Raw genomic sequence first — 57671 nt, 5'->3', positions numbered from 1 at the left:
GCCGCGGTCAATGACTATGCAGATGTCGTGACCGATCCGCAGGTCGTGCACAACAAGAACTTCCAGGTCGTCCGCGGGGCGACGGGCGCGCCGATCACGCTCGTCAGCCATCCCGTGCGCTATGATGGCAAGCTGCCCGAAGTCCGACTGCCGCCTCAGAAACTTGGGGCTCAGACCGAGGAAATCCTCAAAGAGCTCGGCTACGACGACCACCAACTTGAAGACCTTTCCAGGAAGGGGGCGATCGGCGCCTTTACGTCCTCGCGCGCCGCTTGATGACGCTCCCAACGCGCATCACGGCAGGCATGCTAGAGCGCATGTACACACTGGTCATGCGCGTGACGATCGGGCTGAGGCGGATAGCCGTTGGGCGTTTGCTCGTGATCAGGAGCGATAGCTGGAGAAGGCAGCTGCGTGCTCCTGACCCGCTTAAGCCATCGGCTCGGCCGAAGCGAAATCGGTCGGACATTGGACGGTTAGCACCGGGAACGATGCCCTGGGATTTCGGCAAGTGGCAAAGGAGTATCGGATATGAGCAAGTCGCGCTGGGCACGCGCAATAGACCTGATGCAAGCACGAGTCGATCAGACGATTGCCGCGATGAAAATAGAGTTTCCGCATTGGGCAGACAGCTCGACCGGTAAATGGACGACAACGCCGGACGGCGATTGGACCGGTGGCGCATGGCCGGGTATGTTGTGGCTGCTCGCGCGGCGATCTGGCGAGGCGAAATACCTCGATGCAGCTCGGTTCTGGAGCAGCCGCTTGAAGCCGCGCGCGCAGCTGCAAACGGCGTTCAAGGGCTTTGGGTTCTACTATGGGGTCGCTCTTGGCGACGTCCTGTGTCAAGACAAGGACGCAGCTCTCCTGGCACTGGATGCCGCCACCTCTCTCAAGACGCAATTCGATTGCCGGCTTGGCCTCATTCCGCTAGGCCGCGATGCGGAGGAAGCAGAAGATGTTGGCAATTCGTTCAGCAGCATCGACTCTCTGCAAGCAGTCCCGCTTCTGTATTGGGCCGCCGCAAGGACAGGCGATTCCTCATACGCTGGCATTGCGGCGCGCCATACCACGCGCGTGCTCGACATTCATATGCGCTCCGATGGCTCAATCGTTCAGTCGAGTGAGCTAAATCCGTCCACCGGCAAGATAGTCCGCCATTTCACCCACAAGGGATTCAGCGACACGAGTGTCTGGGGCAGGGCGCAAGCTTGGGGGCTCGTCTATGCGGCGATCGCGCTTGCTCACCATCCTCATGAGACGCGCTGGATGGAGCAGTTGATGGCGGGAGCGGACTGGTGGCTTTCGCACGTGCCAGCGAGCATGGTCGCGTTCTGGGACTTTGATGATCCTGACGTTCCCAACACGGAGACGGACACGGCGGCAACTGCAATCACGTGCTCGGCGCTGCTAAAGCTGGCGCGGCTCGCGCCGACGGCGGCACTGCGCGTCAGATATCGTGAGGCAGGCGAACGGACGGCAAAGGCCCTGATCGAGACCTATCTGACGCCAACAAATCCGGACGATTCCCGCCCGCCGGGAATGTTGGTCGGCGCCTGTTTCAATAAACGTCGCGATGCACGCGCTCAGGACTCGGCCAACAATGCAGAGACGATCTTCGGATCCTACTATCTGTTCGAATCATTGAACGTTCTTGATGGACTCATCGAGGCTGAGAAGATTTGATTAGAAGCAGCCCCTATTGCGATCATGGTCCAGGACGCACCGCTCAGCGGCGTGACGCTGACGGTGCCGATTCTTGTTCGTCTTGCACGAGAGGTGCCGCTCGTCAGCTATTTCAAAATCGAGGTACCGCTGCGCGGCGAAGCTGCGTGCGTTGATCGAGGAGGGTGGTGAGGCCCTCGCAGGCCCGCACTCCGGCAACACGGGGCGGTTGGGCCTGACAGGTCAAGGCACCGCGAGACCGTAGACGTAGATGTGGCGCGACGATCAAGGACGCGATGACGGCGCTATGGGAGGCGTTGGACCGGGTATGCGGCAAGCGGCTCAACGTGATGATTCCGATCTTGCTGCCGGCCCTTGAGCAACATGGGCGATTGAAGCCTGGCCTGGCAGATCGTGATCGTGTTTTCGCGATCACCCCTGCAACCATCGACCCCTTGCTCGTCGACGTAAAGGGTCGCGGCGAGCGGCGGTAGGCGGCGGCGCCGTGCCGGATTCTATTCGACCATCCGACGGAAAGTTCCGATCCGGACGATCAATGGCTGCCCACAGCCGAATTATGCGAAGCGAAGGTCCGGCGAGAGCGGTTTAGCGATGGGGCTGGCCTCCATCACCAGCCCTCAGAGTGAATCACGATTTGCCGCAAGCGAATCACTTCCGATTCTGTCAGGTAGGAAAATGCTCTAAAGTAATCAAGCGCTATCATGCTCCGTTGACGCCCTATCAGCGCGCGCTGGCGCATGCCAAGTTGACGCGGCTGTAAAGCGGCGCCTACGTGGATCAGTATCGCTCGCTCCATCCGGTCGGGCTGAAGGCCGAGTCTCGCACAAACCACGAGGAACTTGGCAGTTGCGTCGGTCGTCGTGCCGGACAGGTGCGCGGCCTGCAACCCGCTTGCACGAGCTCCGCGCCGGCAACCGCAGCGACGTTCGCCAAGAAACCGTCCGCAGCACGGTGACGGCCGGCGAGGCGCGTGCCACGCACCGAGGCTGCCGTCGGCCTTATAAGACCAGGGTTCGCATGGCCGTCCAAGCTCGACCCGCACATTACTAGGATTTAGGGCGGGCTCTCGAGGAGCCGCAATTGACTGCGCTCGCAATAACTCACGTTCGACCGCCCGTTCCGGAGTTGACAGCGCGCGCGTTGCCCAGCTCCTTCTTCAAGGCTTTCTCCCGACAGGAGAGTGGGGTGATCTTTCCGAGCCATGGGGTTGGGAGCGCAAGGCCAGGGGCATTCCCAGGGCCGAGACAAGAACCGCAACGGCCCCCAGCCATTGTGTTGCGGTCAGAGTTTCCCGAAGGAAGATAGATGCGAAAATGGATGTAAGCACGGGAACGAGCGGTAGCAACAGAGCGGCGGCTGTCGCGCTCATTCGCTGCAGCGCGATCCCGTAGAGGAGGAAGGGGATCGAAAAGAGCAGCAATCCGGATCCGGCCACCGGAACAATATCGCCGATGACCACAGAGAGCGTCGGCAATGGGCGAACGCAAATCCACGCAAATACGACCACTGCAAACGCGACGATCTGGCTCGTTGTTGTAAGGCGCAACGCATCCACACTTTGCGACATCACACGGACCGCTATGCTGTAGAGTGAGGCGAATAGCACGCCGGCGAGTACGAGAGCGACTCCCAGTCCCGGCGTTGCGGAAGGAGCAGATTCAGAGGTCCATTGCAAAAAGCCGACCCCCGCAAAAGCCAACAAACAGAGAAAGACGATAGCACGATTAGGGATCTCACCAAGGATCAACCACGCAAGAAGTATGACCATCGGCAGTTCAACTGCGAACAGCATCGCCTCTACCGACGCCGGCAGCATCGATAGTCCGAAGATCGATAGACCAGACGCAAGCGCCGGCTGCAGGATGCCGGCAAGGCCAGCACGCCAATCGCTCAAGCGAGGCGGCGCACCTGAGAAGATCGATAGTACGGTTAGGCTTGCGGCACTCACAGCCAACTGCGCTGTCAGAAGCGAGAGCGGTTCGATGCAGCAGAGCGCGGCCTTGGACAGAACGTTGCCGATGCTCCAGCTGACCGTTGCGAGTGTTCCGCAAAGAAGCGGTAGGAAAAGAGGTGGGCTCTCACTCAAGCTTATGACTCCCTTGGTCGCGGCGATCGGAGTGGGTTCACGGCAATGCACGTTTGAATTCTCGGTTCATGATCTGCCGCCGCCGGATCGCATATCGAATCCTGGGCTCTAATTGTCCTACCCAAGGGCGAAGCCACGAGTATCGCATGCGTTATTTCTATAGCCTCGAAGCTTCGTCGTTCCGCACCACTGGCGAATGGCATGGTCGGAGGTAACGGGCGACGCCCTTACGATGATCGTACATGCGTTGTCGATCGCATGAAAACAAGTGAAAGAGCGATAAATCCATACCGCGATTTACGTCATCTCCACCCCGGGGCAGGCTGCTGCAACCTATGGGGTTGAAGACGAATTGGATCGAGCTGCCGTTCCGCCTTCGAAGGACCTGGATCCGGAGGTGCGTAAGGCGCTCCGGGAGTTTCTAGTCGCATCGCTCGACGGTACGGCGATTCCCCTCACGTGGTTGATTTCGCAATCCGAGGACGCGCGCCAATGATGATTGGGAGGAGATTATGCCACAACGCAGGGGCCGGCGCTGAGGGCAGGCCTTGCCAAGGCCGTTCAAGGCCTCGGGGCCGCACGCTTCCGCATTTTTCGGAAGCTCGAAAACTGAATCGGTGTTCGTAGTCCCTGCTTCTGTCCGAAACCACACGTGCCGAATGTAAGTAAATTGCCAGGGTGTCTGCACACGAGACATTCGGCCGAGAAATTGCGACCAGATTCCTCTGGTTTGCACTGGCCCAAATCATGCTGTGGCTACGGGCGAGAACGCGGAATGGGAGGCGCCTTAGTTGCAACCAGCCATCGAGATGACGTCGTGCCACTGAGAATGAGGGCAAAATATAAGTCGTGATCCGAAATCCGATCTCGATCGGGACGGGGCGACCTGATGGTCTTGGAAGTCTCGTCTTAGGTCATGACCTGGCTGAAATGCGCATCCGCAACCTAGATGCGCACGCTCACGCCAGGCGGGCATCTGGTACTCGGATCTGCGTGTGATACCGCTCGAACGCTTGGCGTCATGCCGCTGATGCAGAGATGGTCCGGGAAGCGCTGACGAAGCGTTGATCGTTCGAGTGCGTCTGCTTGCTCGCTGCTTTCGGCAGCGAAGACGGTCTTCAAATTAATCGAATTGTCTGGGGCTAACATGGAGGCACTATGCGCATCTGCGGTATCAAGCTGACGCATGACGGATCAATCGCTCTCATCGAGGACGGACGACTTGCTTTTTGTGTCGAGCAGGAGAAGCGGGACAACAATCCGCGATATCAAAGCATTGACAATCTCGATGCAGTTGTCGTCGCCTTAGCGGAGCAGGGGCTGGATGTGTCGGATGTTGATCAGTTCGTCCTCGACGGCTGGTGGGGAGAGGGGGAGTCGGAATTCCAGGTCCTCAGTGGGGCTACGCCAATCACTCTCAAAGGTGCGCCGTATATTGAAAGTCATGCCGATGGCCTGCTAACGTCGCGCGACGGCACTGGCCTGCTACTGGGCGGCAAATCCTTTCCTTACAGGAGCTATCCACACGTCACTGGCCATGTGGCCGCCGCATACTGCACGAGTCCCTTTGCGAAAGCAGGACAACCCGCGTTCTGTCTGGTGTGGGACGGCGGCACCTTTCCACGTCTTTATTATGTAGAACTCCGCGGCGCCCAGTTCATCGAATGCCTGTTCCCAATGATTGGGCACGCCTATGCGGCCGCAGGTTATCACTTCGGACCGTATAAGCAGGCGACGCGCACCAATTGGGACCTCGGTGTTGCCGGCAAGTTGATGGCCTATATCGCACTAGGCTCTGTTGATGAAAACATCGTCACGGACTTTCAGGAGCTTTACGAGGAGCACTTTGGGACCAATGCAGAGCTCGCCCGTCCTGACAGTCCGGAGTCTGCGCTTGAAGCTGTGCATGATTACGTCGATGCCAGCGCGCAGCGGTTGAAGTCCAAGGCTCCCGAAGATGTGCTTGCATCGTTTCATTGTTTCCATGAGCGTCTGCTCGTTCGCGAAATGGCGCGTGCTTTGCAGCGCCACTCACGTTTTCCGGCGCGCAACTTGTGTATAACAGGCGGCTGCGCTCTCAACATAAAATGGAACAGTGCGCTACGCGCCAGCGGCCTGTTCGATGCTGTCTGGGTGCCGCCCTTTCCGAATGACAGCGGATCGGCAATCGGTGCCGCTTGCTCGGCAGTGGCGGCCGACAAAGGCTTCGTGCCGCTACAATGGTCAGTCTATAGCGGTCCAGCCCTGCAGCCGAGCGATGTGCCGACCGAATGGGATGCCGCGCCGTGTAGCATGAGTGAACTCGCGACCATTCTCGCCAGCAACAAGCCGGTGATTTTCTTTGCCGACCGCGCCGAGCTTGGGCCTCGGGCACTGGGTAGTAGAAGCATTCTCGCAGCCGCGACGACGGCGCGAATGAAGGATCATCTCAACGATATCAAACTTCGCGAACACTTCCGGCCGGTCGCTCCGATATGCTTGGAAGATCGTGCCCCGGAGATTTTCAGCCCTGGAACGCCGGACCCTTACATGCTCTTTGATCATCAGACACGAGCAGAATGGCGGGACAAAGTCCCCGCCGTTGTACATCTGGACGGAACTGCGCGATTGCAAACCATTCCCAGATCGTCCCAGCACAAAGTCGCCAAGCTTCTCGTCGAATATGAGAAACTTACGGGTATTCCACTGCTTTGCAACACGAGTGCGAACAACCATGGACGCGGTTTCTTCCCGAATGTCGCAACGGCCTGCCAGTGGGGAGGCGTTGAGCATGTATGGTGCCATGGCATGCTGTGGACGAAAACACAGAAGTGAGCGATCCCCGGTCCAACGGCACCTTTCCCGCTAAGAATGAGCGAGATATGACAGCGGGTCGCTGTCTGCCGGATGTCGCCTACGTTGCGCCGGGAGGGTGCTTCGGGCTGCGAATGGTGCGGCAGGAGGACGATTTTATGTATGGTCCTCGGCACGGCTACCGCCTGATACAGGCATATCACGGTGCTCGCGAGCGAATGCCAGCATGCCGCAGAGCCTAATCATAGGCGCTTGCTGCGCTTAGCGTTCCTGGCACGGCCGTTGCTATTGAGGGGCAGCAACACCGAGTGAAGCTGTGCATTCAGACGTGTAGACAGATGTTCTCTAAAGCCGTGTACCCATTTCCGAGAGAGCAGGCGCGGGAACAGCCGCGCTATCGTTGGCAGTCGGTTGATGGAGAGCGATATGAGGCCGGCTATCCGGCTTCCCAGCTCACCGCTTGCCGGACGCTGAAGCAGTTCGTCCAGACCGGCCTGCTGGTCCCCGGCGTCTCGCGATGTTGTTTTCACCACAAGATGGAGAGTTAGATGAATGCCCCGCTAGGCGTATCTGTAAGGCGCCAAACGACTGACGTAGATGCAATGCTAGCCGAACTGCGATTATGCGAGCGCCCACATGACGTGGAAGTAAGCGGCCTGCCCCTGCACGTCCTGCCTGGTGTTTTGTCACCACGCCTAAGTCACGGTCCCGACGCATTGATGTCGAAGTGGCACATCGAACCTGGCGCGACAGTACTCGATCTGGGATGCGGATCAGGCGTACTAGGGCTTGCAGCGCTCCGTGCCGGCGCAGGCTGTCTAGTGGCACTCGACATAAATCCGCAAGCCGTCCTCACGACGAAGATAAACATCGAGAGGTTAGGTTACTCGGACAAAGCCGAGGCGCGCTATAGCGACACCTATTCTGGGCTGCATTCCGGAGAAAAATTTGACATCATTCTCTTTGCCGCCCCCTATTGGAATCGTAAAGCGAAAGACGACCTGGAGCGCTCTTGCTTCGATGAAGACCACAATGTCATGGCCTCGGCTCTCAAAGGTGCGCGGCGCCGCCTAAATGACAAGGGCGTGATGTATGTGCTCTTCTCTGATCAGGGAGATGTCGGGCGCGTCCTGAATTTGATTAATAGGAGTAAGCTGCGCGTCAGGAATATGCATATTTTCCGCCCCTCGATTCCAGAGGGGCACGTGCGGATTATTTGGGAACTCACGGTGCGATGAAAGCTCTTGGCTCTCGAGCGGCGTTCTGGCCGAGCATGGGCCCCTAAAGAAGGCCGAGGCACTGCACCGCTCGCTTTTCAAAAATTATAATGCTCGCGGCAGTTTCCCGGCCGACGAGGCGCGCTCAACGTTTCTCTCGCCGTGACCCACCGCGATGATCACCGAACCTGTGAAAAGTCCGTTCTGGCGCACCCTCAAGTAGGAGGCTATCGATCCACGGTTATCACCGGCGCAGCATCGCGGAGCTCGCACTCGCCCTCACCGACGTTTCGATAAAGACGCGCGCCAAGTAATCCGGGAAGGCTGGGCTCGTCCGTTGCCGCGTACTCAGCATTCAGGAGGACTGGGTCTCTGGTCCTTACGGATCGCAGCCTACGTAATGATACGGAAGTCAGCCGTCGCACTTCCTCGATCTTGGAAATGCATCCTCATCTACATGACGCCATACAGACCAATCTACGATCCACAACTCTCGCGAGCTCGTGCGCAAGCAAACGCGAATCAAAGCGGATTCGTTCGGCCCCGGCCAACCCAGGGACAGGCTCCTGAAAGTCGCCGATGAATACGACAAGCTAGCCAACACTGGTGGCGCGCCCAGAACCGACCAAGAGCCAGGTTCGTGTCACGATTTCTGATCGTTATCCGTTTTCTTGACTAAATGCTCGAGCGGCTCGCTCCGAGCCACGACGAATGTCTCGGCCGGTTCTTGGCCAATTGGTTCGGATGGCGGTGGTTCTTCGCCCGCGGATGCCGCGGCCCTCAGCGGAATCAACCGCATCATGCGCGTTGCCCATTCCTTAGGTACGTGCCCACCGGCGGCAATTCCACGGAACGCACACACTTTGGCCGATAACTAATTTCAAAAGGTGAGCCAACATCATAAGAGGCAATCAATCTTGATTCAAGCGGAAGAAAGGCGCGAACAGATTCACACAGTGGGATTGCGTCGACACTCCAACCCGCTGAAGTATTGTTGCCGAAGGCCTATGCGAATCTCTCCTGCGTGAAGCCTTTGGGCTTCCGCAGCTTTCGAAATTCCTGTCCAGCAAATTACAATGTTTTAGCGAACTCACGCGAGCAGAGCGCTATTTCTTCTTGTGACGTGGACGAGCCGGCTTGCGACCTTTGCGCAATGTCTTATGGGACGTTGCTCCTTTGGGCGGTTGTATAAAGAACTCAGATAAATGGACGCCACGATTTAGCGATCCGATCGAGCAGATCGATTGTTGGATTCGCATCTTGCCTCTCAACAGCGCCCATGTATGAGCGGTCAATGTCCGCATCGTAAGCCAATTGCTCCTGCTGAATACCGAGATCCACGCGGATCCGCCGCACATTCCAGGCCAAAAGCGCACGAGCTTTCATGCGCTAAAGCAGCCATTCGGTGGGCCATCAAACCACTGGCTATAACCGGTCTATTGTTTCAAGTTTCGCAAAAGATAGCGAACTCGCCGCGTGAGCTTACATGAAAGAGCCGGCGTTAGACCCAGATGCCGGGCACGCCGCGCCGAATGAGTTGGTGCTGACTTTCTATGACGACCAGCATCTGGACGTATTTGGCGAGCCCTCGATGCGCAGGCCGATGGCACCAACTGAGAAGAAGTTGCCCGGATGGTATTGCTTCTCGCCGGCCTTGCAGCCCCGGTTCACCTTCCGCGGCAGCAACGTCGTGGCGATCCCGGAAACCGCCTGGAAGGAAGTGGGATTCTTGGCGACGATCCGCGTCCGGGGCAGCGAGGTCGTGTCGCGCGATTTTGACTTGACCTGTGGGCCTAGCAGCGCGGCGTCACGCTGGGTTTTCATGGGTGATCAGCGCACTGGGCTGTGGGCGTCACGCGCTCTCTGGCCTGCGCGGAGCATGTCGCCACCTCTGGGCGGGCAAAAACGTGGCCACGTCAGACACCGCGGTGCGCAGGACCGAAGAAAGATACGGAACGCATCGCGAGCCACGAGGGTCCGATAGTGCTGCCAGTTCTCACGCAATACATCGCAAAAAGAAGTGCATTCGATCGCATTATTTGATGTTGCCGTCGGATCCATACTGCCCACGCTTGCAACTATTCGCCAGCGTCACCAGAAGTTTGTGCATCGATCCTGCCGTTACGCTTCGAAGCAAGGTCCGAAAAAACGAAGTTCACAGCATCAGCGGAGTTCGCGCAACTTGACCATGTGGCCAATGCATTCAAATGAATCGAACAAGAGCTCGTCTTAAGAAAAGGATACCAAGTGGCGGCAGTAGATTGAAATACTCAACTATTGCGTTCAGATGCTCGTCACAGCTACACGTGTCCTATAACGAGCTACGCTTTCGTTGGCTGCGGCATCCAGGGGCACTGTTTGATGCAATTTGCGATGCAATTGGGAAGCACGGCCTTGCGCACGCAATTGGTCATCGTCTCTCGCGCATGTGCGTCCCGCAGACTGTTGTTGCGAGCCCTTGAGTGGAAACCCGAACGGAGCGCGCCGCTGCGGGGCCAGATCAGCACCACAATCAGGATTATTCTGGCTTCACCTGATGCCGTCCGCCATGCCAAGCGGCCGAGTATTGGCCAGCGCAATGCCCAGAGTCTTGCCTATGAGTTTGCTGTCTCGAAGCGTGGTCGCTCGCGGCCCTTTCGGGCACTCTGGCCAAGCCTCCGCCAGGGGCGAGGTCAGTAGCCGAACAGCGTGACCAACATCAATTTGTCATTGAAGGCGTTGCCGGCAGCTTCGAGGTCGCCGCATTTGGGAGTGCCTATGTCTTCCGTCATCCGCACGCTTCATCTTGGCCTCAATCTTCACGGCGCGGGCGGTCACTCCGCAGCGTGGCGTTGGCCGGGCACCAACCCAAGCGCCTTCTTCGACATCGGGCATTACGTTCGTGCTGCGAAGATTGCCGAGCGTGGCCTGTTGGATGCGGTGTTTCTAGCGGATACCCCCGCGGTGCCCTTCGACATCACTCGGCAGCCGCCACTCAATGGGCTTGAGCCGACGCTTGTGCTTTCCGTAATCGCGCGCGAGACAACGCGCATCGGGCTGATCGCAACGGCGTCGACGACCTACAATGAACCATACAATCTGGCGCGCCGTTTCCAGTCGCTCGATGTCATTAGTGGCGGCCGAGCCGCCTGGAATGCGGTTACGACATCCAGCCCAGCGACGGTAGCAAACTTTGGTGGTCGCCAGATCGGACGCGAAGAGCGCTACAAGCGCGCCGAGGAGTTCGTTGAAACCGTCCGTGCTCTTTGGCTGAGCTGGGGGGATGAGACCATTATCGCTGATCAGGCATCTGGAGTTTACGCCAATACCGATCATTTCCGGCTGCTCGATCCCAGCAAGAATGCGTTCGCAATCCGAGGCCCGCTCACCCATCCCGGCTCGCGCCAGGGCTATCCCATCATCGTCCAGGCTGGAGGCTCGGATCCTGGCGTGCGCCTTGCGGCGCGCAGCGCCGATGTCGTTTTTACCGCAGCCGGGGACTTGAAAACGGCAATGGGGGAGTCCGAGCGCCTGCGCGCGCTCTCGCGTCAATTTGGCCGCCGTGCAACTCCACTCATCCTCCCCGGCCTCGTCACCTTCATCGGCGGCACGGAAGAGGAGGCACAACGCCGAAAGAAGGAAATCGACGCGCTGCTTGATCTGACGCGCGCGATGGAGGCCCTCGCACGGAGCATGGACGTGCCGGTCGAAAAACTCAGCCTCGACCGGCCCATTCCCGAGGAGCTCTTGCCCGATCCTCACAATGTTGCGTTCTCGGTCGGTCATCACCGCACGTTCGAAGCATTGGCGAGGGAAGGCCGCACGGTTCGCGAGATCATCGGCAGCGTTCAAGCGTTCGGTCATCGCTTGCTCGTCGGTGCGCCCGAGCAGATCGCCGATTCGATCGAATCATGGTTTCGCACAGGCGCGGTCGACGGCTTCAACATCATTCCAGACGTGCTGGAAGACGGCGCGACGGCGCTTGTCGATCTTGTCGTGCCGATCCTACAGAGCCGCGGTCTGTTTCGCACGGAATACCAGGGGGAGACACTGCGCGAGCACCTGGGAATCCCTCACCACGACGTTGCTGCCGAGACGTTGGCGAGGCCGTCGTCTCTGTGACGCAATGTTTGTCCACATTCACCGGAGTTTGGAGATGTCTGTTATCGAACGCACGAGCCTTTGGCGTCTCGGCATCCCGCCGAACACTCGAAGAAAGCAAAAGGCGACGGCTGTCCTGTTGGCGGTCTCAACGCTCCTGCAGATCTCGATCATGGCGTGCTGCTCTGCCCAAGAGGCGTCAGCCGGCGGACCGAAACGAGGAGGCATCATTCGCTACGGGCATTTTCAAGAGCCGCCCTGCCTGTTCGGGGGATGGGTGCAGCAGTGGTATCTTCAGCGGCAGTATAGCGACAATCTGGTTGCTCGGAGGGAAGATGGAAAGATTGTGCCTTGGCTCGCAACGTCTTGGACAATCTCCGACGACAGGAAAGTATACATCTTTGAGATCAAGCCAAACGTCAAGTTTACCGACGGAACGCCTCTCGATGCACAAGCTGTTGCCGAGAACATCAACGGATGGCTCGGCAATGATCCGGATCGTCGCAATCCGACTGCCGCTCCTTACCTCGAAGACAGCTTCGAATCGGCGACAGCAATTGCCCCTCTCACGCTGCAGATAACGCTGAAGACGCCATTTCAGCCGTTGCTCAACGTTCTCGCGCAGTCCTCCCAAGGCATCTTGTCACCAACTGCGCTCAAGCGCGGACTTGCCGTGAACTGCAACAGCCCGGTCGGGTCAGGCCCGTTCATCGTGGAGAAATGGAATCACGGGCAGAACGTCGTGTTTCGCCGCAACCCGGATTACAATTCGGCACCAAGTCACGCCAAGCACCAGGGGCCGGCTTACGTTGATGGCATCAACTGGAGGTTCCTTGCGGATCAAACCGTCCGCTATGGCTCACTGCTGACGGGCGAATCTGATGTCGTCTATGATATTCCGGCAGTTGCCTGGAAGGACGCCAATTCCCGCTTCGCCGTCTTGCGGCATATAACAGGCGGTACCCCTTTACGCCTGGCGTTGTATACGGCACGGCCCCCCTTTGACGATGTGCGCGTCCGCCAGGCTTTTGCATACGCTGCTGACCGAAGAGCCGCCGTCGAATTGTCCTTCCTCGGCGCTTTGCCATTCGAGGCTAATGGAGCGCTCAGCCAGAGTTCGCCGGAATATATCAGCGGGCTCGGGCGGTCCTATGGGTATGACGTTGGAAAGGCCAATCAGCTCCTCGATCAAGCGGGTTGGACTGAACACAACAAGGACGGCATTCGCCTCAAGAATGGCAAGCCCCTCGTCGTTCGAATCTCCTATTCGAGCGCTTTTCTAAAGCCAGACGGCGAGCAGGCATTGCAGGTCATCCAGCAGCAGGCGAAAGCTGCCGGATTCGAGGTGCGCCTTCAGCCGACCAACCAGGCGGATTTCTTTGCCGGGAAGAATCTCGGTCCGGACGACTACGAGGTCGTGCTCCTCTATTGGGTTGCACCCGGCGCAGAAATCTTCCGCATTTCATGGAAGCTTGATCGGAACGGCCAGCGGAACCGCTATAATCCGTCGCGCTACCAGGATGAAGCACTGTGGAATGTCGTTCAGACAGCGGAACAGGAGTTCAACGATGGCGGACGGACTGCGCTTTATCAGCAGGCTGAACGCAATATCGTGGAGAAAGCGGCCGTCCTAGGCTTCACGGTGCTCGATGTCACATTGGCGACCAGCCCAAGGCTGAAGGATGTCTGGCTGGACCGCGGGTCGGTCGGTGAACCCGTCTTTTATGACGCTCATTTCGTCGACGTGAAGTGATGCGTGTGAATAGCGCAGCTCATGTTCGGATAGGCTGGCTTGCGGGCAGGTTCGTGTCCGCTGCGACTGTGGTGTGGCTAGCTGCGACCTTCACGTTCCTTGTTCAATGCCTGATGCCCGGCGACCGCGCCCAGATCATCATCAACATGGCGAGTGGCAACGTTGGAGAGGCCTCTCCAGCAGAGCTCGCGGCGGTCAACGCAAAGTACGGCTTTGATCAGCCACTCGTTCTGCAATACGGCAAATACATATGGGGCATCCTGCATGGGGACCTTGGCTTGTCATACCAGCAGCATCGGCCGGTCCTTGACATCATCGCAGAACAGATTGGGCCAACCATCATTCTGGCGGTTGCGGCGCTCATTGCGGCATGGGTCATCGCGGTTCTGACGACCGTCCTCATCGCCGGCCAAGACAACATGTGGTCAACCTTGCTCAGCGGAATACAGGTGTTCCTGGCGACCGTGCCGCCCTACTGGCTGGCTACAATCCTCCTCGTTGTGTTTGCGGTGCAGCTTCGCATTGTCCCGGTCATCGGGGGCAATTCCCCGATCGGGCTCGTTCTTCCAACGATTGCGTTGGCTTTGGAGTTGTCAGGATTCCTCGGGCAAATCGTTCGCAGCGAATTCACGCGTGTCCTCGAGCAGCCATTTGTCATCTCGGCGCGGGCACGAGGTATGGGTGAACTCGGCGTCAGGTTTCGCCATGTCCTGCGTCATGCAGCGTTGCCCGGCATCACTTTATCAGGCTGGGCGATCGGAAAGCTTCTTTCCGGTGCGATTCTGATTGAGGCGGTATTTGCGCGTCAAGGCCTTGGTGGAGTCCTTGTCGCTGCGACGTCCTCTCGAGACGTTCCAGTCGTCTCGGGGGCTATTCTGATCTCCGCCGGCCTGTTCGCCGTCACCAATATGCTCGTCGATCTCACCTACCGAATCGTCGATCCCAGGATCAAGATGACATGAGCAGGGTAGGTGACTGGAGCGCGTGTTCGCAGCTGATAGAGGCGTCGGCGATCCTCCGTCGTATTCCTCTTCGGGTTCACGTAGCTCTGATCGTTATCGGTTTCTTTATTGTCGCGGCAATCGCGCCGAGTCTGCTGCAGACGCACGATCCGCTCGCGATCGATTTGACGGCACCATTGCAAGCTCCCTCATTCGCGCACTGGTTCGGAACGGACCAATCAGGCCGGGATATTTACTCCCGAATTGTCGAAGGAGCAGGCCAGTCACTCACCATCGGGCTTGGCGCAACTGCGCTGAGCATCGGCGTTGGGCTGGTTTTTGGCATCATTGCCGGCGTTGTGGGTGGCGCGCTCGACAATGTTCTCAGCCGGCTTTTGGACGTGCTGTTCGCACTTCCCACGCTGTTCCTCGCGCTTCTGTTCGTGAGCTTGTTCGGTCCATCGGTGCTGACCCTCGTTATAGCGGTCGGAGTTGGCACAGCTCCGGGCTATGCTCGGATGATCAGAGGACAGGTTCTGTCTGTAAAAGGGGCGCCTTATGTGGAGGCTGCCAAGGCCCTCGGCCATCCTTATCCACGTATCCTATGGCGGCATATCATTCCGAACGCGATGAGCCCGCTCACGGCGATGATGACGCTTGGCGTTGGGCAAGCGATCGTCTGGGCGGCGGGTGTTGCGTTTCTCGGTCTCGGCGTCGCTCCCCCGGCGCCTGAATGGGGCGCGCTGCTAAATGCTGGGCGAAACTATGTGATCTTCGCATGGTGGCTTGAGATCATGCCGGGCATTGCCGTGGTGTCGTTTGCTCTCGGCCTGACTGTCGTCGGACGCTATTTGCAGGATCGGCTGGAAGGAAAGATCTAAGTAATGCTCCACGTTCCTAATCGACAAGTGCCCCCGCAGGCGAACCTTCTGACAGTCGATTCACTCTGTGTCTCATTCGGGCGGGATCTTCCTGAGGGAACAGCCGTGCGCGGCGTCTCATTCTCTCTCCAGGCTGGGCGCTGCCTGGCCATTGTCGGAGGGTCCGGCTCCGGCAAGAGCGTGACTTCGCGCGCCATTGTCGGTCTTGCCGGCCGCCGGGCTCATGTCCATGCGCGTCAACTGACCTTCGCCGGCACCGATCTCACAGCTCTCGATGATCGCAGCTGGCGGCGCGTCCGCGGCAAGGAGATCGGCTTCGTTCTGCAGGATGCACTCGTCGCGCTCGACCCGCTACGCCCGGTGGGCAAGGAGATTGGCGAAGCACTGCGTCTCCATCGTGCGGTTGCATCAAGCGAGGAGCTCGAACGGCGCGTCGTCGCACTCCTTGAGCTCGTCGGGGTGCCTGAAGCAGCGGTCAAAGCCCGGCAGCTGCCGCATCAACTATCCGGTGGCCAGCGCCAACGCGCGCTCATCGCTGCCGCTCTGGCCCTCGATCCACGCATCCTGATCGCGGACGAGCCGACCACGGCTCTCGACGTCACCGTGCAGGCGCAGGTGCTGGGATTGCTGGAAGAGGCCAAGTTGCCGGGCAAGGCGCTTCTCCTGATCAGCCATGATCTGGCGGTTGTCTCCCGGATAGCTGACGAGGTCTTGGTCATGCATGAAGGCAAGGTCGTCGAGCGCGGATCGGCAGACCAGGTCTTCCAAGACCCTCAGCACACCTATACCCGCCAGCTTCTGGATGCGGTGCCCTCTGCGCGCCTGCGCGGCTCTCGCCCCGCGCGATTGCCCGCTGCTCGGGCGTGGAAGCCGCCGTTACGGTCTCAGGAGCAATCACCATCGACATTCCCTTCCGTCGTGCTCAGCGCGGCAAATCTGGTGAAGCGATTCAAAGGACCAGATGGCGTGCTGCGCACGGCCGTCGATGGTATCTCCTTTGAGCTGCGATCCGGCGAGACTCTGGGCGTCGTCGGGGAGTCCGGATCTGGCAAGTCAACGATGGCGCGATTGGCGCTGGCGCTTGACCCGCCCGATGAAGGCGCCGTTCTGTTTCAAGGTCGGGCCTGGACCACGCTCACCGAACGCGACCGCAGGGCGCGGCGCCGGGCCATCGCGGTCATTTACCAGGATCCTCTCAGCTCCTTTGATCCGCGCTGGTCTGTGGGACACATCATTTCCGATAGCCTCGCAAGCGACGTGGAGAGCAGAGACGAGCGCTATGAGCGCGTTGTCGAGCTTCTTGATCTGGTCGGACTATCCCCAGCCCTGCTGGATCGCCGGCCGCTCGAACTCTCGGGCGGTCAGCGCCAGCGCGTTGCGATCGCCCGTGCGATCGCTCCAAGGCCCGCTGTGATCGTCTGTGATGAACCGGTCTCGGCTCTCGATGTCTTGATTCAGGCGCAAGTGCTGGACCTGCTGACCGATCTCAAGGCGCATCTCAACATGAGCTACATCTTCATTTCGCATGATCTCGGTGTAATCCGCCAGCTCAGCGACCGCGTCATGGTCATGCGCCAAGGGCGCGTCGTCGAGACCGGCACCAGGGACGAGATATTCCTCAATCCGCGCACCGACTATACGCAACGCTTGCTCGCAGCAGTCCCAAGCCTTGCGCGCGGCGGGGTGGCCAATCGTTCATTCAGCCGCGTCTAAGAAGACGCCGGCATAGATGGGCTCGTTTCAATGCTCTGTGATGAACGCCGTTACGACGATCGGGCCAAGGCCTTTGGCGATTGAAGGCTCGAAGGCGCGTCCTTTAGGCGGCACAGGCGATGCGGGCAAGCTTGTTGGCGAGTGCGATCGCCAGCGCCCCCAAAGGTCACGAGCGCCGGGCGCGGAAGTACCTCATCCCCTTCTTCGGCAAGAAGGGCCTCTCAGAAATTACTGGCGTGAACGAGTACCGCATGCATCGGATTGCAGATGCCAAAGAGAGGTGGGGAAAAGCGCGACCTTCCTAGCTCGTCCTCAATGTCTTCCCATATGCTGTTGTAGTCAGTCTATTCGTGCGTTGGTGAGCGGGAGGTTGTCACATCCGCATCCGCCTGTTGGGATTCCTGCGGTGCAAGTTGCCGAGCATCTAAGCGCTTTGGGCTCGTCCATGATGCGACTGTGGGATTTGCGACTATGCTGTCGGGCCCAGGACACGTGCCCTTGAGCAAATAGCCTTTACAAGTCAAGCTCTCGTAGTTGGCACGAGCCTTGAAAAGGAGCTGTCATTCAGCATCGCATGCTCGAGGAATTGCAGTGATGGCTCACAAGATGAAGGCCTCTCAGTTCACCTATGCCGCGCACGGTTCCGTCACCGTGATCGACCAAACCAATATCGCGGTTCGCGCCGGCAGCGATCGCCCGATGCCGATGACCGACCGTTCGGCGTGCCAGCCACCTGCTGCGTCTTCTTTGCGCTTAACACGCGCCAAAAAGTCGATGCGATTGCGGAGGCACTGATCAAGTTGCTCATCAGCGGGCGAGCAGCCGTCAGACCCTAAGCCCAACGGCAGGTCTAAGCCGACGCGCGCCTCCTCTGTGAGGCGCAGCTGCCCAGGGGGGCCGCCTGTTTCCGCATCGGTAGGCCATCACGAATTCAGGGCGGGAAAGAGCATCCCTCTCGGCGGAACAACTCGTTTGCGGACGAGGCAGATCGAGCAGCAATCCATGAACAAAATAGTCGAAAGAAAACCAGGATCAGCTTTGCGATACGCAATGACGAGACGAGCGCCTGGCCAACACCTCACTAACGAGCTCAGCGAAATTGTGAAGCTCGCGTGGCCGATGGTGTTGACCCAGCTTGCGCAGGTCGCGATGATGACGACAGATCTTGCCTTTATCGGGCACATCGGGCCTGAGGCACTCGCCGCGGCCGCCCTGGCCGTCACGCTCTATCTCGTCAGCTTCACCTTTGGCGCGGGCCTGCTCGCGCCGATCGCACCTTTGGCGGCGCAGGCCTATGGCGCCGGGAATCATGCTATGCTACAGCGCGCACTGCGCACGGGGCTGTGGGCGGCGCTGATGCTATCGTTTCCGATCATCGCGTTTGCGTTTGGCGGAGAGCAAATATTGCTCGCTTTCGGTCAGGCGCCAGACGCGGCGCGGCTCGCCCAGCAATATCTGTTCGGACTGGCCTTGGGCGTGGTGCCGGCGCTATGGCTTCAGGTCATCCGTAATTTCATGAGTGCGGTCAATCGGCCGGAGCCGATCTTGTGGATCACACTGGCGGCTATCCCCCTCAACGCCCTGCTCGTGTATCTGCTGGTCTATGGGAAGCTCGGGCTGCCGCGGCTTGAGCTGTTCGGGGCCGCGCTTGCGAGCACGTTGGTGAACTGTGCGATGTTCCTGGCCGGTTTCTGGTTTGCCACGATGCGTCGTCCTTTCCGTGACTACCACGTGCTTGCAGATCTCTGGCAACTCGATTGGCCCATCTTGCGGCAGCTGATCGTGATCGGAACTCCGATTTCAATCGCCTCCCTGATGCAGTACGGAGTTTTGTCGGCTGCCGCGCTCCTGGCCGGCCTAATCAGCACCAGTGCACTCGCTGCTCATCAGATCGCGCTTCAGATCACCGTGATTACATCCATGATCGCTTTCGGCATCAGCATGGCGGTGGCCGTGCGCGTTGGCCATGCGGTCGGCCGCAACGACGGTTCCGGCATCCAGCGGGCAGGCCTTGTCGCGATACTGCTCGGTACCCTCATCGCTGCCCTGCTGACGGTTGCGGTGATCGTCGCGCGTTTTGAGATCGCCGAGCTGTTTCTGGACAAATCGGCCGGAGATGCCGACGCAACGATCGGACTGACTGCAGAGCTCCTTATCGTCGCAGCGAGCCTTTTTGTCACTGATGCAGCGCAGAGCATTGCGGCGGGCGGTCTGCGCGGACTGAAGGACACCCGGGTGCCGCTTCTGTTCGTCGGCATTGCCTATTGGCTGATCGGCTTCTCACTTGGCTACGTGCTTGGTTTGAAGATCGGGCTTGGTGCAATCGGTATCTGGATTGGCTTGTCAATCGGGACAACCATCTACGCGGGGCTCCTCGTCCTGCGGTTCCATCTGCTGGCGAGCAGGCGTGCTCTCAGAGCCGTCACTTGATGGCGTGAATCACGGTTATTGGCGAGTGATAATCTTAGGAATGCGAGGCTACTTACTTAGTGTGCGCTCCGCCTTCATACCGAGGCAAGCCGTTGGTTCGGAAGAAGATGCTGAACCGCGTAGTCACCAGGAGTTGCGGGCCTTTCTAAGGCACATCGAAACGAATGTGCCGGCCAACTTGGCCCCCATCTGGGCAGCACTCCACTGAAGCATCCAAGGTCAAGACCTGGCTCGCCCGATGTCCGCGCTGGCACGTTCACTTCACACCACCCATGCCTCCTGCCTCGATCAGGTCGAACGCTTCTTCACGCTCATCAACTAACGCGCCCATCCGGCACGGCCGACGTCGTAAAAAAAGCGGCAGCTTTCTCCGCGCTTGCGATTTCACGCCCCTTCATGTGGACCGCTTGTCCCAACTCCACCCTCCAGTACCTCGCGCGACTTTGTCGGCGAACTTCCGGGACGGAACTGCGTCGCCGGGATGAAAACTGAGGAACGGAAGGCGGGCGGCGATTTGTGGCTCAATGGTCCGACATCTGGAGAATGCGCGTACGTGCATCGAAGGCAACTATTACTCGATCGTCATAGAGAGCGACATTGGCTTTGCGGTCGAAGGCATAGAGAACAAGCGGGACTTGCCGTCTCGAGCGTTGCGAACCATTGTCCGGTTTGTGACAGAGACGCGAGTGCTGTCAGTTACGAAATTCTGGCGGCGTCCGCCGCGCCGTTTCTGGACACGCATTCAACGTCAATTCAGGATAGGTGAGGGCTGGCACAGACATTGCTATTGAAGTGCGTCGTAAAGGCCGAATGCAAGAATAACGACCGCATGAAATCGTGGAGGTACCCCAAGTTGCGGCTTCTTCGGTCTGCTGTCGTCACACTGATAAGTATCCGAATGGGGAAGTCGTGGGGAGATCAACTCCGTCTGCCACAACTTGCTTAGGCTTATGTGGGTGTCGGCTCGTGATGGCACAATTACAAAGGGCCGGCCAGGAAATTTACACCCTGATGAGTGATGATGCCTGTGTCGCAGAAAGAAATCCAACGAGCGCTATGGGGCGCATATCGAGGCTACCTGAAACACGCAGGCGATGCAAAATAACGCCCGCACAGGAGGCTGAGAAAGTGCGCTCGTCATCGAGAATGGAAGATGTCGACAGTGACGCAAGCCACCGATACCAATAGCCAGTTCAGAGTGCACGAGGAGCTGGGAATCCGTCCAACGACGATAAGCCAATCCTCGGCAGATGGTGACTTTGTCCGCTACTGGAGCCGAAACAGTGATCGCGCGTCCGCGTCGGCCGCGGTGAGAAAGCGAACCGAGGAAGCTATCAAGAAGACCGGCATTGGCCTGCAGCTATCCTGCGAGAACTTTAACGGTCACGATCTATCCGGATTTCCATTGCGGCGATGCATTCTCAATCGTGCGCAACTTCACGGAGCGAAGCTGGATGGAGCCGATCTGTCCGAGGCCAACCTTATCTGCCCAGGATTAGAGCGAGCAAGTTTCCGCGGAGCCAAGCTCGATTTTGCGTATATGCATGCAATTGCCGCTCAGGTCTGCAGTTTCGACGATGCAAGTTTGCGCAATCTCATCGATGCAACAGGTAGCTTGTTCCACGGATGCAGCATGAGGAGAACGCGTTTCGACAATGCAGTCCTAAGTGGCGTCCTCTTTTATCAGTGTGACGCAAGCCAGGCTGTCTTTGATGGCGCCGAACTGCAAGGATCGACCATCAATGAATGCTACCTGCCTCGCTCGTCCTTCCATTTTGCCAATTTGAGCCAGGTTACAATGACCAAGGCGCATCTCACCGGCAGCTCCCTTCTGCAGTCAAGGGGAGAGTGTCTATCGATCCTGCGCCCCACTTCGGTCGATGGTCTTGTTCTAGAGAACGCTCATCTTCCCCATTTCAGGCTTTCAAAGGCGAGCGGTCGCATCCTGGCCAAAGCGCTGGCCGCCCCCTTTTCGGATTTCAGCCTCTCAAATCTTGCAAAGGCAGAGCTTGAGGAGGCAGACCTATCTGAGGCGCGACTTCTGTCTGTGAATCTAGCCAGCGCCAACCTCGTCGGCGCGGTGCTTAACGGAGTATCTGTACGCTCTTGCCAGCTCGATGGGGCTGATCTATCTCGCGCATCAGGAGAAACCATTTCGATCACCGAGAGCACGATGCGCTACGCCCGATTGGGCGGCTTTCGTGCGCGCTGTGCGTTTATACGCGACTGCGATCTCGATGATGCAGATTTTTCACAGGCGTATCTCTATCGATCAATGATTACAGGTGATCCTCCGCAATCTATGGCCTTGAATCGCGCCAATTTCGAAGGAGCAAACCTTGTTCAGTCATATATTGCAGCAGGAATGACCGGCAGCAACCTGGAGGCCGCCCGTACCGCATATGTTCGAATGAATCAATCGTCCCTCCGCAAGGCCAACTTGAGTGGAGTTACGCCGTTCCAAGCAAGCTTTGTAAAGACTGATTTTTCGGATGCAGAGATAACGACTTTTGAACCGCCGTTCTTTGCCGACAGGTGTCCTGGGCTCCAGGCCGCTCTGGAGGGGGTGGAAGATCAGAAATACAAACCTTCAGAGTATCTGGCTGACTTCTCATCGCTAATGAGACGCGGTCGAGAGGGATCGAGCTAATTTTAGCCGAAATGCGCATGGCGATCTAGACCAGCTGTCATCCCAGAAGGAAAATGGAAGAGCACGATGCGCCCCGCTGTGGCGGCGCTCCCAGGCGCTCTTGCGCGGCCAGTGTGAGGGGTCGCTCTCACCACGCTTCCTGTCTGATCGAGCAGCCCAGCTGCTGTGTAATCAACAAGAGCGGAGCAGGAAATATGCATCTAGCGTCTCTTTCAGCTGGCAAGGCCTTCATTGCGGACATGGCAAGACGAGGTCGAACGATCGGCACAGTACATACTCTGGGTGCATTGCATCAGGGGCACGCGGAATTGATCAGAAGGGCCGCAGTCGAGAACGATGTGGCCATTGTCACGGTCTATCCGAACAAGATCCAGCTCAGCCCGGGTCCTGAATACGAGTTCAATTTGGATGATGACATTGCGCTTGCGCTAGGAGCGGGCGCTTCTGCTGTGATTTCGACGACGGACGCGGAGATGTTCCCGCCAGGATATCGAACGTTTGTGTCTCAAGGGGATTATCCGCTGCGTGCGAACGGGCCTCATGGGCTCCTCATGGAAGGTATCACCGGATGCATCCGATGGATCTGTTTCGCTCGACCATCTCGCAGTTATTTCGGCTTGAAGGATATTGGACAGGCTCTTCTCGTAAAGCGAGCGGTGGCAGATCTGCTTCTTGATTGCGAGATACGATTTGTGCCGACAGTACGATACAAGAATGGAGTGCCTATTTCGTCACGTTTGCGACACTTCAATCGTTCCGAGCTGGACGAGCTTTCGTCCCTCTTCCTGGCGCTGGACCACTTGAGAAAAGAGGCCGCGCGGGGAGTATCTTGCGCCCAAGACCTGATAGACTCGGCAAGACCGCTGATCACATTCCGACGGTTTGAATTGGAATCTCTTCGCATTATTGGCGCGGACAGCTTTGAAGATCAGAAGCAGATCGAGCTTCCCTTCATAATCAGTGGAGTCGCCCTTGGTCGCGGCCTCAGAGTGCCTGACAATATCTTTGTACCGGATCAAGATTCACTTTTGCATGGTCCTGCTGATATATGGGTCGACTTGCCCGAAAGGTGGGAGTCTGGCGATCATGCACAGGCGCGGGCTTGAAGAGATCAGCGGCGGTTCGCGCATTGGTCGCCCAATCGGCTAGGCGGCTTCGAAATGTCATTCCAACCTGCTGCCTGTCTCTGGCGAGTTGCCCCGCTCCAGCCGAAGCTCTTCGGCTTTGCGCGACACCTGGAAGTCCTTAATTGCCAATTGCTCCTCGAAAGGCTGACGGGTCTCCGGGAGGAGAGAGCCGCAAGGGACTCTGTGAGGCGAACGATGGTCCTGCCGTGCATTGATTCCGTTGACCGCAGGCCCGGTTGGCGGATCACGTGACGTTGATCGTGCTGTTCGCGCACTTCCTCTTTCGCGGCGACTTTCATGACCGAGCAGGTTGCTGACCTATACAGATCGGGGAATTGCAGCATGGGCAGAGTGTCCCCGTTGGAATGTCCCTCCAGTGAAATAGAGCTGGTCCCGGTTGTTTCCGCGTCGATAGATGGGACTGCTGCCGGGGCGTTAGGCTGCCATACGGAATGGCAGCGGGTAAAGTAGGCTTGATCCGGCGTGCTGCCGCCATGACTGGAATGGGGACGCCTACTGTTATGGAAGTTGAGATATAGGCCGATCGGGCTGCGCGCCCGGCTCACGCTGTCATAGCGGGCACATCTCCTCGTGTTTGACGTTGCTCCAGAGCCGTTCGACAAACACGTTGTCTCGCCATGCGCCGTTCCGTCCATGCTGATCGCAATACCGTTGTCGGCGAGCACGCCAGTAAAACCCTGTCCAGTGAACTGAGAGCCTGAGCCGTGTTGAAGATGTCCGGCTTGCCGGGACGAGCCAAGGAATACGCGAGCGTTCGACGCAGAAGTTCATGGTGATCGACAGTCGCCACGACAGACCGCGACGTGCTGCGCAGTCCAACACCACAGCGAGATCGGCGAAGCCAATCGCCGTCAGAATGTAGGTGATTTCCATCGCCAGACTTGGTTCGGTCGCGTAATCTCCATGACGCGCAGCAAATATGGATGGATCTTGTGGCCGGGCTCGGGTCTGGTGGCGCGCGGATGGCGATAGAGCGTCTATCCCAATCCGCCGCATCGCCGTCTTCACATGCTGGCGGCCGATCTTGCTCTCTGAGCCGTCGTTGATCCCTATGGTCGAATTGATCGAGGTACTCTCCAGCAGCATTGAGCTTCATTACACCGAGTAGTCGCTTTCCTACCGGGTCGCCTCGGATCGGAAACATGCCGATGTCACTGTGAGGCGCACCCATCCTAACAACAATCGAGGAGCTTGAATCGGCCGTAGGGTCAGGTTGTACAACACGACGGCGGGATATCCGCGGAGCATAGGCAATGAAACAGCTCTCTCTCTGTATGATACTTTATGTTGTTTGCGGACTGCTTGGGTTGAATGAGATTGCGCTCGCGGACTCAACGCGGCGCTACGGTTGCATCATAGACGGCACCGATCGAGAGCCGACAGGCGATCGGAATGGGCGCACCATTGTCAGCCTTCAATACACCTGCCGCGTTGCCGATGGTCTGTTGAAGGACGCGGGAATTACGGGACTGTCGGTCAGCCAGTGGGACAGTGAGAAAGGAAGGTACTTGGCTTCTATCGACATTTACCGTGCGCTCCACGGAATTGCGGTTGGTCAGGTGTTGGAGGGGACCGGTTCCTCTGTCACGGAGGACAACAGGGCTGTTGGCATCGCAGCTTCCGGCAAGATTGTGTTTAAGTTCGCATCCGTATCGTTGGCGGCTCTCTCACGAAGAACCGTAAAATTCACGACCAAACCCGTCAGTTCTCGTCAATTCGAGATGGAATTCACAGATTGGCCTGAAGCCGCTCACCCGAAATGACTCGCGTCGCGATAACGGTCATCTCGTTTCCGAAGGTCGAGTCGAGCTGTGAAGTCGCGATGTTTCCATTCCTGGCTCCGCGACCAAATAGGGTGGTGAAGTGGAGCTGGCACGTCGTGGCGCGTATTGGCGAACGTAAAAAGCATTTTGTGAGATACAATCAATTCCGAAATAGAACGCCAATGGAAGCCGAGACGAATTAGCACGCCTTGGTGTGCGTTGCGTGCACGGGTCACTCCGCCGAGGTCGTCCGCGGCTGGCGGTGCGGGCCGTCTCGGCTTTTCCGAGAAGAGGCTTGTCACTGCGCTCAACGTATCGGACATTTGTTCGAGCGATGCACGCCAAGTCGCGACTTAATTCAATCCTCTAGATTGGCAGCGATGTTGATATCCAAGCTATTGACACAAGTCCCAGTTCACGTTGAAGCGTTCTCCTGAAACGGAATCCCGCAAAAGGAGTGATATAGCCCGTTGTTAAACCGCAGCGGGAATTGATATCGCGGATAAGATTGATCTCTCGCTTCGGGACTGCGCGCCTGCTCCGTATGTGACAGGCGGATGAAACCGTCGCGCAAATTTACTAAATTCAATATGACGAAACAAATGTATTTCTAACGTGAAAATTGCATGTGGGAATATGATTAACTTGTGGTAGAATAGCACTGCGTAGTCGCGCTGATTGATGAGAACGCGAGTTATCCGCTTCGTCCTCATAAGCTCGAATGTACCTGTTGCGGACGTGTGAAGAGTTGCCTTCCCAAAAATATCTTTAAGCTTAGCTCCCGGACAGAGCGAACATTTCTCATCGGCGAAAAGAATGCTGGTTTCGTTTCATGGACTGGACATCTGTTGACCGTATGATTGCGATGTAAGAGCGAGGTAATCGATCATGTTGCACGTCGATCCCGGCACCGCTGCCCGTCGACTCGTCCTCCGGTCAGAGCCGATGCAAGAATCGGAGCTGTGCGCGGCGGAGCGGGTCACACGATGGTCGTGGTCTGTAGCCCAAGATGCATTGCAGCCTTTTGTGGCGAGTGCTGCAACACATTGCGACCGCGTAGGGTGCATCACCAGGCCGACTTGGGTGGCTTCTGTTGTCGGTCCCTCGACCGAGCGGTCACGCAGCTTTGTTCGCGCATCACGATAGCGAGAGAATGAGCATGAGCAACATGACAGATAACATTATCCCGCGAGCGGATATCGTCAAATCCACGGCCCGGCTCGGTGCCGAGATCAAGAACATCAGACTATCAGATGAATTATCAGACGAGATGGTCCGGGCTATTAGCCAGTTACTCCTTGAGCACAAGGTCATCTTCTTCCGTGATCAGGGACATCTCGATGATTTCGAACAGCATCGCTTTGCCCTCAGGCTTGGCTCGCTGGTAACGCCTATAGATATGAAGCCGGATCGTCGCAGCGGTCATGCGGGCCAGATGCACACGGACGTCAGTTTCGGTGACGAATGTCCGAAGATCTCGGTGCTGCGCGGCGTCGTGATCCCGCCTGATGACCGTGAAACAGTTTGGTCAAGCACTGCGGCCGCGTATCTTGATCTTCCGGAGCCGCTGCGGATGCTGGCCGACAATCTCTGGGCAGCGCACTGCAGCACCTATGATTTCACCTTGACCAGGCACTCCGCCGAGATGGATGCAAAGCAATTTGGTGATGTCTTCACCGGAACCATCTGCGAGGACGCGCGTCCGGTTGTTCGCGTCCATCCCGAGACGGGCGAGCGCTTGCTCGTGCTCGGAGAGTCCGTGAGGAACTTCGTCGGCCTGGAAAGATATGCGAGCCAGAAGCTGTTTGACCGCCTTCAATCTTACCTCGCCTCGCCCGAGAATAGCGTAAGATGGAGCTGGAAACCAGGCGACGTTGTAATCTGGGATAACCGCGCGACCCAGCGCTGCGCCATCGGAAAATCCAGTGACCGAGATGGAGTCGAGAGGCGTTCTATCGATGGCGATGTACCCCTCAGTATCGCTGGTCCTCGCAGCGTGGCGCGCTCCAAGCCAAAGCTGCAGACGGCCAAGGCTGCCTAGTGTCGCCACTGATCTGGTCTATCGCCATAGAAGGAAGTGATCTGAATTGAGCGTCACCAAGGCTCTCCTGCGCGCAATGAGGCTGAGTAGCTGATGCGTACGCCTTGGTCTGTTGTTTCCGACGTTCACGACGATGCCCCACTGAAGCTCGAATGGATTCGCATAAGGCACACGCATCCAAATTGTTGGTACTCCTTATGTTCGCCTCCGAAACCACCGCTCTCTTGCGTGCAGTTCTGAATGAAGTTTGTAGAGAACTCCCGGCTGATGAGACTGGCACCCGAACGCACGTAGCTTCGAGAACCCTCGAAGCTGCGTCACGAGGAGAGACGTCCATTGAGATCCTCAAGCAAATCGGCCAGACGGCGTTGACCAGCTCTCCGACGATGTGGCCTCAGAAGGGCTCCCACTGTGTTAATCCGGCAGCCGTGGTCGGGGTGGCGAGCTCACAGGAAACCAACATGGATTGACGATATGTGCGCGAAAAGGCGAGCTACCGCGCGACTGATCCGCAGCGACGATTGGCTCGAGATCAGGCAATTGGCTGCCTGCAAGCCAGTAGGGGCTACCGCATCAGGTGCTGAATTGAACCTCTTCGTTAAGAAGCTATTTCAGCCTCGGCGAATGATTGGTGGCCGCTATGGCTGCGGTCAAGGCGACGCATCCAAAAGCCCTCAGCCAGGCGAAGGTGCTATGAAAAGTTCATCCGCGTCACTGCTCAAGATTGACGGCGCAGGTTCGCACATCTGGTCTTGCCGAGCAGGCTCCATCTACAAATCATGTGATGTCCGCTGCGCGTGCTGCGGTCTACGCTCACGGGGCGAGTCAAACCAATAGTGATCACGAAGAGTGCTGCCCGCGTAGTCCTGACGGAACGAGCCACGTTTGCGCAGGGTCAGTTCGGTCATACGCGGGCTCACCGTATTCGGGCATCCCTCCATCTTGCTCCTCTTGCCGTTGTCGGTGAGGGAGGCGGCTCCGAATTTCGGCTTGATCGATCCGGTGTTCCTGCCGCCGTTCTCGTAGGTGACCGGCGGGCGGATGGCAGCTCCGCAAACAGAAGAATTGTACGACGACGTCTCGGCGAGCGTGCTGCGTGCCTTGAGCGGATTTCTGATGTCGGTCGCCTTGATCGTCCCGCTTGGCCTAGGCGTCGGATGGTGCGCCCGGCTCGGAAATCTCCTGAAGCAGTTCACCGAGATCTGCCAGAACACCGCATCGCTCGCGGTACTGCCTGATCTTCATCCTGTTTCTGGACATTCGCGAGCTCTCAAGATCACGATGTGATATATATATATATATATAGCTGCGCCTGGTCGCTCCTGCTCAACACGATCGCGGCGGTGAAGCAGGTCGAGCCGCTCCGGATCACGTCGGCGCGGACGATGCGCGCGCCACCGCAGCAACTGTCCGCGGTGATCCTTCCGGCGGCGCTTCCGACGATCGTCGTCGGCATTCGCCTCGCGAGCGCCTCGGTCATGCGCGTGCTCGTCGCATCCGAGATGGTCGGTGCCAAGGGGCTATTTCATCATCGACAGCCAGTACAGTTTTCGATCCCGCAGATGTATCCTCGCGATTACAGTCGCCGAGCTTACGTTCAGTGCCATCCTGCACGTGATCGAGGGACATTTCACGCAATGGAAAGCGCTGGCCTCCTTAATCCGCAGAGCTCCGATACAAGGGACAGACGAGCTCGTCGCGCCGTTCTCGAACCCGGCTCTGGATATACCAGCCATGTCACCCACGGTCCTTGAGCGCGATCATATCAGCTGGTTGCTTCCGACGACGGAAGCGATGGAAAAAAATAGAAAGTGGGCGATTGGCCTCACTGACTGCGGGATGCGTCTGCGCCCATTCTGGCCGCACCGGAACGGTGATCGTGGCCAGTGGCACCCACGCTCGTTCGAGCGTCACCGGATCGCGCAACTGGGCGACTGTGTCGGTGCGAATGTCCAGCCACTCGAACGATCGACCATGGACAGTGACAAGCTGAGCGGGCCGGAGTGTGGCGAAATGATCTTGACGAGAAACCCTTATCACTCGACAGACTCGAATTCCATGTTCTTGAGGAGTTCAAGATGATGTTGCCAAACTGTTCAACTACGGGAAGTAGTGGCTTGACGGTCCCCGGCCGGAAGACCGCTAGAGTGGCCGCCCCATGGCACCCCGTTCCGTTCCTAGAACAGAAACGCTGTAGTGAGGGTTTCTTTGTCCAGAAAGGCTTAGTCGGCGTTATTTGCAACGGCAATACTGCCTCTGAGACAAGGATGCGTGCAGCTCCGATTGTCCTGCGGGTACGTCTGACCTTCGACGAGCTTGATGCATGCGATCTGATCTTCAGTCCGCCCACCAGCGTGGGGCGAAGTGATTGCGGCACTTCGCCCCACAACGGACGTGCTCGCCCGGCTCACTCGAGAGTGCACCGGAGTTCGTGTCGCGACATGCCGCCCTCGACGAGGCGACCACCCGCCTGGATCGAAAGTGATGAGAGCTATGCCTTCCGGTTTCTTTTGCTGGCAGAAAGCTTGGATCAGAACTGGCCCTAGTTTGGTATCCCAAACGTTTTCTGGGAAGCTCCCACTGAGCATCAGTCCAGTCGCTGTGGTGCTAGTTCGGCGGAGCAATGCCGCAGCAAGCAAGGCCGACAGAGCATAGCCGAGCCCTTGGCAAAATCGGCCTGACCTCGCAACCTGATTTCGCCGCGATCAACCCACTCGCCGCAAACAACGCGAACGCCCGCGAAAAAGGCTTGCGTGTGCAGTGCGGTCGTGTATTGTTGCAGTGCGGTAGCGCCTCGCGCGACCGCCGTCCTACTTGGGCGTTTCCTCCCTAGACTTGGGCCGCTTGTCATTCGAGCGGCCCTTTTTCTTGCCAATCAGTCACAGCATTTAGCTGGTTTGTCGATCGGCCTTCGCACTTGCGACATAGAAACCGAATTGCCTGAATCCACCATTCTTTTGCGAGCGCCTCCTTACCATGCTGGGCGCAAATCATGCTGGCGCGGAGCTTTTTTGATCCCCTAGCCCGTTTCGTTCCAGTTGCGGATTGAAACGCCAATCCTCTGGGAGATCAGGAATTCGTGCGGTCACCGGTACGCTAAAGCGCGACGGAACTCCGCGCGCAACTCACGTCGAAGAACATCCGGCAGGAGCGATCAAGGCAGGTTTCCCAATCTGCTTCCTGAGCGTGCATCACGCTGGGGCAACACAATGCGCGCTCACGAGTGGTGTCGCGTTGGTTCGCGCAATGGCCCTCGTATGCAGCGCAAAGTTCAACATGCATCTCGGTCGTGAGCAACGTAGCGCGTTGAGTTTGTCCGCCGTCCCGCTTGCCGTGCTACATCGCTCCAGATTTGCCCCAGAAGCCACCGCCCAAGCGGCTATAGCCGAATGCACGAACCGCATCTATGCGGCGAGATTCAGTTGTTCCGATGCAGCGCACGTCAGACGCTCTTAAGGCATCCGTTTGCTCGTCGAAAAGATTGCCTTCTTCAAGCACCGCCTCCTCACTGGCGCTGCTGCCGATCCCCGTGAGGTGAATACTACCGGACTTGGTAGGTTTGGTGTTCCTCGATTGTCAGCTAAGTCGTTGGCCTTCTTGGGAGACACGCCTCGTGCGCCCCAAGTGTGGCCGGGACGAAAGTGCTTCCGGGACGGGAGAGACTCGATGCAATTTGATTGGACTGCGCTGCGCCGCGCCTCTCTTGCGCTGGCTCTGTTTGCCTGTGGCGTGATGGGGAGCGCTTGGGCCGACAATCCGCCGTCGCGCCCCGAGGCCACAACGCTGGCCGACCAGAAGGGCAGTCCCGGCGCGCGCGGCGGCCAAACACCTAGCACGCCGTCAGCGGCCGAGCAGCATCGCCTTCCGCCGGACTCCACCACCAGGCAAACGCTCGAGCTGCTCGGGCGGACGCTCGTATTCACGGCGACCGCAGGTTCCATCCGCTTGTTCGACGACAAGGGCGAGCCGCAGGCCGACATCGCATACACCTCCTATCAGCTCGACGGTGGCGACCGCGCCACACGCCCCGTCACGTTCTTCTTCAACGGCGGGCCTGGTGCATCGTCGGCCTGGCTACAGCTCGGCAGTGCCGGTCCTTGGCGGCTGCCGATCAATGCCGACGAGGTCACACCATCGACCTCTCCGGAGGTGAAGCCCAATGCCGAAACCTGGCTCGATTTCACCGATCTCGTCTTTATCGATCCGGTCGGGACCGGCTATAGCCGCTTCGTAGCGACTGGCGCGGATGTCCGCAAGCGGCTCTTTTCCGTGGACGGCGATGTCAACGCGCTCGCCGTCGTGATCCGCCGCTGGCTCGAAAAGCACGATCGCCTGTTGTCGCCAAAATATGTCGCGGGCGAAAGCTACGGTGGTATTCGCGGGCCAAAGGTGGTGCGCCAGTTGCAGAAGCAACAAGGTGTCGGCGTGAAGGGCCTGATCATGATCTCACCGGTGTTCGACTTCCGCGACTTCGGCGGCACGAGTCTTCTTCAATACGTCGCAAAGCTGCCGAGCTATGTCGCAACCGCACGCGAAGCCAAGGGGCCGGTGAAGCGGGCCGATCTCGTCGAGGTCGAAGCTTACGCGCGCGGCGAGTTCTTGACCGACCTGGTCAAGGGCACCGCGGACAAGGAGGCGGCCACGCGGCTGGCCGACAAGGTCGCCACGCTAACGGGAATAGACCAGGCGGTGAGCCGCAGGCTCGCGGGCCGCTTCGATGTCGCCAATTTTCCGCCGCGAGCTCGACCGGAAAAACGGCAAGGTGACCGGGCGCTTCGATGCTTCCGTGCGCGGCCTTGATCCCTATCCGGATTCTAACAGCTCTCGCTTCGGCGATCCCTCAGCGGAGGCGCTTCTGGCGCCACTGACCAGTACCGCCGTCGATCTCCTCACGTGCAAGCTGAACTGGCGGCCGGACGGCTCCTATGAGCTAATCGACGGTGCGGTCGGGCAGGCCTGGGATTTCGGCCGCGGTCCCGCGCAGTCGGTGTCGGAGCTGCGCGAGATCCTCGCAACAGACGCGAAGATGACCATGCTGGTCGGGCACGGCCTGTTCGACCTCGCAACGCCCTATTTCGGCTCGCAGATCGTGCTTGATCAGTTGCCCGCGTTCGCCGCGGCGCCGCGCGTCAAGCTCGCGGTCTATCCGGGCGGCCACATGTTCTACTCGCGTGATACATCGCGCCAAGCCTTTCGCGCCGAGGTCGAAGCGATGATGAAGCCGCGGGCGAATTGAGTCACAAGCAGGCGGCGCTCCGCGCGTAGTATGCCAGCGTTTTCTTGGCACGAGACCAGAACTGAAATCCTGGCGCCAGCTCGCGAATGTTTTTGGAGATGTCCGGCCGCGATCGATCTTGCTCGAGGGCCGGCCGCTTTCTTTGACGGCGTCACCGGGCGCAAATAGCCTACGGGCAGTGGTCCATCGTGCGCCGGGCGTTCTTCATAGCGGATTGTTCTCGGCCAACTGAGCGCCTCCTCATAAAAGCGCGCGCGATCGACCGGGTGGCGGGGCTTGCCAAGGCGTACAAGTTGATCCTGCGCCTGCGCAGGGGCTAGGGCCCGGTCGCCGGTGAGCGCGGCGTCAAGCTATCAGGCGGTGAGCGGCAGCGCATTGCGCTTACGCGCGCCTCTCTAGCAAGGTGCGCCGGTGTTGGTCCTGGACGAGGCGACCTCAAGCCTCAACTCGGAATCAGAAGCTCTCATCCAAGAAAGCGATGGAGCGGCTGATGAAGGGCCGCACCTCGATCCTGATCGCTGTTGACGGTGCGCGTCTCGACCGCATTCTGGTGCTTGATGGCGACATCATCGCCAAGCAGGGCTCCCATGCTGCGCTGGCTAAGCGGCCCGGGCGGAATCTATCGGCCTCCCCGTTTCGGGCAGCCTTTTTTCCGCGCGCCAGGCTGCAGGCAGTCGCGTTGCGCCACCGCCTTCGGCGGCTGAGGCGATGATCATGATCGACCGTGCCCGCCAGCCGCTGCTGGACGGCATCGCGAAACAACAATTGAGAAATTGCAAGCTGTATCCCGTGGCTAGCACGGACGGCATCGCCGGAACTGCCACGAGGGCGACACCGTGCGGTTAGCAGTCTCGAAGCACTGAATAGTTAGGCATTGCCTCCTTAACCAGGCCGAGTTCTATCCTCGCCAAAGGTGACAGCCGAGTTTGAGCTGAATTGGTAATGCGACCAGTTCGAGCGCGTGCCGCATCGACAATCTCCTTATGGATGTCGAGCGAAGCTCGTACCCTGCGAGGACGCAGGGCCATGACAAGGGTCGGCCCTCAACCTGCGGAAACGCCGCACGCACGTTTGGCCCTTCAGGCCGAGCTCTCCGCTCCATCCTCGCATCCTCTTACATCGTGAAAATTCGTCCCGGGTTCAGGATATTGTTAGGATCGAGCGCTCGCTTGAGCGTGCGCATCGTTTCGATTTCTTCCGATGTCCTACTCATATTCAGATACGGCCGCTTAACTATGCCGATGCCATGTTCCGCTGAGATTGATCCGCCGAATTCACCGGTGATCCCATAAGCAAGCCTCTCTAGTTCCTCCCGTCTGTCAGGCGTGTGCTCGTGATGTAGCTCGATATGCAGATTACCATCGCCGACGTGACCGAACACAATCGCGAACGCTCTGGGGTCGATGTCTTTAATACGCCCAACAACTGTCTTGACATACTTATCCATCTGATTGATGGCGATGCTGACGTCGAGGGCAATACGTGCGGCATAAGGAAACGTCCGGGCAAGTTCCAAGCTGCAATCTCGGATCCGCCATATCGCTGCTGCAGATGCATTCGACATCGAGAGCGTCGCGTCAAGGCTCATGTTCGCGCGCATTGCCGTATCGAGCAGCTTTTCGAGATCGGCATGGATACGATGGGCATTGTCACCGGAGGCCTCGATCAAGACATAGAAGGGATAATTGACCGGCAGCGGCCGGATCACGCCGCTCACGCGCTCGAGCGCGAGGCGGTAGTACTCGTTCCACATCACCTCGAATGCCGTCAGTTCTCCGCCCAGATGTTTTCGCGCCATCCCAAAGATCGAGATGACTCGTTCAAAGGAGGACAGGGCGCAAAGCGCCACTTGCCGCTCTATAGGGGCGGGGAAGATGCGCAAAGCGGCCCGCGTCACCACGCCGAGAATTCCTTCGCTGCCGATGAAAAGCTGTTTGAGGTCAATGCCAGTATTGTTCTTGATGTATTTGTGCAAGCCCTGTAGCACCCTGCCATCAGCGGTAACGACTTCGAGGCCGAGGATCAGGTCGCGCATCATGCCGTACCGGATCACGCGATTGCCGCCGGCATTGGTTGAGATGTTGCCACCGATCGTGCAGCTACCGCGCGCGCCGAGATCGAGTGGAAACATGTAGCCTTCCTGCCCGACCTGTTCCTGCACTTTCTGTAGGGGAGCGCCGGCCTGCACCAATGCTGCGCCCGAGGAGGTGTCCACCTCCTGGATCGCATTCATAAGTTCCATTGACAGCACGATCTCACTCGGATTCGGCAGAGCGCCGCGTACCAATCCGGTCATGCCGCCCTGCGTCGTTAGAGGCACTTTTTTACTGTGACAGAGCCGGAGCAAGGCGGAGACATCTTCCGTCGTCCTTGGACGGACGACCGCTCGCGGCTTCGCGACCGGTTTACCAGCCAAATCGTGGTAATAGCGAGAGTCAATGTCCGTGCCAGTTAGCACCGAACTTTTGCGGAGCGCCTTGCACAGTTGGTCGATGAAACTGTCGGTCATGTCCCTCACTCGAGTTAAAAGTCATGGCATGTCCCGATTAGAACGCTACAGCGCTCTTGTTGACGTGCAGGGGAGTTCTCGGCAACCTTCTCGAGTTCATTGAGAGCCACAAGTCGCGTCCGCGCATCATTGTACCGATCTAGCAATATTTACCGGTAACTTCCGACCGAACCCCACTGTTCTCGAAGCTGCGTTGTGTTTCGCAGTAGCAATCGATGTGCCACTCGATGAATCTGATGCGCAGCTCTGCTAGCCAGAAGAAAGAACTTGTACCTCCCAAACGCGAAGCGGCGCCTTGCATTGGGTCAGAACGAAATTCTGGCGCTGGTTGCGTCTGGTGCTGGGATTAGCTCAGCCGTGCTCGAAGGCCGTAAGGTATTCTTTCGGGCCCAGATGACCGCAGATCCTGTTTGGTTTCCGGCAAGTATGACGACTGTCGCGTTCTAAACACTAGCGGTCACCCGGCGGCGTCCGGTTCCCGTCACAAACAACAGCTTAATACGTTTGCATGATGGCTGGCACGGCTGTTGCTATTAAAGACAGCGATAGCGGCGTAAGACGACTGATGCTCTGTTGCAGTTGTTCGAGTCGCGAAGACATTCGAGCTGTCAATTGCATCGTCATGGGCTGCATCCGACTGCCAAAAATGCAGTTCGGCTGCACCTCGTTGCATAGTGCTGGAGCAAGAACGAGGCAATGGCCAGACCGAGCAGATCTGTTGCCGCTGGAATTATCGGGCGCTTTGCGCAGCGCGTCCTATCTGAAAGCAACGCGCGGCTTTACCGACGTGACACAAACTGTTTGCGTGCGCGACATTGTGTGCGCAAGAACAAAGGCAAGACAAATCTATTGCGCGACCTCAAATCGAGCGTTAGCCAGAAATGGCGTCGGAAAGGGCGTAACAGGATCAGACCATTGAGCGGCGGTTGCGCGTGGCTCGACGCTATAAGCCTAAACAGCAATGTCGCACCTGTTTCATCAATGGACGTCTGTGCAAGTCGGTAATGTGCACCTAGTGAAGGTTAGGATGCGATCTGAAGTTCGTTTATGGCGTGCCACAACGATTGCGCTCGTTGCAAGTGGTGCCGCCAATCCAGCGGATCTCGAGCCTGCAGTGAACATGCCGCGGGGGCTGTGGAGCTGGACCGAAGGATTAGATTGCGTGGTCGTCGGCGGCCAGTACGGCGGTAAGTCCTTCAGCGACTACGGTCCGTCAATCGATCGCAACGTCAGCGATACGTCTGGGCTCTTGCAAGATAGCAACATCTGCGACAAAGGAAGCTGCTGTGGCGGCGACATCACCTACCGACGAGCATTGAGGTGGGCGCGCTCACGCGCTTACCGTCTTGAAGGTTGCGCGGGATCGATGTGTAAGCAGCGCCTCGTTCCTCAAATCGGCGAGGGTCTACCTGATCATGTCTTGTTCGACGATCGTGCGCCGACGCCCGCTGTTCTCGCAGGAATTTCGGCAGTGCCGTTGACGGCCGGCGTTCATAGAGGCTGTCGTCCAGCTCTTCCAAAGCATCCAACAACCGGTTGTTGTCAATGACCCCCTGTCGTGTCTTGCGCCTTCGTGCGCCAATTCAGATGGAGTCGGCTTGCGCTGTCAGTGCGGCCGGATCGCGCCATGAATGTTCACGTCGACAAGCTACCCTCCGCAATCTGCGAGGTCATACCGTTCGTGTTCCAGCACTGGCTGAAGCAGCCTGTCCGCCTTACGATCGTTCTCGTCGGCTTCTTAGGTGCACCGATCGCAGACCTACTGATGCCGGTTTACTCGGGCCACCTCGTTGACGCATTAACGTCGGGTCCGCACGATATGGCCGCACGGCATGCGGCGCTGGTTGCATTCGGCGGCATAATCGCCCTTGGCCTCATCTCGCTGATCCTACGGTTTGTAGGTCTGAAGGCGATTGTGCCACTCACGCTGAAGACGATCGCCGATGCAACATGCGAAGCCTTCATGCGGGTGCAGCGCTTCTCGACCGATTGGCACACCAATTCCTTTGCCGGCTCAACCGTTCGCCAGATCACGCGTGGCATGTCTGCGCTCGACCTGCTCAATGCCACCGTCCTGATGGCATTATGGCCGTCGCTAGCCGTGCTCGTAGGCTCGATGATCCTGCTAATCCTGCACTGGCCCGGGCTCGGCGGCGTGATCGCGGTCGGCGCGGCTATTTATGTCGCGATCACAATCGGGATGACGATCGGCTATATTGCGCCAACGGCACGAATATCCAATGCCTGGGATACCAAGGTCGGCGGCACGCTGGCGGACGCGCTCACCTGCAACGCCGTGGTGAAATCATTCGGCGCAGAGACGCGCGAGGATGCGCGTTTCAATGGTGTCATCAACCAATGGCAGGAACGGGTGTCACGCACGTGGCAGCGGGGCAACGCCAGCTATATGGTGCAGCACGTGATGCTCTTGTGCTTCCGCTGTTTGATAATCGGCGGCGCCATTCTGCTGTGGATAGCGGGGCGGGCCTCGGCGGGCGACGCCACCTTTATGCTGACGATCTATTACGTCATTCACGCATATCTGCGTGACGTCGGCATGCACATCAACAATCTGCAGCGTTCTGTGAACGACATGATGGAACTTGTTACTATTAGTCGAGAGCCGATGGGCATCATCGATGTAGCCGGTGCTAAACCGATCGTTATCCGAGGCGGAAGGATTACATTCGAGGACGTGACTTTTCACTACGGGGGTCACCGCGCGCCATTGTACGATGGCCTGTCGATCGACATCCGCGCCGGCGAACGCGTCGGACTTGTCGGCCGTTCCGGTTCGGGCAAGACTACATTTATCAAGTTGGTGCAGCGGCTCTATGACCTCTCCGGCGGCAGGATCCTGATCGACGGCCAAGATATTGCCAAAGCGACACAGCAATCGCTGCGCAGCCAGATCGCGGTTGTGCAGCAGGAGCCGATCCTGTTTCACCGCACGCTGGCTGAGAACATCGCCTACGGCCGGCCCGAGGCCGACATGGCGGCGATCGAGCAGGCGGCGCGGCTCGCCAATGCGCATGACTTCATCCTGCGGCTGCCGAAAGGGTATGGCACGCTGGTCGGAGAGCGCGGTGTAAAGCTGTCGGGCGGTGAGCGGCAGCGGGTCGCGCTCGCGCGGGCGTTCCTAGCGGACGCGCCGGTGTTGATTCTGGACGAGGCCACCTCGAGCCTCGATTCGGAATCGGAGGGGCTGATCCAGCAGGCGATGGAGCGGTTGATGAAGGGACGCACTTCGATCGTGATTGCGCACAGGCTATCGACGGTACGCAACTTCGAGCGCATTCTGGTGTTCGATCGCGGTGAGATCGTGGAGCAGGGCAACCACGGCTCGCTGACTCGGGCGGGCGGCATCTATCGATGGCTGTTCGAGCCGCAGGCCACGGACGATGGGCTCGGCGAGCCCGTTCAACAAGTCGCTAATGGAGTGGCTCGACCTGATCCGGCTCGACATCATGGGGACGTCCGGGAGCGAAGGGGACTTTGTCGATAACATTTGTGAGCATCATCCGCTTCCGTACCCCGTCTGGTCCATGTGCCTTGATTGGCTGGAAGATATGTTTGTCGGCTCAGCTGATTTGCGTCGAGTGGGCGCAACTTCCCGTGTCTGCGAGTTTCCGCGCTCGTCATTCGCGGGCGCTTGCCGCGTCTAAGGTAAGTGCGGTTTACCTCAATCTGGATGATGGAATCCCGGCGGCGATCAAGTTGTCCGATTTGACCTCCAAAATCCAGCTGCATGCCCATGCTAATCCCAATCTAAACAACAAATAGGAAGAACGCCTTTTACAGCGTTCATGGATCATGGTGCTATCGAAGGTAGTGCAATTCGATCAGTCGCCGACTTGGTGCCGCCAAGGAGGAAATGGCAGTTATATAACGTTTGTACTAGGCCACATCTGAAAGCTTTGGACGTCGGCAGCTGAGCTAAATCTGGTTCATGGAATTGGAAAAATGCGCCGAGGGAGCGACAAGGTATGGAGTGTGTAAAGGTTTCGCTGAGCCTTTAAGCTGTGCCCTGGCGGCGCCAAACGATGTCCAATTTCTGACAGGTACAAGCCCCCTCAAGTTTAGAGGGGCAGCGTGATCAGACGCTTAACGCGTTGGACGGTTCTGGCATGGCCGTTGCTAGTGAGGTTCAGCCACACTGAATGGAACGCTAAGTCTCGTAGGGAAGACGAGCGATGATCTTACTCTCTTACATGTGTGTTGCCGGTCCTGAACAAAACGCAGACATAAAGCGCGCAGCTTTGGCAATAGCTTCGCAAAGCAGCATGGTGCCGCGCATGGAAGCGCTGGTTGCCTCCATCAATAAGAGTTGGCTAGGAGGTCGCGCTTGACGAGCACCGAATTTGATGGAGCGTGGACCCCCACTGCCGCTTATAAGCGGGCCTGCCGCTAAGGTAACGAGAACGAGGAGCTGCTCGATGCCGATCGACTATCCCGCCATACTCGACCTCAAGACCGAAGCCGCCCCCTATTCGTGGAGCGATCGGGAGGTGATGCTTTACGCGCTTGGGATTGGCTTGGGCTCCGATCCTCTGAACGAAAAGGAGCTGCAGTTCGTCAACGAGGCATTTGCAACTCCAAAACCGCTAAAGGTTATTCCGACTTTTGCTTCGGTCTGCGTCTGTGGGGCCCGACCCGGGTTCATCGACCTCAACCGCGTCATGGTCCTTGACGGCGAACGCGACATCACGTTTCACAAACCGATTCCCGCCGCAGCCAGCGTTACTGCGGATGCGCGCGTGCGCGGCGTGTACGACAAGGGAAGGGAGAAAGGCGCGATCATTCAGAACGAAGTCGTCGTTAGAGACAGCGCGTGCGACAAGATGGTCACGATCGTTTCTTCGACGTTTGCGAGGGGCGACGGCGGCTTTGGCGGACCATCGGAGGGAATGCCTGAGCCGCATCAAATACCCCGCAGAGCGCCGGACCGATCAATCGATATCCCAACCCAGCCTGACCAAGCGCTGATCTACCGCTTGTCAGGTGATCGAAATCCGTTACACAGCGATCCGGAATTTGCGCGCCGAGCGGGTTTTCCCAAGCCCGTTCTCCACGGCATGTGCACCTATGGACTGACCTGCAGAGCCGTGTTGCAGACCTATGCCGACTACGATCCCTCCGCCTTCCATCGTCATCGCGTCCGCTTTTCTGCCCCGGTGTTCCCGGGTGAGATCATTACTGTTAATCTGTGGCAGGACGGCAGTTCGATTTCGTTCGAGGCTCATGTTCGGGAGCGCCAAGTTACCGTCGTCAAGAACGGGCAGACATTGCTGGGCTGACCTGGTCTAGTTGAAGATACAACCGAATTGGCGCGGCACCGTGCGGCTTTTAGAGACCAGTGCGGCGCGAGTTTTGCCGCAAGCGCAAGGCGGTGTTTAGTGTAGCCAGCCGTTGCTTCGCGCCAATAAACGATCCCGCAAAGGTGCCGAAAGCGTAAAATCCATGGTCTCCCTGAACGAGTCCGGCCGCGCTTGGGAGGCTCGCTAGACCGCGGAAACTGAGATGTGAACGCCTATCTACTTGTCATATCTTACGAGGCGCGTGCTGTTAATGACCTGCTTGAGATCAGTGCTAACGGCGTGAGCGCCGCCAAAAGAAGAGCCGTACCGGCGTTGAGTATGAAAAGTCACCTAGCGAGTAGTTGCAGTTGTGTCCTCGCTGACCGCGCTGCGTAGCCGTTGCGGGTGCGAAGCGGCCGGCACCAGCACTAGCGCGTACGGCTTGGCTCGGATGAGGAGGCGATAGCGCTCCACACATAGGGCCGATGAGCATCAGCTCACTATGGCCAGCTAGAGGCGTTTCATTGCAACGAATCGAATTCGAAGCTCCGTTCCCGAGCTGCCTTGGAGACGCAGGGGGCAAAAGTTGCTTGTGAGATCAGACGCCGTTGTAGGCTTATCCAAGAATCGTAAGAATCCAGCGAACCGAATCGAATACGAAGCGTCACCCGTGCGGCAATTTTGAACGTAGCGCCATCCAAAGCGTTCGGCGCGAGGGCGACGCTTGTTCTTCGCGATCGCTATCTGCTCAGCTGTCAGGTTTAAATCTGTATGTTCGGAGCGCGACGCTAAGGGCGAAGTATTTCGTTGCGCGGCTGGAAGTAGATGGACCTGCGCCTGCTCTATACACAGTGATTTCTGGCATGGCGATTGCTGCCGTGACGTTGAAGCGCGGAAATGTTGGCAGGTCTGGAGTTACAATGAGAAGGTCTCGATTTGGTCAAATCAATACACAGCAGCACTGTCGCGTGGCGTTCACGCTACTTTGCGTTGGCAGCATGCCGTTCCAAAGAACCCGCTGAAACCTCGAAACGTCCTGTATGGCTGCGTGGCATGGCAGGAGATGACGCCGAAGACAACGAAAGCGCATCAATGTCCCAAAGCTTGATCAACCTGCCCGCTATTTTGGACGTGGAACCGATCGAAACGAACCTATTTCGTGGCACTAGTCCGAACATCAACGCGCAACGGGTGTTTGGAGGCCAAGTGATCGGGCAGGCGATGGCCGCGGCATGCCGCACAGTGGAGGGTCGGCTGCCGAATTCGCTGCACAGCTGCTTCATCCGGCCCGGCGACCCGCAGGCGCCCATTATTTACAAGGTCGAACGGCTCCGCGAGGGCAAGAGTTATTCGACGCGCCGCGTCAGCGCAACCCAGCATGGTACCGCAATCTTCTTTATCGTGGTCTCGTTCCATGCCGGGGAGGAGGGCGCCTTTGACCATCAGGACAAGATGCCTTGCGTACCGCTGCCGGAAAGGCTGATGGCAGAGGAAGTGCCTGAGCAGCCGATGTATTGTGAAACGACGGAATTTATCCGCCGTAATTACGCGATAGAGTTGTGCCCGGTCGAGCTCGGCCGTTATGTCGGTCAAAAAATCGACGACGGGCGCGTTCATGTCTGGATCAAGGCGGCGACGAGGCTGCGCGATGATCCAGTGCAGCATATGTGCGCGTTGGCCTATGCCTCCGATTACCCACTGCTCGATGCGGTGACGGCGCGCTATGAGCGCCCATTGTTCGACCAGCGTATGACAATTGCAAGCCTCGACCACGCAATGTGGTTTCACCGCCCGTTTCGAGCAGACGACTGGCTGCTTTTCGCCAAAGAGTCGCCGAGCGCGCAAGGCGGACGCGGTCTCGTGCGCGGCTTGATCTTCGAGCCTAACGGCACATTGGTCGCATCTGTTACCCAGGAAGGTTCGGTGCGCGAGCGTCGCTGAGCTGTCATGTGCGTATAAACGTGATGATCACTTCGAAGATCCAACAGCCGCCGGTTCTCAGCCCGAGAAGCGTCCATCCCTCGTCAATGTGCGTTGTCGTGCTCGGACCCTCGTTCGGTTGAGTCGATGTTGCCAACCCGACAGTAACCGCAAGTATCGTCGCCGGCGCGGGATGAGGATACCGATTTCGCATCTCGAGACCGTCTTGTGGCACGGTGATTGCTGGGCAAGTGAAGGATCGTTGGAAAGGGTGGATGGGGTCGTCCGGGCCCAGGAGTTCAAAGGAAGGCGTCTCGATTCTTGCAAATCGATGTCAATGCACCAGTACAGTTGCAGTTGGCCCGGCTCAGCTGCAAACCACATGGGCCCAAGAATTCCCTTGTGGCCCGAAAGAATGCTCGATTTCGGACTTCGGCTTCATCGCAGGGCTGCCATTCCGGGGAATGATGAAGAAAAGCAAAGGCGCGTCAATGTCTAAAACCTCGATCGACCTGCCCGCCATCTTCGACCTTGACCCAATCGAGGTGAATCTGTTTCGCGGCCACAATCCAAATCCTCGACCTCAACGGGTGTTCGGTGGCCAGGTGATAGGGCAAGCGATGGTCGCGGCATGTCGCACGGTGAAAGACAGGCTGCCGCATTCGCTGCATGGCTATTTCATTCAGACCGGTGACCCACAGGTTCCGATCGTCTACGACGTCCGACGGCTGCGTGATGGCAAAAGCTATTCGACACGCAGCGTCACAGCAATTCAGCATGGTAAGGCAATCTCTTCCGTCGTGGTGTCCTTTCACGCAGGCGAACACAGCGCTTTCGATCACCAAAACAAAATGCCCGCTGTTCCGCCGCCGGAAATGCTCGCCGCAGAAGAACTAGCCAGGTGGTCGAAGTTCACCGACATACCGGAATTCATCCGCCGCTATTATGACCGCGACCGTCCGATTGAATTGCGTCCGGTCGAGATTAGCCGTTATGTCGGTCAGAAGATCGATGACGGCCGCTTTCATATGTGGATGAAGGCCGCAGCAAAGCTGCCCGATGACCCGACGCTTCACATGTGCGCGCTGGCCTACGCCTCAGATTTGGCGCTACTCGATGCGGTCATGGTCCGCTATGGCCGCACTCTGTTCGACGGCCGCATGATTTCGGCGAGCCTCGATCACGCAATTTGGTTCCACCGACCGTTTCGCGCCGACGAGTGGCTACTTTACGCCAAAGAGTCGCCGAGCGCGCAAGGCGGACGCGGCCTCGCGCGCGGCTTGATCTTCAAGCGTGACGGCACGCTGGTAGCGTCCGTCTCTCAGGAGGGCTCGGTGCGCGAACGGCGTTCGGTCTCCGACTGAGCAGAAACATCCTGAGACCGGCAGTCGTGCGCCTCACCCCCGTCAGCAGTATTGCGATCAGACCCCCTTCATCTGCGGGAGCGTCGAAGTTGCGCCATCTGCGCGAAAGGCAATGACCGTCTTATGCTCTCATTGTTTCCGCCAGCTCTTGAGAAGCGATACGCTTTGACTAAACGGAGTCATCATTTGCGTCTTTCTTAGCGCGTGCGAGGCCGGCTCCTGAAACTGGGGCTTCCAGACCCCACGTGAGGCGCACAAACGATCGTAGACTTGGTAGGAGGACCAATTTGGGTGGGCAATCGCACTGGCGGGGTATTGTAAACGAATGAACGATGCCACTAATGACGCGGGGATCATCTGCAGGCTCGAATTAACGAACATTCGTCGAGTGAGGGACGCTGCGACCCTACGGTGTTCGTATCTCACGCAAAACAGGCCTTGCGGCAGCATCGCAGCTCTTTCCCAGGCGAGTCAAAATCGCATTGTCGGCGCAGTGAGAAATGAGATCTGACCCGCGTCGGCTTCAAATGCGCCCGTTCGCATCGCCAAAAGAAGCCACTCTTCGGCGAGCTAAGCGGCCTGAGATCCGCGCAGGAGGTTCGATGACTAGGAATTACTGCTGTATTGGTATCTAAAGGCGAAGCGGCTTGTGAATCATCGAGCAGGCGATTCGGACCTCGGGCGGGTCCAACCGACGATGCGGAATCCGTGCGACCAGGCTCGACACGCGCGATGCGTCTCACGGAGGGCCCCGATGAAGTGCACTGCCGCACAATTGTCAGACTTAAATTTCGGAAGTATCCAGCTGCTCGGGTGCTTAATGAAGCGGAACGCTTCAACAATTTCGAGGAGCGTCACCGTGGCCGAGGGCTTCCGAAAGGACGAGGAGTTTTCGGGGACGAGACCCGTCGAAGAGCGACATCGCATCGACGAGAGCCGTCTCGACCGCTGGATGCGCAAGCATGTCGAAGGCTATACCGGCCCCTTGACCGTCTTACAGTTTAAGGGAGGCCAATCCAATCCCACATACAAACTCGACAGCCGCGGCCGTTCCTTCGTGTTGCGGAGAAAGCCATTCGGCAAGTTGCTGCCGTCGGCGCATGCGATCGACCGCGAGTACCGCGTCATCTCGGCGCTCGGCCAGCAGGGCTTCCCGGTTGCGCATGCGTTTGCGCTCTGTACTGACGATGCCGTCATTGGTGCGGCATTCTACATCATGTCGATGGAGGAAGGACGCGTCTATTGGGATCCGACTTTGCCGAGCCAGCCTGCCGAAATGCGGGCAAACATTTTCTGCAGCAAGGTCGAGACCCTCGCGAGGCTGCACATGTTTGATCCCGATAGCATCGGCCTTGCGGACTTCGGAAGGCCTGGCAATTATTTTGCGCGCCAAATCGATCGCTGGAGCAAGCAGTATCGCGGCTCGGAGACGCAATATGTCCAGGAGGTTGAAAAGCTGATCGAATGGCTGCCGAGCACGATTCCCGAGCAGAAACGTGTCTCCATCGTGCATGGCGACTACCGGCTCGACAACATTATCTTCGATGCAAAGCAGCCGCGCGTGATCGCGGTGCTCGACTGGGAGTTGTCGACGCTCGGCGATCCCATGTCCGATTTTACCTATCTGTTGATGCAATGGATCAGGCCGGGCCTTGCGGACGCCGACCTGAAGACGCTCAATATCCCGAGCATGGACAAGGCCGCGCAAATCTATTGCGACTGCACGGGCAGCGAGCTGCCGGACTTGAACTGGTATTTTGCGTTTAATCTCTTTCGGTTGGTCGGCATGACTCAAGGCATCGCAGCCCGCATCCGAGATGGCACCGCCGCCAACACCAAGGCGATCGAAACTGCCAAGCGCACCGTGCCGCTCGCGAAAGCATCATGGAAGTATGCGCAGAAGGCGGGCGCGAGGTAACGCAAATTGTTGAAACGAGCGCGATCTCAGGAGAGTTCTCAGTGAGCAGTTCCCGGCCTCAAGTTCAATAGAGGCCTTCACCGGTCCGCGGCGCCGGTTCGTTCGAGCCGCCTCACTCCCCTAGAGGCAAGAAGCGCAGCGGTCAGCGGACCGCGAAGAGGTGGCGATCGAATGGCAAGCCTGAGCACCGTCAGGCCGCCTGGCGTCATGCCATTTTGTGCTTCTTCAGATCCATGCTCAGACATCCGTCGGCAGATCTCTTCCCGATCAACAAGCTGTTCACCGCCTGGCCGTTCCTGCGCTCGAGAGACATTCGGTAATTTGCGTGCCGCATTCATTTCCCATCGGCCGCGTCCATAGGGAGTAGCAGGGCTTATAGGGCTCGAACAATCGCAAGTCTTCGATCGTCAGTCATTGAACCTCAGATGGCTCTGATGCGCCGCAGTCCGCGCGAATGTACTCCTCACCTGAGTAGGTAGTGTCCCGATCGCTGTTGACGGTGTACAGCAATACTATCGCCGCTTCCCTATATCGGCCGTCGGTACAGACATGAACAGCCTCGTTGATCCCCTGCACGTCCGGCAATTGTTATATGATTATGCTGCCGCCACAACCGGCTCAATCGCACTGATCACGTCAACAAGAGCGCCCAGCTCTCCAACTTTCAAGCTTGATCGCTTCCCAAGAAACTCACGAAATCGGCTTTGATGGGCCTCGACAAAAATCGACTTCGCGCTTTACAGGCCGTTCGAGCGTATGAGATTTTACGCACCAGCTTTACAGTGAATCTTGCAGAGGGTTTGGCGCTGACCCGCTCCAACATGCCGATCCTCACGACGGTCTATAGGATTATGTCCGGTAATAGCCTTCCAGTGGGATGGGTTAAGCGCGAACAGCATCTATACAGGCATACCCAAAATCGTGGCAAGAGTAGCAGGCGGGGAGCCCTTTTGCCATATTTCGTATTTGGCGTGGTAGCAGCGATGGCTGGACGGATCGTTGCGCAAGACGGATATGGGCATCAATCAAGCCGGAGATGGTCGGCTGAGGCTCTCAAGACGCCCGATATTAACTACCTCGGCGATAATTGTCTCCGCGAACGCCACGCGGCGGCGCATACCAAGTCGGGTGGCCGGAGCTTGCTGCTGTCCGGCGATGCACAGCGAGAGGCAGTGATCTGCTGCTCCCATGCCGTGCCTGGCCGACGACAACCGGACACGCCATGGTAAATACCGGCGATCTTCGTGTACGAACGCCCGGGTATCTTGTTCCGTTTCTAACAGACCTGGATCGATCTCGCTTCAATACACTGAGCGTCGTTTCCTATGTGCGAACATTCTCAAAGTAAAAGCTTAATGTGTTCGAACGTCGCAGCACGGGCGTTACCTGTGTAGGAGCGGCTAAAATAACGGGACGCAGCAGGACTGGAAAGGCGAAAGCTGATGAAGATCACGGGCGTTCGCACCCATATCCTTCAAGCCGCGCTGTCGGAGCCTCTTGCCTCCGCCCGTGGCTGGTATGATACGCGCATAGCGATGCTGGTCGAAATCGAGACCGACCAGGATATTATCGGCTGGGGCGAATGCTACGGGCCGGCAGGGATGACGGCTGCCGTGATCGAGAGCGTCGCGCCATGGCTGATCGGGGAGGATCCGCTGCGCACCGAGTATCTCTGGCAAATGATCTATGCGCGCCTGCGCGATCACGGCCAGAAGGGCGTCGTGATAGAAGGCTTGAGCGGTATCGATATCGCGCTCTGGGACATCAAGGGCAAGCATTTCGGCGTTCCCGTGCATCAGCTGCTCGGCGGTGCGCAGCGGACTCACATCGTCGCCTACGCAACTGGCCTCCATAGACGCAAAGTTGGAGACCCGATCCGGGATCTAGCCGAGGAGGCAGCGGGCTATGTCGTTGAGGGATTCGCAGCGATGAAGCTCAAGGTCGGCTTCGGTGTGGAGGAGGATGCGCTCGCGACGCGCGTCGTGCGCGAGGCGATCGGGCCGACTGTGTCGCTGATGGTGGACGCGAACCACGCCTTTGACAGCGTCGCAGCGATCCGTCTGGGCCGCATGATCGAGAAACACGATATTGGCTGGTTTGAGGAACCAGTACCGCCAGAGGATCTTGCCGGGTATAGAGCGGTAAAGGCCGCAATTTCGATACCGATTGCGGGCGGAGAATGCGAGTTCACTCGCTTCGGGTTCCGCAACATGTTCGTCTCGCACGCGCTGGATATCGCCCAGCCCGACATTTGCGCGGCGGGTGGGTTGTCGGAATGCAAGAAGATCGCTGACATGGCAGAAGCCTTCGGTGTCCGTTATAATCCGCATGTTTGGGGCACCGCGATCGCGATTGCGGCATCGCTACATTTACTTGCCGTTCTCCCGCCGCACACACGATCCTCGCCCATACCCCTAGGGCCGCTGCTGGAGTTGGACCGAACCGAAAACCCGCTCCGGCAGGCGATTGTCACCGAGCCCATCGAGCACACTCGCGGCATCGTCCCCGTACCTAACGCGCCGGGGTTGGGGATCGAGATCGATCGCAAGGCGCTAGTCCGATTTGCTAGGCGGTGATGCATCAGCTGCCGTGCGCGACCGCAACATTGCTGACTGGCAGGCGCTTGGGCTAGGTCGCTCAAGCCTCGCGAGCCCAGCCACACGTCTGGTGATCCGGACAGACAGCGAGCGATGCTCCTGTCCCTCGCTCGCGTTCATAGTCTGCCTGGTCTTCGATCAGCATTCGTCAAGCGCAAGTTCGAAGAACCGTTGGGCTGAATAATAATGTCGGTGGTCTGCTTAGGACCGGCTGTTGCGGAGGGGGTCTCGTCGAACGAGCTGGTAGATCGACGAGGGCAGCATGAAGTCCTGCGCGCGGGTTGTCAGCCGTTCTGGACCCTTGTCGCCGGGGAGCTATCATGCGGAGAGCACCTCAATTTTACGTTTGGCAGCATTGTCGCAGACCTGAGACATCTGCATCCGTTCGTTCTCAGGACTACCGGGCTCGAACGAACGCTAGCTCCAGATCTGCTCGCATTGAGCTGGAGATAAGGAACGCGAGCAAATCGATCGGCCACCCGCGCGACAATCAAGCAGCCGTCGACCTTCAATTGTCGTGCGAATTCCGACAGCGAAGGATGTCTGTTCCGTCAAAGCCCTGGTGATCTACGAACGACTCGTTTTCGTCGAATCAGAAAGTCGAAGCGTTCGAGCGTGGTTGGCACGGCCGTTGCTACAGAGAGGCTACAACACTGTCAAAGAGGCGGCTGAATACATTTTGGAAGGCAGGATGGGTGCTGCGCTCGCTCTCGCAAACCGGGGTGCTCGTTTCTGAAGGAGACAGAGGCGGGAATAGCAGCACAATCGTTGACGTCGATCGAGAGGAATAAAATTCCTTAGGTGCAAATCACAGTTTTGCGGCAAAACGCTAACGAGAAGTTGAGCTCGGACATGGGTCCATCATCTTACGGCTTCGCAGGAGCCAGTAAAAGGAGATGCTCTCGCCACGCAAGAATACGCTTCGCGTTCAGTTCACCTAACGTCGAGGCCTCGCCCAATTGGCATGAATGGACAGGCTTTCCCAGCCCACCCCGCCTTGATCCGCTTGCAGGAGAATCCGATGGATCTTGTATTCACCGAGGAAGAACAAGCGTTCCGAGAGGAAGTGCGCCAGTTTCTGCGCGATAATCTATCTCCGCAAATGCGGCACAAGATGGTCGAAGGCCGCCATGTGTCCAAGGAGGAAATGGTCACTTGGTGGCGTATCCTCAACAAAAAAGGGTGGAACGTCAGCTCCTGGCCGAAGGAATATGGTGGCACAGGCTGGAGCTCGGTCCAGCACTATATCTTCAGGGAGGAGCTGCAGATGTATCCGGCGCCGACGCCCCTCGCCTTTGGCGTCGGCATGGTTGGCCCGGTCATATACACCTTCGGCAACGAGGCGCAGAAAAAATATTATCTACCGCGCATCGCAAACGTAGATGACTGGTGGTGCCAGGGCTTTTCGGAGCCCGGCGCCGGCTCGGATCTTGCTTCGCTCACGACGAAGGCCGAACGTAGGGGCGACAAGTGGATCATCAATGGACAGAAGACTTGGACCACATACGCGCAGCACGCCAACATGATCTTCTGCCTCTGCCGCACCGATCCCAGCGCCAAGAAGCAGATGGGCATTTCCTTCATCGTCTTCCCCCTGGATTCGAAGGGCGTGACGGTGCGCCCGATTCAGACCATCGACGGTGGCTATGAGATCAACGAGGTTTTCTTCGACGACGTCAAGGTCCCCTGCGAAAACCTGATCGGCGAGGAAAACAAGGGCTGGGACTATGCAAAGTTCCTGCTCGGCAACGAGCGTACAGGTATTGCACGGGTTGGTGTTTCCAAGGAGCGCATCCGGAACATCAAGGAGGTGGCCTCCAGCGTCGAAAGTGACGGCCGTCCCATGATCGATAATCGAGCGTTTCGGGAGAAACTCGCCATGTCCGAGATCGAGCTGAAGGCATTGGAGCTCACGCAACTGCGCATTGTCGCCGCCGAAGGAAAGCACGGCAAGGGCAAGCCAAATCCTGCGTCTTCCATGCTTAAGATTAAGGGCTCACAAATCCAGCAGACCGCAACGGAACTCTTGATGGAGATGATCGGGCCATTCGCTTCGCCCTATAATGAACATCCCGATTCCTCGCACGAAGCGATGGAGTGGACCGCGCAGATCGCACCGAGCTACTTCAACAACCGCAAGGTCTCGATCTACGGCGGCTCCGACGAAATTCAGCGGAACATCATTGCCAAGGCGGTGCTGGGACTCTAACCCTTCTTGCACCCGCAATGGGGACCTGCTGGAGGCCCATTTCCGTCGCCAGGAGAAGCTGAGACATGGACTTCAATTTGTCCGAGGAGCAGCGGCTCCTTAAGGAAAGCGTCGATGGGCTCTTGACCGATGTCTACGCTTTTGAGCAGCGCAAGAAATATCTGAAGGAGAAGGGCGGCTGGAGCAGAGTGATCTGGAGCCGCCTAGCAGAGCAGGGCCTGCTTGGGCTTCCGTTCGTCGAAGCCGATGGGGGGGTTGGTGGCGGCGGCGTGGAGACCATGATCGTGATGGAAGCGTTCGGCCGAGCGCTGGTCGTCGAGCCTTATCTCACCACCGTTGTGATCGGCGGCGGCTTCCTGCGCCGTGGCGGTTCGGATGCGCAGAAGATAGCTCATCTGCCTGGGATCATCGACGGCAGTAAGACCTTCGGCTTCGCGCAGCTCGAAAGGAACTCTCGCTATGATTTGAACGATGTGACGACCTCGGCTAAGAAGAGCGGCGATCGGTGGGTCATTGACGGCGAAAAATTTGTCGTGCTCAACGGCGAGAACGCCGACACCTTGATCGTCACCGTCCGCACCAAAGGCGCTCAACGCGATCGAGATGGCATCGCGGTGCTTCTGGTGCCCGGCGACGCGAATGGGATCGCCAAAAAGAGCTACCCGACCCAAGATGGGCTGCGTGCCGCCGACATCAGCTTCACGAGGGTCGAGGTGGGCAGCGCAGCTGCGATCGGCGACCCCGAGAACGCGTTGCCGTTGATCGAGCGGGTGGTTGACGACGCCCGCACCGCGCTTTGCGCGGAAGCCGTGGGCCTAATGGACGAATCGCTGAAGATCACAGTCGAGTATATGAAGACGCGAAAGCAGTTCGGAGTGCCAATCTGCTGGTTTCAGAGTCTGCAGCACCGCGCCGCCGACATGTTTGTGGCGCTCGAACAGGCGAACTCGATGTCGATGCACGCCACCATGGCTGCGGATATCGATAGTGCTGATGAGCGTGCAAAAGCTGTCGCTGCGGCTAAGGTGCAGATCGGAAGGAGCGCAAAATTCATCGGCCAGCAATCGATCCAGCTTCACGGTGGAATTGGCATGACGATGGCCGCTAAGATCGGCCACTATTTTAAGCGGCTGACCATGATCGAGAACACGTTTGGCGATTCCGACTATCACCTTCGTCGCGTGAGTGAGATGGGCGCGTTGGTGTGATTGCTCCCTTCGCGAGCTAGACGACGAAACCACACAGAGTTGTGGGAGCGGACTTCGAAAAGCCAGGAGGGCCATTTACTGCTAAAGGGTGCCAAAGGCGGGAGAGTCGGGACCGCGATCCACCAGTGAGTTAGTGTGAAGTCTGCGACCTCTTCGCCATTGTTTGCTCAATCGACCGAGGCATTGGGCGACTTTTTGGCGCAGCATGGCGGAAGTCGACGAAGCGTTGCGATGCCTAGGCGCCGGCTCGCGAACCGTCTTTTTGCGTCGAGCGGTGTAGAAGTCTTCGTCCTCATCGCCAAATTAACGGAGACATTTGGACAGCGCGTCGCCGAGGCTCAGTTTCGGATCGGGTGGTTTGACAATTAGTCAGCAGATTTGCGAGCGTGCGCGCGGAGCGGCCGGAGCCGATCTTGTGGATCACGCTCGCGGCCATTCCCGTCGACGGATTGATGGGTTTACCTGCTGATCTATGGGCAGCTTGGTTCGCCGTGCAGCTGTCCCGCAGGTCTTGCGTTAACGCTGCTACCCGGTGGACCGCGCCGCCCATGAAGACCAAAATACGCGATGTTCGGAAACGAACTCGCTGCTTCGGTTTGTCGTCTTCTCTTCAACGAGCGCGCGTCACTCCTTGCTGGCCCACTTAAGTTCCTGAACATTACGCAGAATGAGGCTCCATCGCGCAACTGGCATGATTTTTGAGAATCCCTCTGCGCAGGCAGGCGAATTGTCAGTTCACGCTTGAGAATTGGACAAGTTCATTGATCACCAGCGTCTCGAGCTCCGCTTAACCGAGAGGGGTTGGCCATGTACGGAACAGAGGGAAATGGCGAGGCCACCGGACACCACGGCGAGCTTCTGCAGGGTGTTTTCGAGGACAAGGATGGACACTTACATCGGGGATTGGTCTCACTCCCTTGCCGTCAGCTGAAGTCAAAGGCAAGGTTCAGGGCGAACAATGCAGAGAAGATTTGTGCCACTCCGCACTATTGCCAGAAGGCAGCACGCGCCGCAGAGCTGGCACTCCAAAGATTTGCTCGGATCAGAACCGGCGGACATCTGGCGATTGAAAGCAATATTCCCGTAGGACGTGGCATGGGCTCATCCACTGCAGATGTCTTGGCCAGCATCTTGGCGGTTCTTGATTACTTAGATGTTCAGCCATCCCCTGACAGCATAATGCAAGTTGCTGTGAATGCCGAGACAGCGTGCGATTCTACATTGTTTTCGCAGCAAGCTGTACTCTTCGCACATCGCGAAGGGATCGTTATCGAGGCGTTCAGAAACTCACTTCCACCGATAGACTACATCAGCATCGATACAACTCCCGACCAGACAGTTGATACACTCGCATTCGAGCCTGCTCAGTATAGTTCCGCCGAGATCGAAACGTTTCGGCCGCTCCGGGGTCTCCTTCGTCGAGGGATTAGCACCTCCGATGTTGGCTTGCTTGGCCGGGTTTCTACGGCGAGCGCTCGGATCAACGAGAAGTTCCTTAAGAAGCCACGTCTGCACGATATCGAAGCAATCGGCGTTCGTTATGGTGCAGTCGGTATTCAGGTTGCCCACAGCGGGACAGTCGCTGGTCTGATGTTCGATCCGACGAGCAGAAAGACGGCCGCAAACATGGAGCGAGCAACACATGATCTGAGGAGCGAGGGTTTCGAGCCATCGATCGTCTCACATGAAAGCGAGCTGGGGAGAACGAATGTTTAACCGAAGTGCGATGCGGAAGCTCGAGGAGTTTGAACTCCCTCGTATCGTTAAGCTGAGTGACGGTTTATTTGGTGCAAGCTTTTTTCTTATGAAGCTGCTCCCCGCGCGTTTCATGCTGGAGCGGGCCGTTGAGCACGGATTATTGAAATGAGGAGGGACTATCTGCGAGGTATCCATTCGGCGTAGGCCGCAGGATCACCGCTTCAGCAGTCCAGGGTTTTCCTTGTAGGACTTAATAAGCTCGATCAGGTTGTCGATGCCGAAGTCGGTGAACGCCTGAACGCCGTCTTCTCCGACGCCATAGACCCAGATGAAGCCATCCTCGATCTCCATCTCGTTGGCGATGTCCCACAGCCAATCTTCGTCTTCGCCGAGGTCTTTGGCGACCTTGGTGATGGTGGTGACGTGATGGACCTTGTTGACGTGGGTGGTCATGCCGCCGCTCGAGCGGAGAGCGCAGATGCTGGCGTCCAATTCCAAGGCAGAAGTTCGTCCAGCCGATGAGCCGGATGAGCGGCGATGCGGGCGAGGACATTCGTGAGCCACGCCTGCGGATCGATGCCGTTCATTTTGGCTGTGACGATCAGGCTGTACATAGCTGCGGCGCGCCGCCCGCCGCGATCAGACCCGCAGAACAGCTAGGATTTTCGCCCAAGTGCGATGCCTCGCAGGCCCCTTTCGGCGGCATTGTTGGAGAGGCACACGCGGCCGTCCTCGAGGAATAGGGTGAAGCTCGCCCAGCGCTTCAGGATATAGTTGAACGCCTTAGCCAGGCCGTGCCCCCGAGACAGCTTGGCAAGCTGCTCCCGCATATAGACCTGGAGATCCTCGACCAGAGGCCGGCTCAGCGTCTGCCGCACCTGAAGGCGCTCCTCGGCACTCTTGCCGTTGATGGACCGTTCGATCTCGAACAGCGCATCGATCCGCCGCACGACCTCGATCGCGATCGGCGAGAGCGGGATTTCCTTTTTGCCGGTGGCCTTGCGCCGGGCATTCTCTTCGATGTCGGCCATCGCGAAGAACGGGCGCCGTCTATGCGACCAGCAGGCAGCCTCCCGGATTGGCCCGGGCTGGCGTCCCGCCAGATAGAGCTGGTTGTACCCGTCATAGGCGTCGGCCTGCAGGATGCCGGCATACCGGGCCAGATGCGCTTGGGGATGCTCGCCCTTGCGGTCGCGGGAGTAGTAGAACATCGCCGCCGGCGGGTCCGTGCCCCCAAATGGCCGATCGTCGCGGACGTAGATCCAGCACCGTCCGGTGTCGGTCTTGCCCTTGGCCAGGACCGGTAGCGTCGTATCGTCAGCATGAAGGCGCTCGGCCGCCATGACGTGGGCTTCCACCAAGCGCAGCAGAGGATCCAGCGAGGCACAGACCGCCCCAACGGCATCTGCCATGGTCGACAGTGCGATCGGCACGCCTTCCAGAGCGTAGCGCTCCGCCTGGCGGTTGAGCGGCTGATGCTGGCCGAACTTCTCAAACATAATCATGGCCAAGAGGCTCGGACCAGCCCACCCGCGAGCGATGGCATGGAACGGCGCTGGCGCCTGGCTGATCTTCTCGCAGTCGCGGCAGGAGAACTTCTCGCGGACCGTCTCGATCACCTTCCACTGGCGCGGCACCACTTCCAGCGTGCGGGTCACGTCCTCGCCGAGCTTGCGAAGACGATTGCTGCCGCAGCATTCACAAGCCGTAGGCCCATCGATTACCACCCGTTCCCGTGGGAGGTGCTCGGGGAAGGTCTGGCGCTCGGCGCGCTTGCGCGTAAATCCGCGCACCGTGGTCGACTTGGCCACGGCCCATTCCGCCGCCAGCTCGTCCTCGGTGGCGTCAGCTTCCAGCTCTTCGAACGTCAGCGCCAACTGCTCGATCAGCCGCGCCGAGCGCTCCGACCGTTGCCCATAGATCTGATGTTTTAGCTTGGCGATTTGCAGCTTCTGCTGCGCGATCAACGCCTCGTCTTCCGACGCTTTCGCGCGGGCGACCGCGAGCTCGCCGGCGATCTCCAAACCCTTCGCGCGCTCGACTGCCAGCGCCTTCTTCAGGGCGGCAACCTCATCCGGAACAGCGTCGCGATCAGCATGCATGCGACGCAGTGAATCACAGATTGGACGCGATGGGACTCCCCAAAATGCAAGAAGCTACAGATTCGGCGCTCAGCCCGCGCTTTGTGGCCGCCAGCTCAGTTGCGGATTCCGCCAGTCGATGCCTTCGAGCATGTAAGCCATCTGGGCCGCCGAGATCGACACCGCACCGTCCGACGCCGAGGGCCAGATGAACTTGCCACGGTCCAGGCGCTTGGCATAGAGCGACATGCCCAACCCGTCATGCCAAAGAATCTTCACCAGATCACCGCGGCGGCCCCGGAAGATGTAGAGATCGCCGGCATAAGGATCGCGCTTCAGACTCTCCTGGACCGCAAGCGCCAGGCTTTGCATGCCGCGACGCATATCGGTGTGGCCAGTGGCGATCCAGACCCTGACGCCGCTCGGGATCGGGATCATCGTCGTCTCAAAATTTCAAGAACCCGCTGCAGCGCCTCGGTGTCTACGTCCCGGTCAACGCGCACGCGACAGCCGCCGCCAAGGTCGATCTCGATAATGCCGGCCCTTACACGTTGCGCAGGCGATGAAGACACCGGTTGTGGCGCGTCACTCGAGATCGGAGCCGCCGCAGGCGTGATCTCAACCGGAACAAGCGCCGGCGCGGCATCCCCGCTCAACTTGCCGTCGCGCGCCAACCGGCGCCACGTGAACAATTGGCTTGTCGACAGCCCGTTGCGTCGCGCCGTCACCGACACCAGACGTGGCCCGCCATAGCTCTCGGTGACGATCCGCTGCTTTTCTTCCAATGTCCAACGGCGTCGAGCGCCCGTCGAGACGACTTCAAGTCGGGAAACCTTCGGCATAGGCATATGGTCAGTCATACGCCTAAGTCTTCACCCTCCATCAAACCGCGCAAGGCGGTCCTCGCCGGAGCGATACTCTGCGAGTCGTCTTCCGGCACTTTTGGACTCGCTTTGGCTATGCTCGCCGTACAGTATGGCTATAGACTTGTATTGGTGAGCGATTGGTCTCTTGATCGCCATCTTCGGAAGCGCCTGATAGAGCTTGGCACACATGTTGAGATTGCATCAGCCAGCGGCCGGCCGTGGGCTTCAGCAAACACGGTTGGACAGGCTAGCTGAATATCTAAAGGAAATACCGAATAGCTTTTGGCCCGCGCAATACTCGAACAAAGATAATCCGCTAGCCTACGGGAAGTTCGCGGAAATGCTGGTCGAAAGGGTGGGAAGGATTGACTGTCTAATTGGTCCAGTTGGATCAGGCGGATCCATGTGCGGCACGACCAAATTTCTGAGAGTTGTTTTCCCCGAGCTGCACGCAGTTGGTGTTGATACTCCAAATTCAATATTGTTTGGGCAACCTGCCGGCAACACGACAGTGAGCGGACTAGGCGGCGGAATCATACCTCGTAATGTCGACCACAGACAGTTCGACGAAATTCACTGGCTAACAACCGCCGAAATGTTCCGGTCAACTCACCGACTGCACCAGGCCCATGGGCTATTCATGGGGCCTACCAGCGGTGCAGCATATAAGGTCGCCAGTTGGTGGTCACGCACAAATCCAGGCAAAAATGTAGTCGCGATCTTTCCCGACGAGGGGCATCGGTACGTCGAAACGGTTTATGACGAAAACTGGCTCTCATCAGTCCCTGGATGGTCTACGTCGATCGTTGAGGAGCCGATGGTCATCGAAACGCCTGGCATGGAGTTGAAGGGGTGGTCAACGTACCGCTGGTGCAGGCGAACGCTAGCGGAGGTAGTCTCTGGCTTCACAGATCGGTCATGCGGCTCCAACTCGGCGAGAGAATGCGCGGCAGCCTCCTGTTCTGACGAACGTCGTGGGGCAACCCTAAAAGTGCTGACTCATTTTGACACCACGATGGTGGCCCATTTGGAACTTGAGCCCGAGCAAGAAGAGTTCGTAGACCCGCCGGCAGTGGTGTTTGAGAAATTGCGAAATAGCTCAAGCCCTCTAAAGCACGCAGTTTTGATGGCCGTAGGGGAGGAAGTCGTTGGCCTATTCGTTCTGTGCGAAAAAGCTGCGCTGCCAGCGTGGGCCCCGTCAAGCGCTATTACTTTGCACAATTTTCGCATAGGCCGTTCGTATCAAGGCAAAGGATACGGGAAGCTAGCGATCAGACTGGCCGCTCAATGGATTCTGAAAAACCGCTCTTGCATCAACCGTCTCATGGTCGCAGTCAACGTTCGCAATGTAGCAGCTAGACAGTTATGTGTGAGCTCGGGCTTTCTAGGTACAGATGTTGTCAGTTGCGGTCCAGTCGGCATTCATAATGTTCTGAGTATACAATTAGTCGTCCGTGAAGAACCCTGAATTCAGGCTGGATTGATTCGGGGTCGGGCGAAGAGGATGGCCAGGATTTGCCACAACGAGAGCCTGAGCCAGCAGATCAGGCGGCGGAAGTTGTAGCCGACGGCGGCGAGGACGGCGT

Annotated in this window: 32 protein-coding genes and 6 pseudogenes (1 of these 38 running past the window's edge); 28 read left to right on the top strand and 10 right to left on the bottom strand. The window is 58.1% G+C overall.

The genetic code is table 11. The features are described 5' to 3' along the window. The 4 genes and pseudogenes from IVA78_RS02915 to IVA78_RS02900 form a co-directional block, all read left to right on the top strand. Positions 1 to 276, top strand: the end of a protein-coding gene (locus IVA78_RS02915) for a CoA transferase (protein ID WP_346275282.1). Its footprint begins 921 nt before the window's first position; 276 of the gene's 1197 nt are visible here — the last part of the coding sequence; the start codon falls outside the window, past its left edge; its stop codon occupies positions 274 to 276. Positions 277 to 531: 255 nt separating this feature from the next. Beyond that, entirely contained in the window at positions 532 to 1686 is a 1155-nt protein-coding gene (locus tag IVA78_RS02910) for a glycoside hydrolase family 88 protein (RefSeq protein ID WP_247464190.1), read from the top strand. 3 nt (positions 1687 to 1689) lie between these two features. Next, positions 1690 to 1873 (top strand): annotated as a pseudogene (locus tag IVA78_RS02905) (dihydrodipicolinate synthase family protein); the annotation flags it as partial. 88 nt (positions 1874 to 1961) lie between these two features. Further along, positions 1962 to 2159, top strand: a complete 198-nt coding sequence (locus IVA78_RS02900; RefSeq protein WP_247464187.1) for a hypothetical protein — start codon at positions 1962 to 1964, stop codon at positions 2157 to 2159. Between the two features lie 683 nt (positions 2160 to 2842). On the opposite strand, the gene IVA78_RS02895 is transcribed toward IVA78_RS02900, so the two are convergent. Then, positions 2843 to 3772: a DMT family transporter gene (locus IVA78_RS02895; protein WP_247449392.1), complete on the bottom strand. Its 930-nt coding sequence runs from the start codon at positions 3770 to 3772 to the stop codon at positions 2843 to 2845. Positions 3773 to 4930: 1158 nt separating this feature from the next. Here IVA78_RS02895 and nodU point away from each other — a divergent pair. Both nodU and IVA78_RS02885 read left to right on the top strand, forming a co-directional pair. Continuing rightward, positions 4931 to 6586 carry a nodulation protein NodU gene (gene nodU, locus IVA78_RS02890; protein WP_247464183.1) on the top strand — a complete coding sequence of 552 codons (1656 nt, stop codon included), beginning with the start codon at positions 4931 to 4933 and terminating at the stop codon, positions 6584 to 6586. A gap of 527 nt (positions 6587 to 7113) precedes the next feature. Then, the gene (locus tag IVA78_RS02885; protein WP_247276116.1) at positions 7114 to 7803 is read left to right on the top strand and encodes a methyltransferase; all 690 of its coding nucleotides are present in this window, start codon (positions 7114 to 7116) and stop codon (positions 7801 to 7803) included. Between the two features lie 1085 nt (positions 7804 to 8888). Here IVA78_RS02885 and IVA78_RS02880 read toward each other — a convergent pair. Both IVA78_RS02880 and IVA78_RS02875 read right to left on the bottom strand, forming a co-directional pair. Then, positions 8889 to 9168 (bottom strand): annotated as a pseudogene (locus IVA78_RS02880) (helix-turn-helix transcriptional regulator). A 165-nt stretch (positions 9169 to 9333) separates the two neighbouring features. After that, positions 9334 to 9606, bottom strand: coding sequence for a hypothetical protein (locus tag IVA78_RS02875; RefSeq protein WP_247464180.1), 273 nt, complete (start codon positions 9604 to 9606; stop codon positions 9334 to 9336). 933 nt (positions 9607 to 10539) lie between these two features. On the opposite strand from IVA78_RS02875, the gene IVA78_RS02870 reads away from it, so the two are divergent. The 8 genes from IVA78_RS02870 to IVA78_RS02835 all read left to right on the top strand — a co-directional run bounded on the left by IVA78_RS02870 (position 10540) and on the right by IVA78_RS02835 (position 23336). Continuing rightward, entirely contained in the window at positions 10540 to 11883 is a 1344-nt protein-coding gene (locus tag IVA78_RS02870; protein ID WP_247464177.1) for an NtaA/DmoA family FMN-dependent monooxygenase, read from the top strand. A gap of 34 nt (positions 11884 to 11917) precedes the next feature. Then, on the top strand, positions 11918 to 13615 hold the full coding sequence (locus IVA78_RS02865) for an ABC transporter substrate-binding protein (protein ID WP_247464173.1): 1698 nt from the start codon (positions 11918 to 11920) through the stop codon (positions 13613 to 13615). A gap of 53 nt (positions 13616 to 13668) precedes the next feature. Further along, positions 13669 to 14577 carry an ABC transporter permease gene (locus IVA78_RS02860; protein ID WP_247464170.1) on the top strand — a complete coding sequence of 303 codons (909 nt, stop codon included), beginning with the start codon at positions 13669 to 13671 and terminating at the stop codon, positions 14575 to 14577. Then, positions 14574 to 15437, top strand: a complete 864-nt coding sequence (locus IVA78_RS02855; protein ID WP_247464167.1) for an ABC transporter permease — start codon at positions 14574 to 14576, stop codon at positions 15435 to 15437. The genes IVA78_RS02860 and IVA78_RS02855 overlap by 4 nt, the downstream gene beginning before the upstream one ends. Before the next feature lie 105 nt (positions 15438 to 15542). Then, positions 15543 to 17150 (top strand): ABC transporter ATP-binding protein, encoded by a 1608-nt coding sequence (locus tag IVA78_RS02850; RefSeq protein ID WP_247464164.1) that lies wholly within the window; start codon positions 15543 to 15545, stop codon positions 17148 to 17150. 1050 nt (positions 17151 to 18200) lie between these two features. After that, positions 18201 to 19580 (top strand): MATE family efflux transporter, encoded by a 1380-nt coding sequence (locus IVA78_RS02845; RefSeq protein WP_247464280.1) that lies wholly within the window; start codon positions 18201 to 18203, stop codon positions 19578 to 19580. Positions 19581 to 20733: 1153 nt separating this feature from the next. Next, complete coding sequence (locus IVA78_RS02840; RefSeq protein WP_247464161.1) at positions 20734 to 22230, top strand: pentapeptide repeat-containing protein; 1497 nt, start codon at positions 20734 to 20736, stop codon at positions 22228 to 22230. 194 nt (positions 22231 to 22424) lie between these two features. Beyond that, positions 22425 to 23336 carry a pantoate--beta-alanine ligase gene (locus tag IVA78_RS02835; protein WP_247464144.1) on the top strand — a complete coding sequence of 304 codons (912 nt, stop codon included), beginning with the start codon at positions 22425 to 22427 and terminating at the stop codon, positions 23334 to 23336. 456 nt (positions 23337 to 23792) lie between these two features. Here IVA78_RS02835 and IVA78_RS02830 read toward each other — a convergent pair. Continuing rightward, a pseudogene (locus IVA78_RS02830) lies at positions 23793 to 24404 on the bottom strand (DDE-type integrase/transposase/recombinase); the annotation flags it as partial. 227 nt (positions 24405 to 24631) lie between these two features. Here IVA78_RS02830 and IVA78_RS02825 point away from each other — a divergent pair. Next, positions 24632 to 25141 carry a hypothetical protein gene (locus IVA78_RS02825; protein ID WP_247464141.1) on the top strand — a complete coding sequence of 170 codons (510 nt, stop codon included), beginning with the start codon at positions 24632 to 24634 and terminating at the stop codon, positions 25139 to 25141. Positions 25142 to 26294: 1153 nt separating this feature from the next. Beyond that, positions 26295 to 27182, top strand: coding sequence for a TauD/TfdA family dioxygenase (locus IVA78_RS02820; protein ID WP_247464139.1), 888 nt, complete (start codon positions 26295 to 26297; stop codon positions 27180 to 27182). 770 nt (positions 27183 to 27952) lie between these two features. Here IVA78_RS02820 and IVA78_RS02810 read toward each other — a convergent pair. Beyond that, positions 27953 to 28396: a hypothetical protein gene (locus IVA78_RS02810; protein WP_247464136.1), complete on the bottom strand. Its 444-nt coding sequence runs from the start codon at positions 28394 to 28396 to the stop codon at positions 27953 to 27955. Between the two features lie 69 nt (positions 28397 to 28465). Here IVA78_RS02810 and IVA78_RS02805 point away from each other — a divergent pair, with 69 nt between their 5' ends. The 3 genes and pseudogenes from IVA78_RS02805 to IVA78_RS02795 form a co-directional block, all read left to right on the top strand. Further along, positions 28466 to 28936, top strand: a complete 471-nt coding sequence (locus IVA78_RS02805; RefSeq protein WP_346275281.1) for an ABC transporter permease subunit — start codon at positions 28466 to 28468, stop codon at positions 28934 to 28936. Positions 28937 to 30848: 1912 nt separating this feature from the next. Beyond that, positions 30849 to 32418 (top strand): annotated as a pseudogene (locus IVA78_RS02800) (peptidase S10). Between the two features lie 257 nt (positions 32419 to 32675). Continuing rightward, positions 32676 to 33130: pseudogene (locus IVA78_RS02795) on the top strand (ATP-binding cassette domain-containing protein); the annotation flags it as partial. A gap of 402 nt (positions 33131 to 33532) precedes the next feature. Here the strand turns inward: IVA78_RS02795 and IVA78_RS02790 are convergent. Beyond that, complete coding sequence (locus IVA78_RS02790; RefSeq protein ID WP_247464130.1) at positions 33533 to 34927, bottom strand: FAD-binding oxidoreductase; 1395 nt, start codon at positions 34925 to 34927, stop codon at positions 33533 to 33535. A 1627-nt stretch (positions 34928 to 36554) separates the two neighbouring features. Between IVA78_RS02790 and IVA78_RS02785 the strand changes: the two genes are divergently transcribed. From IVA78_RS02785 to IVA78_RS02745, 9 genes are all read left to right on the top strand, one after another. After that, on the top strand, positions 36555 to 38432 hold the full coding sequence (locus tag IVA78_RS02785; RefSeq protein WP_247464127.1) for an ABC transporter ATP-binding protein: 1878 nt from the start codon (positions 36555 to 36557) through the stop codon (positions 38430 to 38432). 931 nt (positions 38433 to 39363) lie between these two features. Next, complete coding sequence (locus IVA78_RS02780; protein ID WP_247464125.1) at positions 39364 to 40224, top strand: MaoC/PaaZ C-terminal domain-containing protein; 861 nt, start codon at positions 39364 to 39366, stop codon at positions 40222 to 40224. A gap of 1092 nt (positions 40225 to 41316) precedes the next feature. Continuing rightward, positions 41317 to 42165, top strand: coding sequence for an acyl-CoA thioesterase II (locus IVA78_RS02775; protein ID WP_247464275.1), 849 nt, complete (start codon positions 41317 to 41319; stop codon positions 42163 to 42165). A gap of 470 nt (positions 42166 to 42635) precedes the next feature. After that, complete coding sequence (tesB, locus tag IVA78_RS02770) at positions 42636 to 43508, top strand: acyl-CoA thioesterase II (RefSeq protein ID WP_247464272.1); 873 nt, start codon at positions 42636 to 42638, stop codon at positions 43506 to 43508. Positions 43509 to 44367: 859 nt separating this feature from the next. Beyond that, on the top strand, positions 44368 to 45426 hold the full coding sequence (locus tag IVA78_RS02765) for a phosphotransferase family protein (RefSeq protein WP_247464120.1): 1059 nt from the start codon (positions 44368 to 44370) through the stop codon (positions 45424 to 45426). A 1442-nt stretch (positions 45427 to 46868) separates the two neighbouring features. Further along, a complete protein-coding gene (locus IVA78_RS02760) occupies positions 46869 to 48002 on the top strand; it encodes a mandelate racemase/muconate lactonizing enzyme family protein (RefSeq protein WP_247464118.1) in 1134 nt (377 codons plus the stop codon). Positions 48003 to 49044: 1042 nt separating this feature from the next. Then, complete coding sequence (pimC, locus tag IVA78_RS02755; protein ID WP_247464114.1) at positions 49045 to 50232, top strand: pimeloyl-CoA dehydrogenase large subunit; 1188 nt, start codon at positions 49045 to 49047, stop codon at positions 50230 to 50232. 65 nt (positions 50233 to 50297) lie between these two features. Continuing rightward, the gene (gene pimD, locus IVA78_RS02750; RefSeq protein WP_247464110.1) at positions 50298 to 51440 is read left to right on the top strand and encodes a pimeloyl-CoA dehydrogenase small subunit; all 1143 of its coding nucleotides are present in this window, start codon (positions 50298 to 50300) and stop codon (positions 51438 to 51440) included. A gap of 807 nt (positions 51441 to 52247) precedes the next feature. Continuing rightward, positions 52248 to 53156: a GHMP kinase gene (locus IVA78_RS02745; RefSeq protein ID WP_247464107.1), complete on the top strand. Its 909-nt coding sequence runs from the start codon at positions 52248 to 52250 to the stop codon at positions 53154 to 53156. A 195-nt stretch (positions 53157 to 53351) separates the two neighbouring features. Here the strand turns inward: IVA78_RS02745 and IVA78_RS02740 are convergent, their stop codons facing one another. The 4 genes and pseudogenes from IVA78_RS02740 to IVA78_RS02725 form a co-directional block, all read right to left on the bottom strand. Continuing rightward, positions 53352 to 53591: a hypothetical protein gene (locus IVA78_RS02740; RefSeq protein WP_247464104.1), complete on the bottom strand. Its 240-nt coding sequence runs from the start codon at positions 53589 to 53591 to the stop codon at positions 53352 to 53354. Then, positions 53588 to 55240, bottom strand: a pseudogene (locus IVA78_RS02735) (IS66 family transposase). The gene IVA78_RS02740 and the pseudogene IVA78_RS02735 overlap by 4 nt, the downstream one beginning before the upstream one ends. 69 nt (positions 55241 to 55309) lie before the next feature. Then, complete coding sequence (gene tnpB / locus IVA78_RS02730) at positions 55310 to 55657, bottom strand: IS66 family insertion sequence element accessory protein TnpB (RefSeq protein ID WP_247464101.1); 348 nt, start codon at positions 55655 to 55657, stop codon at positions 55310 to 55312. Next, positions 55654 to 56079: a transposase gene (locus IVA78_RS02725; RefSeq protein ID WP_247464098.1), complete on the bottom strand. Its 426-nt coding sequence runs from the start codon at positions 56077 to 56079 to the stop codon at positions 55654 to 55656. Before IVA78_RS02725 ends, tnpB begins: the two co-directional genes overlap by 4 nt. Between the last annotated feature and the right edge of the window lie 1592 nt (positions 56080 to 57671).

The sequence above is a fragment of the Bradyrhizobium sp. 137 genome (genome assembly GCF_023074095.1).
GTDB lineage: Bacteria > Pseudomonadota > Alphaproteobacteria > Rhizobiales > Xanthobacteraceae > Bradyrhizobium.
The sequence above is the reverse complement of the archived record's forward strand: the minus strand, read 5'-3'. Positions and strand labels throughout refer to the sequence as shown.

Coding starts and splice junctions, on each gene's coding strand:
- IVA78_RS02910 (WP_247464190.1), top strand. CDS start 532: ATGAGCAAGTCGCGCTGGGCACGCGCAATAGACCTGATGCAAGCACGA.
- IVA78_RS02900 (WP_247464187.1), top strand. CDS start 1,962: ATGACGGCGCTATGGGAGGCGTTGGACCGGGTATGCGGCAAGCGGCTC.
- nodU (WP_247464183.1), top strand. CDS start 4,931: ATGCGCATCTGCGGTATCAAGCTGACGCATGACGGATCAATCGCTCTC.
- IVA78_RS02885 (WP_247276116.1), top strand. CDS start 7,114: ATGAATGCCCCGCTAGGCGTATCTGTAAGGCGCCAAACGACTGACGTA.
- IVA78_RS02875 (WP_247464180.1), bottom strand. CDS start 9,606: ATGAAAACCCAGCGTGACGCCGCGCTGCTAGGCCCACAGGTCAAGTCA.
- IVA78_RS02870 (WP_247464177.1), top strand. CDS start 10,540: ATGTCTTCCGTCATCCGCACGCTTCATCTTGGCCTCAATCTTCACGGC.
- IVA78_RS02865 (WP_247464173.1), top strand. CDS start 11,918: ATGTCTGTTATCGAACGCACGAGCCTTTGGCGTCTCGGCATCCCGCCG.
- IVA78_RS02855 (WP_247464167.1), top strand. CDS start 14,574: ATGAGCAGGGTAGGTGACTGGAGCGCGTGTTCGCAGCTGATAGAGGCG.
- IVA78_RS02845 (WP_247464280.1), top strand. CDS start 18,201: ATGACGAGACGAGCGCCTGGCCAACACCTCACTAACGAGCTCAGCGAA.
- IVA78_RS02840 (WP_247464161.1), top strand. CDS start 20,734: ATGTCGACAGTGACGCAAGCCACCGATACCAATAGCCAGTTCAGAGTG.
- IVA78_RS02835 (WP_247464144.1), top strand. CDS start 22,425: ATGCATCTAGCGTCTCTTTCAGCTGGCAAGGCCTTCATTGCGGACATG.
- IVA78_RS02825 (WP_247464141.1), top strand. CDS start 24,632: ATGAAACAGCTCTCTCTCTGTATGATACTTTATGTTGTTTGCGGACTG.
- IVA78_RS02820 (WP_247464139.1), top strand. CDS start 26,295: ATGAGCATGAGCAACATGACAGATAACATTATCCCGCGAGCGGATATC.
- IVA78_RS02790 (WP_247464130.1), bottom strand. CDS start 34,927: ATGACCGACAGTTTCATCGACCAACTGTGCAAGGCGCTCCGCAAAAGT.
- IVA78_RS02785 (WP_247464127.1), top strand. CDS start 36,555: ATGAATGTTCACGTCGACAAGCTACCCTCCGCAATCTGCGAGGTCATA.
- IVA78_RS02780 (WP_247464125.1), top strand. CDS start 39,364: ATGCCGATCGACTATCCCGCCATACTCGACCTCAAGACCGAAGCCGCC.
- IVA78_RS02775 (WP_247464275.1), top strand. CDS start 41,317: ATGTCCCAAAGCTTGATCAACCTGCCCGCTATTTTGGACGTGGAACCG.
- tesB (WP_247464272.1), top strand. CDS start 42,636: ATGTCTAAAACCTCGATCGACCTGCCCGCCATCTTCGACCTTGACCCA.
- IVA78_RS02760 (WP_247464118.1), top strand. CDS start 46,869: ATGAAGATCACGGGCGTTCGCACCCATATCCTTCAAGCCGCGCTGTCG.
- pimC (WP_247464114.1), top strand. CDS start 49,045: ATGGATCTTGTATTCACCGAGGAAGAACAAGCGTTCCGAGAGGAAGTG.
- pimD (WP_247464110.1), top strand. CDS start 50,298: ATGGACTTCAATTTGTCCGAGGAGCAGCGGCTCCTTAAGGAAAGCGTC.
- IVA78_RS02745 (WP_247464107.1), top strand. CDS start 52,248: ATGTACGGAACAGAGGGAAATGGCGAGGCCACCGGACACCACGGCGAG.
- IVA78_RS02740 (WP_247464104.1), bottom strand. CDS start 53,591: ATGACCACCCACGTCAACAAGGTCCATCACGTCACCACCATCACCAAG.
- tnpB (WP_247464101.1), bottom strand. CDS start 55,657: ATGATCCCGATCCCGAGCGGCGTCAGGGTCTGGATCGCCACTGGCCAC.
- IVA78_RS02725 (WP_247464098.1), bottom strand. CDS start 56,079: ATGACTGACCATATGCCTATGCCGAAGGTTTCCCGACTTGAAGTCGTC.